The following is a 56,752-nucleotide window of genomic DNA, read 5'->3' on the forward strand; positions in this document are numbered from 1 at the left end:
ACCGTCCACGCCGAACACGGCGTCGGGTTGTGATACTGGTCGACCGGTGCACCGCGCACGGCGTCCACGACCAGATCGATGCTCTGCGCCAACCGCTCCACCTTCGTCGCCGGCAGCATGCGGCATCCCTCCTTCGAAGTCGACTGCGACGAACGCGATCACCGCGGTTCGCCCCTCATGCGTAGGGCGTCGTCCTAGTCGATGAAGGCGCTCCACGCGGTGGCGTTGAGGTTGTCGGAGAGGAAGATGTCGGTTCCTCCCAGTCGCTTTTCCCAGGACGGCATGAGTTCGGCCGCGCGAGCGGTGACCGCATCCATCCAGACCTTGATTTCCGCCTGCTTGTTGCTGGCCGGCACCTTGGCGGCGGCCGAGGCTTCCTTCATGTCGACCGTGCGCAGTGCTTCGGAAGCAGCGGCGCGCAGGTCCCGGATGTACTCCCCGTTCGTCGCCACGTCCTCGGGCGTACCGGGCAGGGCCATATGGCCGGTGACGATGGTCTCGTAGTCGTACTCCAGCAACTGGTCCATGGCGTCGAAGTACGCGGGCACATGCGCGGAGAAGTACAGGCGGAAGAACGGCGCGCTCTTCGGGGTGAAGCTGTCCATCGCTCCCATGAGCTTCAGCTCCGGCAGGTGGATGAACAGGTTGCCGGCCTGATGCCAGTCTCCCGTGTAGTCGAGGACGAACCGCACCCCGTCGATGTCCATCTCCTTGCGCCGGCCACTGAAGGTCTCGGTGGGCAGGGGACGCCGGTCGTCGTTCTTGACCTCCTTGATGAACTCGCCGGTGATCTCATGGGAGATGATCTTCAGGCCGTCCCGCTTCAGCAGGTGAGCCGCCCCGATGTGGTCGGCGTGCGCGTGGCTGTAGATGAGGTGGGTGACCGGCTTGGGGGTGACCGACTCGATCGCCTCCAGCAGTTTGTCCCCCAGGAACGGTGAGGCGTCCACGAGGACGACACCGTTCTTCGTCTCCACGAACATCGTGTTGATCATCCCCTGGGTGACGAAGTGGGCACCGCCGCCCAGGTCCTGGACGACATACCCGGACTCCGGGATGTCCGGGCCCAGGGCGAAGTCGGGTACAGGCGCGAACTCGGTCATGGTGATCTCCTTCGGGTGGCCCGCCCCAGGGCTGGGGCGGAGGGGTGTCTCGTGATGGGGTTCCAAGGGGCCGCGTGAGGACTGGCTCGGTCCTGGCCTGCGGCAGCGCGGTCTTCGAGGCGACAGCGGGCCGGTGCAGGACAGCCGCTCCTTTCTCCAGTCCGGCGCAAGGAGGTCCTCTGGCTTCGTCGCGGGAGAAGGTCGCCGCTTTTCAGCCAGCATGGCCTGCTGTGCCTGCGCGCGGACGCTCCAAGGGCGCCCTGCTGAACCTAGGTCTGACTGGTCCACCTTCACCGGCCCGTCACGCCGCTACGGGGAGCACACTGGCCGCATGAACGACAACGGCGAACTGGGGGACTTCCTGCGCTCGCGGCGCGCCCGTCTGCGTCCCGAGGACGCGGGGGCGGCTTTCAGCGGCGGCGCGCGCCGGGTGCCCGGACTGCGCCGCGAGGAAGTCGCACATCTGGCCGGGGTGAGCACGGACTACTACGCCCGCCTCGAACAGGGCCGGCATCCCCACGTCTCCGAGACGGTACTGGAGGCGGTCGCCCGCGCCCTGCGCCTGGACGACACCGAACGCGGCTACCTCTTCGAACTCGCCCGACCCAGGACACCCGGACGCCACCGGAGCAGTCCCGCCCGCGCACCACGCATGAGGCAGCCGATCCACCAGATGCTGGACGTCCTGAACGACGTCTCACCGGCCGTCGTCATCAACCACCGCAGCGACGTCCTGGGCGCCAACCACCTGGCCAGACAGCTGATCACAGACTTCGACGCACTGCCGCACCGCGACCGCAACCTCGCCCGATTCGTACTGCTCCAGCCCGCCGCCCGTGACCTGTACCAGGACTGGGACCGGGTCGCGGAGACCTTCGTCGCCAGTCTGCGCCTGGCCTCCGGACGCCATCCCGACGACCGCCTGCTGAACGAACTCGTCGGGGAGCTGTTCATCAAGGTTCCCGAGTTCTCCACCTGGTGGGCCGGCCACCGCGTGGACCAGTGCGCCCAACGCCTTGTCCACCCCGTGGTCGGCGAACTCACCCTCTCCTACGAAACGCTGGCTCTGCCCGCCGACCCTGACCAGAGCATCGTGCTCTACACCACCGAACCCGGCTCCGCCTCCGCGGAAACACTCCGCCTGCTCGCCAGCTGGACCACACCGACGAACACACCCGAGGCCGCCCCCTCCCAGGCGCCGTACGGCTGATGAGGAACAGGCGGCCGATCAGTGACGAGGACTTGAGGCCATGACGTCCACGCTCATCCAGACTCCCTTCGGAGAAGGGTCGACGGCCGCCGCGGTCATCGAGGGCGTCGACCTTTCCGGCAAGCAGGCGGTCGTCATCGGCGCCGCGTCGGGTCTCGCGCTGAGACCGCCCGTACCCTCGCGAGCGCCGGCGCCTTGGTCACCTTCGCGGTCCGCAGCACGGACGTCGACGAGCGCACCGCGACCGGCATCCGCAAGGCGGCCGGGAACGACGCCGTCCATGTCGGCCCGCTCGACCTCGCCGACAGGGCGTTGATCGCCGCCTTCACGAGCGCCTGGTCCGGGTCCCTGCATGAGCGACTGTTCCGCCCCTTGTCTCTCGGCCGGCCAGACCCACTCATTCAGGTCGCCAGAGGCGAGGCCGCATTCCAGGCCCTCGGCCGAGCCGCGGCAGCAACGGCTCGACCGGCCCAGTGAACGGCATGACACCCCTCCGGGCCAGGGGAGGTCCACGCCCACAGATCGGCAGCACGAACTTCGAACGCCTCGGCTTCACCGCTGACGACTTCACCGGCGGCGGCAGCGACCGCTTGGTCGACGCCCTGGTGGCCTGGGGAACCGACGACGCGATCAGCGACCGCCTGACCGAGTTCCACACCGCCGGCGCCGACCACCTGGCCCTGCAGCTCATCACCGCCGAGGGAGGCGAGACACCGCCGCTCACCCAGTGGCGCCGCCTCGCCGGCGTCAGCGCGAAGCGTGCGTAGCCGCACAGGTGACGACGCCCGAGGCACTCATGACAATCATCCACTGGAGCACGGCATGTCCACACCCGAGCAGAACAAAGAACTCGTTCTGACGGCCTTCGACACACTCTTCGGCAAGCGCGACTACGCGGCCGCGGAGGAGTTCTGGTCCGAGGACTACCTTCAGCACAGCCGGCACATCCCGCCGGGGCGGGAGGGTCTGTTCAACCTCGTTCGCGCCCTGCCCGCCGCCCTGCGCTACGACAACCAGCTCGCCGTCGCCGAGGGCGACTACGTGATGCTCTACGGCAAGTACTCCGGCACCGGCGAGACCGCCCCCGTCGTGGCCGACGTGGCGCGTGTCGAGAACGGCAGACTGGCCGAACACTGGGACGTCTGGGAGGACGAGGCGACCCGCGCCGAGTCCGCAAGCGGCCTCCCGATGTTCGGCGACCGCTTCCCGCACGAACGGGCGAGGTGAGCCGAGATGACCGGCACCAATCGCCAGTTCCGCCTCAAAGCCCGCCCGGCCGGCCCCTTCGAAGACTCCGACTTCGAGCTCGTCCGGACACCCATTCCCGTGCCCGGCGACGGCGAGTTCCTGGTCAAGGTCACACACTTGTCGATCGACCCTGCCATGCGCGGCTGGATGAAAGCAGAGCACGTCACTCCGGTGGACGTCGGAGCGGTCATGCGGGCGATCACGATCGGACAGGTCGTGGACTCCCGCCACCCCGGCTTCACGGAGGGCGACTTCGTCCACGGCACGTTCGGCGTCCGGGAGTTCGCGCTGTCGGACGGAACCGGGGTCCATAAGGTCCACCCCGAGGAGGGCCGGTCGCTCGCGGCGTATCTCGGCGTCCTGGGCATGACCGGCATGACAGCCTACTTCGGGCTCCTCGACGTCGGCCGGCTCGACGCGGGCGACGTGGTGCTCGTATCGGGAGCAGCCGGGGCCGTGGGAAGCGCCGCCGGTCAGATCGCGAGGATCAAGGGCGCGCACGTGATCGGGATCGCGGGCGGCCCCGAGAAGACGCGCATGCTCGTCGACCGGCTCGGGTTCAGCGCCGCCATCGACTACAAGCGGGACGACTTTCTCGACCAGTTGCGCGACCGCACCCCCCGATACGTCGACGTGTTCTTCGACAACGTCGGCGGAGACATCCTCAACCAGGCACTCACCCGCCTCGCCCGCGGCGCGCGAGTCGTCATCAGCGGCGCGATCTCCCAGTACGACAACGCCGATGCGGTCGTGGGACCGAGCAACTACCTGACCCTGCTGTACCGGAGCGCCTCCATGGCAGGCGTCGCCGTTCCCACCTTCGCCGACCGGTATCCCGAGGCCATGGCGCAGATGTCGCACTGGCTCGCCGACGGTCAGCTGACGAGCATCGAGGACACGATGCACGGCGACATCGAGACGTTCCCGGCCACGCTCAGGCGCCTGTTCGTCGGCAAGAACACCGGCAAGCTCGTCCTCGAGCTCGAGCACCAGGCGTGAGCCCACCCCTCTGTCTTTCCGGCGCACCTGCACCAGGTCTGCCGGGACCGCCTCCCTCACCTGTTCAGGTGAGGGAAAACAACCGACCAATGACTAGGACTTGAGGTCATGACAAACACCCAGCACATCCACACCCCCTTCGGAGAAGAGTCGACGGCCGCCGAGGTCATCGAAGGCATCGACCTTTCCGGCAAGCACGCGGTCGTCACCGGCGCCGCCTCGGGTCTCGGCGCCGAGACCGCCCGCGCCCTCGCGGGCGCCGGTGCCTCGGTCACCCTCGCGGTCCGCAACACGGACGCCGGCGAGCGCACCGCCACCGACATCCGCAAGGCCACCGGAAACGACGCCGTCCATGTCGGCCCGCTCGACCTCGCCGACCAGGCGTCGATCGCCGCCTTCACGAACGCCTGGACCGGGCCCCTGCACATCCTCGTCAACAACGCCGGCGTGATGGCACTGCCCACGCTCGAGCGCACACCGGACGGCTGGGAGCTGCAGTTCGCGTCCAACCATCTCGGCCACTTCGCGCTCGCGCTCGGCCTGCACGACGCGCTCGCGGCCGCCGGCAGCGCGCGGATCGTGTCGCTGAGCTCCCGCGGCCACCACGCCTCGCCCGTGGAGTTCGACGACATCAATTTCAACAACCGCGCCTACGACCCGTGGCTCGCCTACGGGCAGTCCAAGACCGCCAACGTTCTCTTCGCGGTCGAGGCGAGCAACCGCTGGGCCACCGACGGGATCACCGCCAACGCCGTCCACCCCGGCGTGATCATGTCGACGAACCTGTCGCGCTACATGGATCCGGACCAGGCCGCACAGCTGCGCGCCGCCGAGGCAGCCGGAGAATTCGGCTCGATCCAGGGCGCACCGTTCCGGTTCAAGACCATCGCCCAAGGCGCCGCGACCAGCGTGCTCGTCGCGACCTCCCCCCAGATGGAGGGCATCGGCGGCCGCTACTTCGAGGACAACAACGAAGCGGAGAAGCTGTCGGCCGACGCCGTGGGATCCGCCCCCGGCGGCGTAGCCCCATACGCGCTCGACCCGGACGCCGCCAAGCACCTGTGGGAACTGTCACTCGCCGCAACAGGCGCATGAGCAGAATCCTCGCCGCGATGCAAAGAACATCTGCCTCCATGCGCGGTCCTGGGAGTCCGCAGAGGAGTCGGCCATCGTCCGGGACCGCGCCGACGAAGGCACAACACCTCGCGGCAGCGGCAGGACGGCTGCCGCAGGTCACACCTGAGCGGAAATTACGGACGCCCTTTGGGAGTCAACTTGAGGGTGCCTCGGAGGAGTTGCGCCCTCGTACGCCCGTCGGGGCACTCCAGCTGGCGAGCATGTTGAGCGTCTCCGCGGAAGCCGAACCAGGTTCCGCGGTGTAGAGGCAGATACTCAGGTCAGGGTCGGCGGGCAGGGCCAGAATCTCGTAGGAGAGGGTGAGTTCGCCGACCACGGGGTGAACAAGGCGCCGGGTGCCGTGGGCGCACTGGTCCACGCGGTGGCCGGCCCACCAGGTGGAGAACTCGGGAACCTTTGTGGACAGCTCCTCGACGAATTCGTTCAGCAGGCGGTCGTCGGGATGGCGTCCGGCAGCCAGACGAAGACTGGCGACGAACGCCTCCGCAACCCGGTCCCAGTCCTGATAGAGGTCACGGGCGGCGGGCTGGAGCAGTACGAATCGGACGAAGTTGCGGTCGCGGTGCGGCAGTGCGTCGAAGTCCGTGATCAGCGCCTTGGCAAGATGATTGACTGCCAGGACGTCGCTGCGGTGGTTGAGGACCAGGGTCGGCGAGACATCGTTGAGGACGTCCAGCATCTGGTGGATCGCCGGACGCACGCGCGGCAGCGGGGCCGGACGGCGCCGTTCCGAGCTGGGGGACTTGGGGCGGGCGAGTTCGAAGAGGTAGCCGCGTTCGGTGTCGTCCAGGCGCAGCGCGCGGGCGACCGCCTCCAGCACCGCCTCCGAGACGTGGGGGTGCCGGCCCTGTTCGAGACGGGCGTAGTAGTCCGTGCTCACCCCGGCCAGGTGCGCGACCTCTTCACGGCGCAGTCCCGGGACCCGGCGCGCACCGCCGCTGAAAGCCGCCCCCGCGTCCTCGGGACGCAGACGGGCCCGGCGCGAGCGCAGGAAGTCACCGAGCTCGTCGCTTTGATCCATGCATCCAGTGATACCACTACAGCGGCGTGACGGACCGGTGAGTGGACCAGCCAGACCTAGGTTCAGCAGGGCGCGCGCGTGGCGTCCGCACGCGTGTCCCGGGCGGGATGCTGGACGCGAACCGGGAGGCAACGCCGCCTCCACAGGTGGACCTCGCCGGCAACGGGCCCTTTCTGAGAAAGGGCCGCGCACGGCCGAGCGGAGCACCCGGTTACCCCTCGTTCCTCACACGAAGCAGATGAATCATGCCCTTTGTGATCTACGTCCTTGGGCTGGGCATCTTCGCCCAGGGCACCTCGGAATTCATGCTCTCCGGCGTGATGCCCTCCATCGCCCAGGACCTCGACATCCCCCTCGCCTCCGCCGGAATGCTGGTGTCCGCCTTCGCCATCGGCATGCTCGTCGGAGCACCGCTGATGAGCCTGGTCACCCTGAGGATGCCGCGCCGTGCCGCGCTGGTCGGCTTCCAGCTCGTCTTCATCGCCGCCCACGTCGGCGCCGCCCTCGTCCCGCACTTCGGATTCCTGCTGGCCATGCGGGTGCTGTCGGCCATGGCGTATGCCGGATTCTGGGCCATGGCCTCGGTCGCGGCCATCTCGCTGGTGGACGCCGACAAGCAGGGCCGGGCCATGGGAGTGGTCGTCTCGGGACTGAGCGTGGCCACGATCATCGGTGTCCCCGGCGGCACCCTGCTCGCACAGCACGCCGGCTGGGAGGCCGCCTTCTGGGCCGTAGCCGCGATGACCGCTCTGTCCACGATCGCACTGCTCATCGCCCTGCCCGGCGGCCGGGACACGACAACGGCACAGCCGCGTCTGACCACGGAACTGCGCTCGCTGATGCAGCCACGGCTCTGGGTCGCCTACGCCACCACCGCACTGACCGTGGCCGCCCAATTCGCGATCTTCTCCTACCTCGGAGCCCTGCTGGAGGACGTCACCGGCCTCAGTACAGGCCTGGTGCCCCTCGTGCTCGGACTCTACGGCGTCGGCGCGTTCATCGGCCTGACCATCGGAGGACGCGTAGCCGACCGCGCCCCCTTCACACTCCTACTGGTGGGCATGGCCGCCTTCATCGTCGCCGCGACAGCACTCACAGTGACCGCACATGTCGCCTGGGTCACGATCGCGCTCGTGGCGCTCCTGGGCGCCGCCAACTTCGGAGTCACGCCCGCAGTCAACGCCAGAGTCTTCTCCATTCTCGGAGAGACCAGGACGCTCGGCGGCGCCGTGAACATAGCCGCCTTCAACGTCGGCATCGCCGTCGCCCCCCTGGCATCCGGCCTCGTGATCAACACGGGACTGGGGCTGGCGGGTACGGCCTGGATCGGCGCGGCCTTCGGGGTCGCCCACATGGGCAGCGTTCTGCTGGACCGCCACCTCACCCGACGCCACGAAGCGGGAACCGAGGAGCCCACAACCGTCTCCGAACTGGAGCACGCTCCCGCTGCCTCCTGACAACTGCAACCGAAACCAGTCTTCGGTGCGGGGTCGTTCCACGCCGGAGGCGTGGGCCTTGCGGTGTCGGATCATCCTGGCCTGCGCGGAGGGTGCCTCGAACATGGACGTGGCGGCTCAACTCGGTTCCACACCGCATGCGGTGGGTCGTTGGCGGGTCAGGTTCGTGCAGTACCGGATTCGCAACGCACTGGTCGACACGGTCGATGGCGAAAGAGATGGGCCTCTCACAGTCGTCGGTGTCACGGATCTGGCGGGCGTTCGGCCTGCAGCCGCACCGGTCCGAGACCTTCGAGCTGTCGACCGATCCGTACTTCGTCGACAAGGTCCACGATGTCGTCGGCCTCTGTCTGGACCCGTCCGAGCGGGCATTGGTGTTCTGTGTGAACGAGAAGTCGCAGATCCAGGCCTTGGACCGGTCCCAGCCGGTGCTGCCGATGATGCCGGGGGTTCCCGAGGCTTGTCGCGCAGTTCCCCGCGCCCCTGGTGCTCCAAGGCTCGCCCCCGGGGACCCGTCGCCGTCCCGCGGGCCGTCGTAAAGCCCCGAGGCAGCCGCCCAACCAACTGACCTTGCGCCCCGCGCATTCCGTCACCCCGAGCACCGCATTTCGCCGGTTGCCCACTGCTGGCGCAGGTCGGTGCGGCAGGAGGGGCGATGCCGGCCGTCCTTGGGCGGGACGAACTCAGGGCGAGGAGAAGGTGCGCTGACAGTCGAGGCCGTCCTACGCCGTTCCGGTGGCCGTTGACCCGTTCCTTGTCCAAGCTGTCCGGTCACGCCGTGACGTTCCTGTTCGCCGTGGCCGTCGCTATGTCCGCCAACGTGGCCGGGGTCCTCACCTCCGAGTCGCCGGCCGGCGTCGTACGTGGGTTTCTCCAGGTCTGCACGCTGTGTGCCCGCTGACCCTGTACTGGATGCACAGGCCGGCGTACGCCCTGGTGACCGCTGAACGTCCGGCAGAGCCTGAGGGGTGAGTCGTACCAGCGGCCACTCGCCCGGACGGCGGGCAAGTCAGCGGTTGTTCCGGTTCGAGTCGCATTCCCAATAGCCCTGGTGCCAGTGGTGGTAACTGTCGTACCAGCCGCTGTGCCACGAGCAGCCCGCGGGAACCGAGACGGTCGTCGTGGCGGGGGCGGCTGCTGCGGCCGTGCCCGCCACTCCGATTGCGGTGCCGCCGGCCAGTAGGAAGCCGGCCGCGACGCAGACGAAGGCGCGCTTGGCGCGATGTGCTCGCATGGCTCTGCTCTTTCTTCCACGTTCTCGCACTGTCCCAGCGCGAGAGGGATGGCCTCACGCCGAAGCATGGGGTCCGCGATGGCTGAATGGTGCCGCCCGAATACCGATGCGGCGCTGTCGTCGAGGTCGGCGCGTGAAAGCAAGGGACGCACGTCTCCCGGCTGCAGGCTCACCTTTGCGGGAGCGCGTCGCGGGACGTGCCCTGAATCGCGACCTCACCTCTTTCGACGGTAGCGGCCTATCCGCTGACAGGCACCTCGAGCCCCTGGCGCGAGAGCCCCTCCGGCAGGTGAGCCGTCCCGTGGGGAGCGGGCCGCTTCCGAGGGCATCACCGCTCCGAGGAACTCGTCGAGGTCTGGAAGAGCACCCGTGACGCCATCACCCCGAGGGGCCGCTGCAGATCGGGGGCTTCGCGTTCTGGCGCCGCATCCGTCTGCTGCCTTTCGAGCGGACCGTCCCCGACCACCGCAAGATCGACAATCTTGCGCTCGAACTCATCCGTGACGAGGGCCCCGGCATCCTGCAGTGGCTCATCGAGGGCGGCCGCCGCTACCTCACCATCATGGGATACGGATCGTTCACGCGCCGCAGCCGGCGTAGGCAGCAGTGACGCTGCAGTCACGGCCGCCCCAAGGTGAAAACGGTGCGCGACCCACAACGCGCCGAGGATCCCGCCCAATGCCAACACAAAGTAGACCGCACTGACTCGTCGCGCTGCGCTTCTCCATCCCCCCGTGCCCGCCATCGTCCTGCGCGCGTCCGTGCCTAGGAAGGCAGATGGTGAACTGCGTGGATCGGCTACCTCCCTACCATGCGAAGCGGCTGGTTCAGTGGCCCAGCGCTGACCATGCGGCCACGCCATGAGCCTTCTGGGCCGTGTCTGACAAAACGATCACGGTTCACGGAATTCAGGGCGAACCCGCCTCCGCCACCCACCGGCGGAACATCGACCTGACACAGGTACCGGGCCGACGTGCCCTACGACAAGGTCTGTCTGTGAGGACGGCCGAGCGGAGGGGCTGGGGGCTCAGCAAGCCTCGACCGGTGCGCCGGCGGGCAGTGCGAAGTGCGCGCGGGCCGCGGTCTCCAGCGCGGCCGGCGTCCCGGCGTCGTCGTCGAGCCGGGATTCGGCAAGGAAGCTGAAGTGGTTCTCCTCCCACTCGGCATAGCCGGCGCCGTCCGGCGGCTCCTCCTGCGCCACGACGCGGTAGCCGCCGTCGGTGTCCCGCTCCAGCCGCACCACCTGCGGGAAGTGAGCGCCGCCGCACTCCACGAGGGCGCCGTCACGCACCCCGTACTCCAGGCACAGTGTGTCGACCCCGGCCCGCACCCGGTCTCCGTTCTCCCGGAGGTCCAGTGCGTCCGCCCGGCAGAACCACTTCGCCCTGAGGGCAGGCATGCTCTCCCCGTAGCCGCTCCCCGCTGCCTGAGTCACGAGCCGGGCCTCGACCACCGGTCGCACCTCGGACCACAGCCGTGTGTCCACGCCCGCCGGCCACCGCGCCCACGCTGCCGTCGCCAACAGCACTGCCACGGCTCCCACTCCGGGCCCCCACATGCGTACGGACATCATCGCGAGCTCCTCACCCTGCCGCGCGCACTGCGCCGCTCCTGCGGGTCAAGACACACACGAAGGGCGCGGGGTTGCGTCCGAAGTCTGCCCGAGGGCTCCGCGTCTCTCCTCCCGAAGAGGGGTCCGGTGCCCCGTTCCGCTCACCGCGTGCCGCCCGGACAAGCCCCTGACCAGGCCGGACAGGCCACGGATGTCCCGGACATGTCCTGGACACTTCAACCCATTGATGACCTCGAACACCCTGGCCAGCCTTTCGGTCTGTCAGCCGGACCCGCCTTCGGGTCCGGTACGGATCGAATGGAAGGAAACACGGGATGTCCGCAAGGAACACGGTGAAGACCACAGCCGTCGCGGGGGCGGCCCTGGCCATGACACTGGGGAGCCTCGCCATGGCCGCCCCGGCCCACGCGGCCACCGCTCCGGGGGCGCTGATCGCCGAGCAGGCGCTGGGCCAGTACACGAGCGGCAACGCCGAGGTGCAGAAGCGGAAGTACGAGGGCGACGCCAAGGACGGCGACACCGAGAGGAACAACTGCAACTTCTACACCGGCTTCTGGACGGCGAAGGCAAACCTCCAGTGGGACCACACCAGCGCGCCCCGCACCGGCACGATCGTCAACCGCCAGGCATGCGGGACGAGCAAGGGCTACATGTACATCAAGGTCAACGGCGTCTGGACGAAGACCTGGACCAGCGTCAAGTGGACCTCGCGCGCCTGGTGCGCTGATTTCGCCAAGTACACCTGGTACTGGGGCAAGGCGAGGATCACCGGCCTGAACGCGGCAGCCGACTCCTTCCGCACGTACGGCAGGTCCAACGGAACCTGGCACACCAAGGCGCAGGTGGCGGCGAACACCTACAAGCCGAAGCCCGGTGACGTCGTGAGCTACGACAACAACGGTGACGGCCGGGCCGACCACGTGGGCGTCGTGACCTCGTACAACACCGCCAGGAAGGTCTACAACTCCGTGGAGGGCAACACCTCGCTCGAGCAGCTCACCTACAAGAAGACCCAGGCCGCCACGGCGGGCAGGGTCCTCGGCTACACCTCGCCGAAGGCGCGGTAGTCGTCCGGTGACGTTGACCTGAAAGGGTTTTGTTCCATGGCAGGCCCACGACAAGTATGGATCGCATGGAACAGAGGGCGCTCGCGCTGCAGGAGTTACGGACCGCGGTTGAGCTGAACGCGGAGCTGCGCGAGCTGAAGGCGCGCTCCCGGCTGACGTACCGACAGCTGGAGGAGCGCGCCGCCCGGCACGGGGAGCTGCTGCCGCGCAGCACGCTGGCCGACGTGCTGCGCAACGGCTCACTGCCGCGACCGGAACTGCTGGCCGCGTTCGTCCGCGCATGCGGGGAGGGCGATGACGTGGACGAATGGCTTGCCGCCCGGCAGCGCGCCGCCGAATCTCCGGCGCCGTCCTCGGAGAGCGGTGCCTCGGCGGCGAACGCCCCTGGCACGGTCCGCCGACTCACGGAGGCCCGACGCACGCGCGTCGTCGCCGTGTCCGTCGTCGCCGTCGCGGTGGTCACGGCCGCCTTCTGGGCCGCCCTGCGTGACTCCGGCGGCTCGGGGACGTCCGAGTCCGGACAGACGTCCACGTCCACGCAGTTGCCGCGCGACCAGGTCCTCATCCGGCCGCTCGGGTCCCCCGGCCTGTGTGTGACGGACGGACAGGTGGCGGACAACCGGTACGGCTCCCTCGTCGCCGTACAGCGCCCGTGCGGCGAGACGGAGCCCCAGACGACGACCCTGGAGCCGGTGGGCAAGAACGCCTACCGCATCTCCTGGTTCCGCCCCGACCAGGGGAAAGGCTGTCTGAAGGCGCTCACCTCCGGGCCCGGCAAGGATCTGCTCGAACCCTGGGAGGCGTGCGATCGGACCACCGCCTTCCGCTTCGTACGCACGGAACGCACGGAACGCAAGAAATCAGAACGATCCCGGGAATCCGGGCAATCCGGGGAATCGCGGGATTCCGGGGTCTCCGGGAAGGCCGCCGGCCGGACCTATCTGATCCATGTGACCGACGAGAAGTGCGTGGGCATCAGAGCCGCGAGCACCGTCGCGGGCGCGGAGGCCGTCGTCGAACCCTGCTCGGGCACGGACGCCCAGCTCTTCGTCGTCGAAGCCGCGCTGTGAGCCTGGCCGTGGTTCACGGACGGCCGAGCGAGACGCCCCGCGATCGAGACGGGGGCGTGAAGCGGGCGTTGGTGTGGTGCCGGCCCGCCTGATCGCCCTCCTGGCAAGATAGCGGCATGGAACGTGTGCTTGGAATCGGTGGGTACTTCATGCGGGCCTCTGACCCGGCGGCCCTGAACGCATGGTATCGCGACTGCCTGGGCCTGGACGCCGAAGAGAATGGACTGTGGCGTCAGGAGACCGGGCCGACGGTGTTCGCGACGTTCGAGTCCGAGACCGACTACTTCGGGTCCCGCGCCCAGCAGGCCATGCTCAACTTCCGGGTCCGCGACCTGGATGCGATGCTCGCGCAATTGCGCGCCAAGGGAGCGGACGTGTCTGAAGAGACGCAGGACATGGAGGGTGTCGGTCGATTCGGCTGGGTCACCGATCCCGAGGGCAATCGGATCGAGCTGTGGCAGCCCGTCTGACCGCGTCTTCACGCAGGCGCGGGAATTGCACCGTGGCGACAACCTTGGCGCGGGCGAGGAGGATCAGGCGGCGCCGGGCGTCCGCCTCCCCTCCTGTTCCTCCCGCTCGGCGAGCAGCGCGTCGAGGCCGCCCGCGGCACTCCAGGTCCGTGTCATTCCGAATGGCGCGGTGACGCGGACGGCGGCGCGGACCTCATCCGGTGCCGCCCCCGCGCCCGGTGCGCGGCCGATGTGAGCGCGGGAGCTTTCCTGGCGGCGATCCGTCCCTGCATGGGCGCCGGGCCGGCGCCCGGGGGCGACGCCGAGACCGTATCCCTGGATCTGCGGACGGCCGTCCATGGCGCGGTGTCACTGCGCGTCAACCAACCCGAGCTGCCCCGGCCCCCGTTGGAGGAGCATGTCGACCGATTCCTGGCGAAACTGGTCGGTGTGCCGCCCGCGAAAGCATGACGGAGCGACGCGACCCACGGCCCCGCACAGGCTCAGCCGCCGGAGGACACCGGTGGTAGGGACGTGTCGTTCTGCCGCAGTTCGACCAACAGTTCGTTCTGCCCGGCCAGCAGCTCCGTGAGGATGCGGCGGGCCGCACGCAGGAGCTCCGCGACGTCGCCGCCGGCCAGCGCGTAGCTCACGGTGGAGCCCTCACGGATGGACACCACGATGCCGGAACGACGCAGGACGGCCAGCTGCTGCGACAGGCTGGACGGCTCGATGTCGAGGTCGGCGAGCAGGTCCCGCACCGGGACGGGACCGTGTTGCAGCAGCTCGAGGACCCTGATGCGCACGGGGTGTCCCAGCATGCGGAAGAACTCTGCCTTGGCCTGGTAGAGGGGGACCCGCATCGGTGCTCGCTCCCTGCCGCGTGGGGATGGTCGTCACCTGGTGCGGTGACGCCCGGAAGGCGCCGCCGCACCACGTGCCCGTCGCTGCCGATCCTTCTCGCTCACGGCCGCACGCATCCACCTGTTGGGATGATGCTGATGTGGTGACTTGAAGAAGTCTTCACATCGTGGGCGCACGTCAGTCCGAGGATCCGGCCGCCCTAGACTTCCAACTGCTCCTCGACGCGCTTGAGTTGATGGCGGGCCATCGCCAGGTTCGATCGCGCCTTGTCGAGCACGAGGTAGAGGAACAGACCGTTGCCGTTGCGTCCGGTGACCGGTCGGATGAGGTGGTACTGCGTTTCGAGAGTGATCAGGATGTCTTCGATCCGGCTCTTGAGACCCAGTTGCTCCATCGTCCGCACCTTCGCGCGGACGACATCTGTATTCCCGGCGGCAGCGATCGTGAGGTCGAGGTCCTTGCCCCCGCCCAGCGTGCCCAGCGCCATGCCGCTGGTGTAGTCGACCACGGCCGCCCCCAACGCTCCCTCGGCCGCGGTCATCATTTCCTTCAGCGACACTTCCACACTCGCCATAGCGCCTCCCCTTGGTTGTCGGCTGCACGGCGGGATCGGCGATGCCCGTCCCGCCGCGTGACCGCACCGTATGCGGACGACCGGGGCGCCGAAGGGAGTATCTCCGAGGCTGACATCCGGCGATCGGAGATGAGCGCAATGGCATCGATTCTCGACTGCTACTGCCCCATTGCGGCCAGTGCGGCGAGGGTGGCGAGGGTGGCGTCCAGGTCGGTGGCACGGGGCTGGTTGAGCGGGAGCTTGGCCAGAACACGGGCCATGGCGCAACTGCCACTGACGGCCGAGTAGACCAGGCCTCCGGCGACGCCGACGGACAACCAGCGAGCGACCGAACGGCGTTGTCCGACCGCGAGTCCGACGAGGACCAGCGACCCGGCGACGAAGCGGACCTGACGGTCCATGGGCCACACGCCGCGGGCGTCGGCGGGACGACGCAGGTCGTGTCCGTGCCGGCTCCAGGCGGTGGTGCCGCCGGTGAGGGTGGCGGCGGCGATGCCGTGTGCGGCGAGGGTGGCGCAGGCCTGCGCGGAGCGGGCGCCTGAGGCGCACACCATGACGAGGTCGCGGCGTTCGGCGGCGGGCTTCAGGACAGGCACCGCCGCGTCGAGATGGTCCAGGGGGATGTTGTGGGCGCCCGCCATGTGGCCCGAGATGTACTCGGCGGGGGTACGCACATCGATGACGGTCAGCTCGTGGAGCCGGGCGTGGGCCTGGTCGAGGGTGAGGGAGGTGGGGGTCACGGGAATTTCCTTCTCTTTCTGGTGCTTCACCCCACGGACAGGATACCGGCGGGGGTATATCGAGGGAGTGCCTGTGGAACTGGCGATGGCAGCCGAGGAACTGAAGACGGTGGTCAACCGACTGCGCCGGGCGCAGGGGCAGATCGCCGGAGTGATCAAGATGATCGAGGAGGGACGGGACTGCGAGGACGTGGTCACCCAGCTCGCCGCGGCCTCCCGGGCGCTGGACAAGGCCGGGTTCGCGATCATCGCGACCGGCCTGCAGCACTGTCTGACCGATGCCGACCCGGCCGCCGGCGGCGACCGTGAGCGGATGCGGGCCCGTCTGGAGAAGCTGTTCCTGTCCCTGGCGTGAGTCCGCCGGGACCGGCCGGGGTCAGGTCAGGGCGTCGACGAGCATGAACCCGGCGACCGCCAGCAGGACCACGGCGAAGGTGCGCTGAAGGACGCGGCCCGAGACCTTGCCGGCCAGGCGTTTGCCGTCCCAGGCGCCCAGGATCGCGGTCCCCGTGAAGGGTGCGATCAACGTCCAGTCCAGGCCCGACGTCGTGGCACCGCGGCTGAGCAGCGAGGCCAGCGAGTTGACCGAGATGATCAGCAGGCTGGTGCCGATGGCGGCCTGCATCTCGAAGGCCAGGACGGTGACCAGGGCCGGCACGGCGAGGAACCCGCCGCCCACCCCCAGCAGTCCGGTCAGCGCGCCCAGCCCCGCTCCGGTGCCGAGGGCCCTGGCCGGCCGGACAGCGCCGGGCTCCGTTGTGGACGTCGCCCGTGAGGGACGCAGCATGCGAGTGGCCGCCAGGGCGGCGACGGCGGCGAACGCGGCGATCAGCAGCGGCTGCGGCAGCCGGGCCGACGCCGCTCCGGCCGCCACGGCCGGGAGGATGCCGGCGGCCGCGAACAGGGTGCCGGCCCGCCACCGCACATGGCCGCTGCGGGCGTGGCCGAACAGGGCCGTGAGCGAGGTCGCGGTGACGATCAGGAGGCTTGCGGTGGTGGCCGCCGCCGGGGTGAAACCGAGCAGGTAGATCAGGGCGGGCACGGCGAGGACGCTGCCTCCCCCGCCCAGCGCGCCCAGCGCGAGTCCGACCAGGGCCCCCGCGACAAGCGCAAGAACGAACGCGCTCACGCTATGGCACCGTCGTCTCCATCCGGGCCGGCCACCGGCAGACCGGCCCGCGCCCAGGCGACCATGCCGCCGGTGACATCGGTGGCCTTCGTGCCGCGGCCGGTCAGGATCTCGACGGCCTGTCGGGAACGCCGACCGGAGCGGCAGATCGCCACGACGGGCCTGCCCTGGGCGGTCGGCGGCAGGGCTTCCCCCGCCACCAGCCGGGACAGGGGCAGGTGCAGCGCATCCGGTGCGTGTCCCGCCTCCCACTCGACGGTTTCACGGACGTCGAGCAGGACGGCCTGGCCGTGGGCGGCCCGCTGGTGGGCCTGGACAGGGTCGAGACGACGGGAGGTGCTGCTGCGACTGCCGCTGCGACTGCGACTGCGGAAGAACATGGGCTCATCACTCCGAAGGGTGTTGCGGCGGGGGGCGGGGGTCCGCGCGGGACTGACTGAGGTGCAGTAGTCCGTACGGGACCGGGTGTCGTCGGGACCGGTGCGGGTCGGTCCCCGCATGACCGGCCGAGGTCGGTCGGTGCCGGACCAGCTGCGGGTCGGTCCCCGCGAGACCGGCCGAGGTCGGTCGGTGCCGGACCAGCTGCGGGTCGGTCCATGCCCGACCAGATGGAAGTCAGCCTGTGCCGGACCAGGCGAGGGTCAGCCCGTGCTGGACCTGGCGGGGATCAGCCCGCGCTGGACCAGGTGAGAGTCAGTCCGGCCTCGACGGCGGCGTCGAAGCCGTCGTCGACGGCGACCACGCCGCGACCCGTGGCGTCCAGGAAGGAGGCGGCGATCGCCGCGCGCATCCCGCCCGCGCAGTGCACCCACACGTCACCCGCGGGCACCTCCCCGAGACGACCGGGCAGTTCATGGATGGGGATGTGCACCGAGCCCTCCACGAAGCCGCCCGCACGCTCGGAGTCGCGCCGCACGTCCAGCACCACCACGTCCTCGCCGCGACCGCGGCGGGCGGCGAGGTCGGCGAAGGTCGCGCGTGGGAAGGACCGCGGCTCCACTCCCCCGGGCACCCAGTCCCACGGGCCGCCGGTGGCGGCGGCGACCGGCCGGTCGATGCCGACCCGGGCCAGCTCCCGCTGCGCCGCGGCGATCCGCTCGGGTGTGTCGGCGAGCAGCGTGACGGGCTTGCCCCACGGGATCAGCCAGGCCAGGTAGGTGGCCGGCTTGCCGTCGCCCTCGAAGTTGAAAGAGCCGGCGACGTGCCCCTCGGCGAACGCGACACGGTTACGCAGGTCGACCACCCATTCACCGGCCGCCAGCCGCTGGGCGATCTGCGCGGCGTCGGCCGGACGTGGCGGGGTGAGGTCGACGGGAGCGGGGCCCGCGGCGTTGGCCGGGCCCATGTGCGCGTAGTACGCCGGGACGTCGTCCAGACCGGCGAGCAGGTCGGCGACGAAGGTGTCCACGTCGCGGGTGAGGGCTCCGTTGGTCTTGCGTTCCCGCCCGATCGTGGAGGTGTCCCCCTCGGCCTGGGATCCGGAGCAGAAACTGCCGAACCCGTGCGTGGGCAGCACCGGCACCTCGTCGTCCAGCTCCTCGGCAAGACGGTGGGCGGAGGCGTGCTGGGCGCGGGCGAGCTGCTCGGTCAGCCGCGGTTCGACCAGGTCCGGCCGCCCCACCGTACCGATCAGCAGTGATCCGCCGGTGAAGGCGGCCACGCCGCGCCCGCCCTCTTCCAGGACGTAGGAAGTGTGGTGCGGGGTGTGGCCCGGGGTGGCCAGTGCCCTCAGGGTCAGGCCCCGGTCGACCGTGACGGTGTCGCCGTCGGCGACCGAAGTGCGGGCGAAGGACACCGAGGCCCCGGCCGGGACCAGATAGCGGGCACCGGTGACTCGGGCCAGTTCGAGCCCGCCGCTCACATAGTCGTTGTGCAGGTGCGTCTCGGCCACGTACGCGATCCGCACGCCTCGCCGGGCGGCCGCGGCGATCACCTGATCGATGTCCCGCGGGGGATCGACCACGACCGCCTCGCCAGGGCCGCCGGCCAGGTAGCTGCGGTTGCCCAAGCCCTCGAACTCCAGGGTGTCGACGAAGAACACGGGTTCGGCTCCTTCCGGATGAAAGTACCCCGGGGGGTATCTGACATCCACCGTAACAGAAATACCCCTGGGGGTATCCCGAGGGATATGGGCGGAGGTGTTTCAGCGACGGCCCCGGCCGACGACCGTGAGCGACCACGAGGGCTCCCTAGGACCTGTCCGGCGGATCAGGTCGCAGGAAACGGGCGGTGCCTCATCGACGCTGGCGAGTGGGGCTTGGTGCGTGCAGCTGCAAGGCGGAGGAGGGAGTCATGGCGGAGCCATGGCGACCGACGACAACGCCGCAGATGGGCGTGCCAAGCCCCGCGTCTGCGGCATGATCCGCCGGACAGGCCCTAGACGAGGCCCTTGAGCATGCCGCGCCAGTACAGGGCAGGCAGGCCGTACCGCTTGAGCAGCCACATGTCGCGGCGCTCCTTGGTGGTGTCCAGCAGGGGGATGCTGGGGGCGGGGCGCTGGTCGTAGTCGAACTCGGCGAGCAGCACCTTGCCGCGGGCCGTGACCAAGGGGCAGGACGTGTATCCGTCGTAGCGGCGCTGTTCACGGTGCTCGCCGTTGATCTCGGCCAGCAGGTTGGCCACCAGGACGGGTGCTTGCTTGCGGACGGCGGCGCCGGTCTTCGAGGTGGGCAGGTTGGCGACGTCGCCAAGGGCGAAGACATTGCGGTGCCGTGGGTGTTGCAGGGTGTGCTTGTCCACTTCGACGTAGCCGTAGGGGCTCGCGGGATCGGCCAGCGGGCCGCGCTCGACCCAGCCCGGGGCGCTCTGCGGTGGTACGGCATGGAGCATGTCGAACGCGAGACCGCCCTCGGTGCCGGTGGAGTGGTCGGCCACGGTCAGCCGACGGGCCGCACCGTCGACGGCGGTCATCTCGGAGTTCAGCCGGACCTCGATCCCGTAACGCTCGGCTACGCGTTCAAGGGCCCTGCGCCAGACCGGAACGCCGAACATGGAGTCGGCGGGCAGCACAAGGACCACCCGGATACGGTCCAGGACCCCCTGCCTGCGCCAGTGGTCGGCGGCTAAATAGGCGATCTTCTGCGGGGCGCCACCGCATTTCACCGGGCCGCTCGGCTGGGTGAAGACCGCGGTGCCCGAGCGCAGGCCACGGATGAGTTCCCAGGTGTAGGGGGCGTGCTCGAAGGCGTAGTTGCTGGATACGGCGCCGTGCCCGACGGCGGCGTCGAGGCCGGGGATCGCGTCCCAGTCCAGTCGGAGACCGGGGGCCATCACGAGGTGGTCGTAGCCGATGGTGCGGTGCGCGGCGGTGGTGACGGTCCGGGCCTCGGGGTCGACGGCGGCGGCGGCCTCGCGGATCCAGTGCACCTGCCTGGGCATGACGGAGGCTTCGGGGCGGTGGGTGACACCGAGTGGGGCCCGGCCGCCGCCGACCAGGGTCCACAGCGGCTGATACCAGTGGACGTCGGCTGGTTCGAGCACCGCGATGTCACCGACACCGGCGCGCCGCAGGCGGGCCGCGACGGTGATGCCCGCGGTTCCACCTCCGATGATCAACACCTGGAAGTGGTCGCGGGCGGCGCCGGAGGCGGAGTGGGTGGAGGGCATGGAGGGCTCCTCGCAATCCTCGGGATATACCCCCAGGGGTATTGGGTGAGCCCGATGCTAGGCCACGCCCGACGACGGGACCAATGCGCGGTCGATTAATTGCCATCCAGGAAAGGGGAGTTGACGTACATGCCGACCGTCGACTAGGTCCGGGCGCTGAGGATCAGCCGTGGGGCGTGTTGAGCGCGCGAAGACGATCCGACCGTCGAACACGGTCCGGCCGACCTCGACCGAGGTGACGTCGTGGAAGTCGACGGACAGCAGATCGCCGTCCAGTACGTCCGAGGACGCCGCTCGGACACCGAGGGGCAGCGCTTCCGCCAGGGCTGGTTCCACTCCGAGCGGGTGCGCCCCGCGGGTTTCCGCGACGAGGTCACCTGGGCGCTGCGCCACCGGGCGGTCACATCGGCCTGATCCCCTGCGGCTGCGGCTGCCGTGACAGGTGGAGCGCGACGGCTACCGGGGGTGCTGCGCCGGCCGCCCGTCCGCCGTCGTACGGGACAAACGGTCGCGGTGCGAGCGCCTGCCCGGCAGGACGGGCACCGTCGCCCTCGCCGAGGCCACCGCCCGCGCCCGCACCCGACAGAACGGTCTGCCGCGGCCGTCCTCGGAGGACCTGGACCACTTCGTCCAACGCCACCCGGGCCGCTGAGCCGCCGTGTCAGCTCATGGCGAGGACCATCCGGAAGCGGGCGGCACCGGACAGCATCTTCTGGTACGCCTCGTCGGTCTCGCCCAGCGTCACGACCTCGGTCATCGGACGGATGCCGTGCAGGGCGCTGAACTCCATGGTGTCCTGGATGTCCTGCGAGGTGCCGCTCGGGTGGCCGGTGACGACCTTGCCCGCCATCAGCAGCTGGGCCGGGTTGATGCCGAGCGGCTCCGCGTCCAGGCCGATGACCACCAGCTCACCGCGGGGACGCAGGCCGTCCACGGTCGCGGTGATGGCGGCGGAGTTCGACGCGGTGGCCAGGACGACCTGGGCACCCCCGAGGGACTGAAGCGCCTCGGCGACCGGAGTGCCGGCCGTGCTGTCGATGTAGTGGTGCGCGCCGAGCTGCTTGGCGAAGTCGGCCTTGTCGGCACCGCGGGCGATGGCCACGGTCTCGAAACCCATCGCGGCCGCGTACTTCACCCCCAGGTGTCCGAGGCCGCCGATGCCGAGAACGGCCACCAGGTCACCCGGCCGCGCCGAGCTGCGCCGCATGCCGTTGTACACGGTCACGCCCGCGCAGGCCAGGGGCCCCGCGTCGGTGGGCGCCAGCGCGTCGGGGATCCGGGCCAGCGCGTCCACGGGCGCGACCACCGCCTCCGCGTATCCACCGTCGTACATCCATCCGGGGACCTGCAGGTTCTCGCACACGATGAAGTCGCCCTGCCGACAGGGCGTGCAGTGGCCGCACGCGCCGCCGAACCAGCCCACCGCCACCCGGTCGCCCACCTGCCAGCCCCAGTCCCCCGTCCCCTCGCCGAGTTCCGCGATCCGCCCGGCGATCTCATGCCCGGGGACCACCGGGAACGTCACGCCGGGAACGCCGGCGTTCACGAAGAAGGTGTCGCTGTGGCACACCCCGCAGGCGTCGACGGTGACCCGTACGTGTCGGGGGCCCGGCCGCGGTACCTCACGCTCGACGACCTCGAACGAACCGCCGGGGGCGGTCACCTGCGCGACGCGATAGCTGGTCATCCGGATCCCTGCCTTGGAGAGTCGGTCTGATCTCGAAGCGCTCCGCCCGCAGGTGGTACGGGGGCCGGTGACAGGCGCGCGGGCGACACACGGACCACACACGGGCCCGACCCGCTTGCTTCACTCCGGTGGTGGTGTTGTCGGTCGGTGGCCGGGCGGGATCCGTCTGCCGGGCCTCGGCAGGCCACGGGCGGACGGGCGCGGGTAGCCTCACGCTACTTCAGGTCTCTGCAGGGCGCTCGGCGAGTTCGCCGTCCACCGCGCGCCCTGGGCAAGTGCGGGCCGCCACCCACCGCCTACTACCTACCTACCGGACAAGGGCACCCGGCGGTCACAGCCGGTCCCCCACGGGCGCCTGGAGCGAGCGCAGCCGACCGCCATGGATCGGTGTCGTGTGCCAGCGCACGGTGAAGGTGCCGTCCGGCAGTGAACACGTCACGGTCAGCCGGTGCGGGGTCTCCAGGAACAGCACGTCGAGGCGCAGCGTGTCCTGGTCCCTCCAACCGCCGCTGACCGCGGTGGGCGGGCCGCCCGCGTCGACGGTCCAACCGGTCGCGCCGAGCCGCAGCTCGATGAGCTCGTCGTCCTCCGCGAGCGACACGCCCCAGCTCTTGCCGTCCGCATCGGCGCTGACCGTGACGCCCGTCAAGGTCCGCTGCTGCGGGCACTCACCGTCCTCCGGTGCGAACACGGCGCTCTTCCAGTCGTCGCCCCGCGCGGGCGGCTCGGGGCTCGCCTCGACGGGCGGCAGGGCCAGCTCCGCGAGACGGCGGCGCAGGCCCTCGTCCGCCGTGCCCGGGAGCTGCTCGGCCGGGAGGGATGCGGTCGGAAGCGGTGCGGCGCCGAACGCCGGGAGGAGGTGGCGCCACACCAGGTTCAGCAGACCCTGCATGTTCTCGGTCGCCGCGGTCGTCGCGATCACCGCGTCGTGCTCGGGCAGGACGAGACAGTACTGCCCGTACGCGCCGTCGCCGCGATACCCGTGCCCGTGCCTGCTCCTCCAGAACTGGTACCCGTACCCCTGCTGCCAGTCCGACAGCGCTCCCTCCTGCGTGCCGTCCGCGGTGGAGATGTGCGCGCGGGTCGCTTCCGCGATCCATGAGGACGGGAGCAGCCGCCGCCCCTCCCAGACACCGTCCTGCAAATAGAACTGGCCGAGCCGGGCGATCGCGTCCGTCGTGGCGTGCAGGCCGCTGAAGCCGAGGTCACGCCCGGGTGGCCGTTGGAGCCAGGCCGTCTCGCCGATGCCCAGCGGGTCGAACAGCCGGGGCCGCAGATACTCCGTCAGCGACTGGCCGCTCACGCGCTGGATGATCGCGGCGAGCGTGTACGTGCAGGGCTGGTTGTACGCGAAGACGGTCCCGGGGTCCCGGTCCGGCGGGAAGAGCAGGAACCCCCGTACGATCTCGTCGCGGTCGCGTCGGATCGAGGTCGCGTAGGTCTCTTCGAGGTGGCCGCTGGCCATGGCGGCCACATGGCGTACGAGCATGGCGCGGCTGCGCGGGTCGGTGATGTCGGCCTCGAACTCGGGGAAGTACGAGATCACGGGGTCGTCCAGGCGCAACAGCCCTTCGGCGACGGCGAATCCGGCGGCCGTGGACGTGAAGCTCTTGCTGAGCGAGTAGAGCAGGTGGCGGCGGTCGGGTGTGTAGGGCGCCCACCAGCCGGAGGCCACCAGATGCCCGTGGCGCAGGATCATCAGGCTGTGCGGTTCGATGTCCGGCGCCGCCTCGACGGCGTCGAGGAAGGCATGGATGCCCGCGGCGTCCACCCCCTGGTCGGCGGGGGTGCTGGCGGGCAGGGGACGGGCGCTCATGAAGGCTGCCTCCGGGCGGCTCTGGCGGTGACGGGAGCGGGGCACTGTGTGCATTTGGCATCTTTCCCTCGCCGGACACCGTCTGTCCACGAGGTGCGTGCAGGACTCTTGAGGCTGAAGAGACGGGATGCGTAGGATCGTTGCCAGCGGAATGAAACGTTTCAATTCATCGCTTCACCATCAACGCCTTCATCAGCGCCTTCATCAACGACTCCACCGTCGACTTCACCATCGAGAGGCGACACATGGCCAAGGATTGGAACCGCCGCGTCTTCCTGCGCAGCTCCGTCGTCGGAGCGAGCGCCACCGTCGCGCTCGGGTCCGGGGGCGCCCACACCGCCTCCGCGACCCCCGGATCGATCGCCGACGCCCCGCGGGAGGGCGGTCTGCGCATCGACCGCACCACCGTCGAGTACGCCGAGACGCTGCTCGGCACCGAGGTCGAACACCCCAGGCTCACCTGGGAGTTGACCGCCCCGGGCCGGGGGGCGCGGCAGTCCGCGTACCGGGTGCGGGTGGCGCTCGCCGAGAAAGACCTGCGCGAGGGGCGGCGCCTGGTCTGGGACTCGGGGCGGGTCGAGTCGGACCGCAGCGTCGGCATCGCCTACGCGGGGCCCGCGCTGCGGCCCCGTACCCGCTACCACTGGCAGGTCAGGGTCTGGGACGGCGACGGCCACCCGTCGGAGTGGAGCGCTCCGCGCTGGTGGGAGACAACGTTGCCGAAGGACGGCTGGCAGGGATTCTGGATCGGGGCGGCGGCCCTGCCCGAACCGCCCGGCTTCGACGGAGCGTCCTGGATCTGGTCGCCCGGCTCGACCACCGGTTCCGCCCCCGTCGGGCCCCGTTGGTTCCGTACCGCGACCACCCTCCCCGCCGGCAGCGAGGTGCGCAGGGCGAGACTGGTGGCCACGGCCGACGACGACTTCACGCTCTACGTCGACGGACAGCAGGTCCTGTATCAGCCCCAGCAGACGGACGCCTGGCGCACCGGGCATCTCGCCGAGGTCACCGAACAGGTGCGCGGGGCGAGTGGCGGGCGGATCGTGGTCGCCGCCGTCGCGACCAACCGCGACAACGGGTCCGCCAATCCGGGCGGGCTCCTGCTCCGCCTGATCGTGGAGACCACGTCCGGTGACACGGTCGAACTCGTCACCGGCGACGGCTGGCGCTGCGCCGACAGCGAGCAACAGGGCTGGCAGCGGCCCGATTTCGACGACACGGGCTGGTCCGGGGCCGCCGTGCTCGCACCGTGGGGACAGGGCCCCTGGGGCACCGGCGTGTCCGTCAGCGTCCCCGAACAGCCCGCTCCCCTGCTGCGCCGGACGTTCAGCGTCCCGAAGGACGTCGTGCGCGCCCGTCTGCACATCAGCGGACTCGCCTACTACGAGGCCGAGATCAACGGAGTCCGCGTCGGCCGTCAGGTCCTCGACCCCGGCTTCACGGACTACGAGGAGACGGTGCTCTACGCGGTGCACGACGTCACGGACCGCGTCCGGCGCGGTGCCAACGCGATCGGGGTGACGCTCGGGCGCGGCTTCTTCGGCCTGACCAGCCCCACCGCCTGGAACTGGAACCGAGCGCCCTGGCACGGTGAACCCCGCCTGCTGGCGCAACTGGAGATCGACCATCCGGACGGTTCGCGCACCACCGTCGCCACGGACGGCACCTGGCGGATCACCGACGGACCGACCCTCTCCAACTCCCTCTACGCGGGGGAGACCTACGACGCCCGCAAGGCGCCCCGGGACTGGACGCGCCCCGGGTTCGACGACCGCTCCTGGCAGGAGGCCCAGCGGCAGACCGCGCCCAAGGGCATCCTGCGCGCTCAGGGACACGACCCGATCGAGGTGGCGGAGACCGTACGCCCGGTGGACATCCGTGAGTTGAGCCAGGGTGTCCACGTCGTCGACATGGGGCGGACACTCGCGGGCTGGACCCGGCTGACCGTGCGCGCCGAGGCGGGGACGACCGTCCGGCTGGTCCACGGGGAGCGGCTGAACTCCGACGGGAGTGTGCTTGCCCGCAACGACCTGGTGCCGGGCCGCTGCCAGACGGACGAGTACGTGTGTGCGGGCGGCGGCGCGGACGAGGTGTGGGAGCCCAAGTTCTCGTACAAGGGCTTCCGTTACGTCCAGGTCAGCGGACTGCCCGCGAAGCCGGGGCCCGATCAGGTGCTCGGTCGGGTCGTGCACACGCGGGTGGCGTCGACGAGCACGTTCTCCTGCTCCGAGCCGTTCTACGAGCAGTTGGACCGGGCGATGCGCCGCACCGTCCTGAACAACCTGCACGGCATTCCGACGGACACTCCCGTGTACGAGAAGAACGGCTGGACCGGCGACGCGCAGCTGGGGGCGCCCGTGATGGCGTACGCGTTCGGTGTGCACCGCTTCCTGACGAAGTGGCTCGGTGACCTGAGAGACAGTCAGAACGCCGAAGGGCAGCTGCCGGTGATCGTGCCGAGCGGCGGCTGGGGCTACCACGATCTGGCCCCCGCTCCCGAATGGACGACCGTGTACCCCTTCCTGCTGCGCGAGATGTACCGCGTGTACGGGGACGAGCGGCTCGCCCGTGACCACTGGGCGCCGCTCATCCGCTATCTCGACTGGGAGATCGGGCGTCTCCAGGACGGGCTTGCGGTGACCGCCCTCGGCGACTGGCTGCCGCCGGGTTACGGCGGCAACCCGCCCGAGGACACCAGGCTGACCGCCACGGCCTATCTGCACCGCGCGCTCACCGGAACCGCGGAACTGGCCGACCTGCTGGGCGACACCGAGGTGGCGGCCCGCTACCGCAAGACGGCCGACGCGTTGAAGGAGGCGTTCAACGCGGCGTTCCTCGGCGCGGACGGCCACTACCGCACGGCGAAGGACCCCGACTACCGCCAGACCAGCAACTGCGTCCCGCTGGCCTTCGGGCTCGTCCCGCCCGGCGCCCGGGCGAGCGTGGTCGACTCGCTCCTGGCCGACATCGCACGGCGTGGCAACCACCTCAACACGGGGGCGCTGGGCACCAGCGTGCTGCTGCGCGAGCTCTCGGCCCAGGGGCATCCCGAGGTGGCCCACGCCCTCGCCACCCAGCGCACCTACCCCGGTTGGGGGTACTGGTTCGACAACGGCGCCGACACCATGTGGGAGATGTGGCCGCTCGACTCCCGCTCCCGGGACCACTACTTCCTCGGCACCGTGGTGCAGTGGCTCTACGAGAACGTGGCGGGCCTGCGCCCCGGCGACGCCGGCTACCGCACCTTCACGGTCCGCCCGGACGGCCGTACGGGCGTGGACTGGGCCCGTACCTCGGTGCGGACCGTGCGCGGCCGAGCGGCGGCCGCGTGGTCCGTCGTGGACGGGACGACCCGGCTGTCGGTGGGAGTGCCGGTCGGGGCGACGGCGCAGGTGCATGTGCCGGCGGCCGACCGCTCGGCCGTCGCGTCACCGGTCGGTGCGAAGTGGCTGCGCTCGGAGCCGGGGTTCGTCGTGTACGCGGTACCGCACGGGAGTTGGGAGTTCGTGGCGCGCGCCTGAGCAGCGCCCGGGGACACCGCGGCACGTCTGCGCGGGCAGGGGCGGGAGGGGTTGTGCGAGCCGTGTCAGAGGGTTGCGCAGGCGCTGTGAGGGCTTGTCGGATCGCCGCAATAATGCCGGGATGATCAACCCCTCCCCCACATCCGCGCCGGCACCGCGCGTCCCCGTCGTCATCCTCGGTGCGGGACCTGCCGGGCTCACCGTCGCCAACATCCTGCGGTCCGCGTCCGTCGACTGCCTGGTCCTGGAGACCGAGAGCCGGGAGTTCGTCGAACAGCGGCCCCGCGCCGGCTTCATCGAGGAGTGGGCGGTGCGGGCGCTGCGTCGACGAGGGCTGGCCGACCGGCTGGTGGAGCGTGCGCAGGCGCACAGCGAGTGCGAGTTCCGGATCGACGGCGAGCAGCACCGCTTCCGGTACGCCGCGCTGACCGGGGACCGGCACTTCGTCTATCCGCAGCCTCTGCTGGTGACGGACCTGGTGCGCGAGTACGCCGACGTGAAGGGCGGCGAGATCCTCTTCGGTGTGCGGGACGTCGCCCTCCATGGCCTCGACGGCGACCGCCCGACGGTGCTCTACACCGATCCGCAGACGGGTGAGCGCCGACGGATCGACTGCGACATCGTCGCCGGCTGCGACGGCGCGCGCGGAGTGACCCGCACCCATGTGGCCCCGGGCCGGGGAACGGTGGCCCGGTACGACTACGGGGTCGGCTGGCTGGCGCTGCTCGCCGAGGCACCGCCGTCCAGTGACTGCGTCGTCTTCGGTGTCCACCCGCGCGGATTCGGCGCCCATATGGCGCGCAGCCCCGAAATCACCCGCTACTACCTGGAGGTGGCGCCCGGTGAGGACCCGGAGAACTGGTCGCACGACCGCGTGTGGTCGGAGCTGCACGCCCGGCTGTCGGCCGCCGGGGTCCCGGCGCTCACCGAGGGACCGCTGATCGAGAAACGCGTTCTCGACATGCACAGTTACGTCGTGGAGCCGATGACGTACGGGCGGCTGTTCCTGGCCGGAGACTCCGCGCACCTCGTCGCGCCGATCGCCGCGAAAGGCATGAACCTCGCGCTGCACGACGCCCTGCTGCTGGCCGACGCGCTCGTCGCCTACTACCTCAGGGGGGACGCCGACGGGCTGCGCGGCTACTCGGCGGCCTGTCTGCGGCGGGTGTGGGAGTACCAGGAATTCTCCCGGTGGTTCGCGGAGTTGCTGCACGGACCGTCCTCGGGCGATCCCTTCCGGGCGGGTTCCGCACGAGCCCGCCTCCGACGGATCCTCGGCTCACCCGCGGCGGCGGCCACCTTCGCCGAGTCGTACATCGGCAAGGACACCGGCCTGATGTCCACGACGACACCGTGAGATGAACTGCGGTGGATGAGGCCTGAATTCTTCGCACGGGTGCGCTACGCGCAAAGATTTCCGGAAAACCGGGCCTCGGAATGGCCTGCCTTTGAACACACAACGTCACATCCGCCGTACATCCGGGAAAGGTGAGAGTCCGGTGCGCAGCGAGGGATGACCATGGTCAAGGTGCAAGTCTCCACGGATGAGTTGGTCGCCGGAAGATACCGCCTGCTGGAGGGCGTCCAGCACGAGGAGGGACGTGAGGGCTGGCACGGTCAGGACGTCGAGTCCGAGCGGCCGGTCACCCTGACGCGCTCCCGGCTCCCGGCCCATCTCCGTGAGGAGGCGGAGCTGCGCACCGCCGTCCGGATCACCCGGGAGTCCGAGGCCCTGGGGCTGGTCTGCCCCGGGCGGGTGTCCGTCGTCTTCGACGTCGTCGAGGACAAGGATTTCCTGTGGACGGTCACCGCACGGCCGGAGGGCGTTCCGCTCAGCGTGCTCCTCGGGCACGGCCCGGTGGACTACGTCCGCGCGGCCCGGATCGGGCTCGGCGTGCTCGACGTCCTGGGCGCGGCCCATCAGGAAGGGATCACGCACGGCGACCTCAGCCCCGGCCAGCTATGGGTGGAGGAGCAGGGCGGGGTCACGGTGGCCGGCTTCGGGCTGATGGGGGTCAGCGCGTCCCCGCGCGTCACGGCACCGTCGTACGCCTCTCCCGAGCAGGCCCGTGGCGAGGGCGGTGGACCGGCCACGGACCTGTGGGCGCTGGGCGCGATCATGTACGAGATGGTCGAGGGCCGGCCGGCCATCCGGGACCGGGGAGGGCTCGAAGCGACGTTCCGCGCCGTGGAACGGCTGCCCATCCGGGCCCCGTTGAGCGCCGGTCCGCTCAGTCCGGCCATTCAGGGGCTCCTGCGCAGGGATCCGGTGGAGCGGGTGCCCGAGTCGGTCGTACGGGAGGCGCTCACGCGCATTCTCAAGGCGGAACTCGACGACGACTCGATGCCCACCGAGACCCTCCCGATCTTCCGGGACCTCGACGCCCCGCCGACGAGGCGGGTGTGGGGCAAGGTGCCCCTCAGCCGCCCGGTGCTGCTGGGCGGGGCGCTGGCCGTGACGGTCGTCTGCTTCGCCGGGCTCACCGCGGCGGGCGGGCTGTCCGAGCGCGGCACCTCCGCGTCCGGTCCCGCGCCGTCCCCCAGGGTTTCCGCCACACCGTCCCCCGCGCCGAGCGCCTCACCCAGCAACACCGTTCCCCAGCAGGCCCCGTCGACGTCCCCCTCCCCCTCTTCCTCATCCGCCTCCCCTTCTCCGTCCCACACCGTCACCGAGGACCCGCCGACCGGCTTCTTCCGCTACACCGCGCCCCAGGGCTTCTCCGTCGAGCTGCCCAAGGGCTGGAAGCCGCTGCGGACCGAGAATTCCGCCGACGGCTCCTATCGGGTCACGCTCGGCGCGAGTGGGGACCCGCGCACGCTGGTCGTCACCTACAGCACCCAGCTCACCTCGGACCCCGTCGCGGTCTGGCGTGAGGTGGACACCTCGCTGCGCGGCGACTCCATCGCCTACGAACGAGTGGGTGACATCCGCGCCGTCACCTACCAGGGCTACAAGGGGGCGGACATGGAGTGGCTTTCGACGAACGGCGGAGTCCGTGAGCGCACGTTCGGGCGCGGCTACCTCATCGCCGACCACGAGGGCTTCTCACTCAGGTGGACGACCCCGGCCGCCGACTGGGACACCACCGCCAACCGGGCCGCCCTGGCCACCTTCCTGCGGACCTTCAAGGGCGGATCACAGTGAACCCGTATGGCAACAGCCGTCCCTGCGCATCAGCCGCCCCACTTCGAGCCAGTCGTCCTCGGTCGCGGCGCGCCACCGCTCCGATGCCGCCGTCGCCGAGACCTGCGACGGCGGCTCGAACGCGGCCACCAGGTCCTGCGTCACGTACGGCGTTCCGCCCCTCAGCACCGACACCGTGCGGACGAGGGTGTCGAAGTCCTCGAAGGGATCGCCGTCCACCACCGTGAGATCGGCGAGTTTCCCCGGCTGTACGGTGCCGAGGTCGCCGTCGAGGCCGAAGAGGCGGGCCGGCAGGACGGTCGCGGTGCGCAGCGCCCCGGCCGGGGACAGCCCGCCGCGGTGCAGGGCGCGCAGACCCAGGTGCAGGGAGAGCCCGACCGGTACGAGGGGCTGGTCCGTGCCGAGCGCGACGAGACCGCCCGCGGCCAGCACCCGCCGGTAGACGTCCGTCTCGGTGCGCAGAGTGGCCAGTTGGGCCGCGGTGGGCGGCACGCCCGCGGACCGCCGTACGGCGGCGGAGTCCCACGGAGGCATGACGACGGTGACGCGGGCGTCGTCGGCGAGCCCCGGATCGGCGCCGAGCAGCGGCGCGGAGGTGAACGGTGTGGCGACGAGGGCGAAGTCGGCACCCTGCCCGGTGTAGATCTCCACGACGTCCTCGTAGGCCCGCCCGGTCGCGCTCAACGCGTGTCCGAACTCCCCGCGCTGGGTGGCCAGCAGATGAGTCGTCAGGTCCAGTCCGCTCTGGATGCCGGGTGACAGGAGATGGCTCCCCGAGCGCACCCCGAGCCGCTCGTGCGCGAACCGCGCCGCTTCCTCCATCACCCAACTCGGCGCTCGCACATAGGTCTTGACGAAGTCCCAGTCGAGGGCGACACCCCGCTCCAGCGACCTGCGCAGACCGTCCCGCGTGCGGTGGGCGCGCCCCATGCTGTAGGCGACCCGCGAGCCGTCGAGCAGTTCGCCGGTCGTCAGCAGGCGGGGTCCGGCGAGCTCACCGACGGCCACCGCCTCGCGGATACGGGCCTGTTCGTAGGCGAATCCGCCCAGGGAGACGGCCGTCGTGATCCCGTAGGTCAGTTGTCCTACGGTCTGGCGACCTCCGTAGGTGCTCTGCCAGGGGTGGGTGTGGGTGTCCCACAGCCCGGGGATCACGGTGCGGTTCGAGGCGTCGATCCTGCGGAGGGCGCCACGGCGGCGGGCCCGGTGCGGCGCGACTTCGGCGACGCGTCCGCCGCGTACGACGATGTCCACGTCGTCCCTGACCGACTCGCCGGTGCCGTCCCACAGGCGCCCGGCGTGCACCACCATGTCGGCGGGAGCGGGCCGGTGCTGGTCGAGCGGGACCCGGACGGTGCGGTGACCCTGCCCGTCGATGCCGATGAGCCGCAGGCGGCCCGCCGAGAGGTACAGGAGGGTCTTGGAGTCGCCGGACCAGGAGGGGTGGTCGGCGGGTTCGGTGGCGAGGGTGCGCGGGGCGCCGGTCGGGGTGCCGTCGGGGGCGACGGGCAGCAGGCACAGCGCGGACTCGACGACGACCGCCATCCAGCGTCCGTCGGGTGACCAGACGGGTCCGGAGTCGTAGCGGTCGGCGATGCAGACGTGGGGTGCGACGGCGTGGAGGCGGTCGGTGCCGGTCGTGGTGTCGACGATCCGGATGACGTTGTAGCCCTCGCGGAAGCGGAGGTTGAGGCGGTTGCGGTCGCACAGCGCGAGGTATCTGCCGTCGGGCGACCAGCTGGGGCGGCCGGGCAGCCCGCCGCCGCCGAGCGGGGTCACCAGGACCCGCTCCTCACCGCTGCCCAGATCGCGCAGGAGGAGCCCTCCGGTCATGTCGAGACAGGCGAGCCGCATCCCGTCGGGCGAGAGCGCGGGATGGACCCGTCCGCCCGTGGCGAGCGCGGTCTCCTCTCCGGTGGCGAGATCGCGCCGGTACACGCCGAGCAGTCCGTCGCGGTCGTCGGCGTACACGAGGGACCGTCCGTCGCGTGCCCAGACCGGTGCGAGCAGATAGCGGGTGGGCCCGGACTTCCGCAGCCGCTCGGGCGGGCGCCCGCCCGAGGTTGCGGCCAGCCAGAGCGAGTTGAGGGCGGCGAAGGCGATCCGCCGTCCGTCGGGGGCCAGCGCGGGCAGGTGGATGCCCCGCACCGGGCGCACCCGCTCCTCGCCGAGGTCGTACTCCTTGGTCCGGTACCGCGGCCGGTCCACCGGCAGTTCGCCCTCGAAGGGGATCGGCTCGGTCCGCGCCGGCTTCTCCGGTCGTACGAGGGTGAAGTGGCCGTCCACGGTGAGGAGCAGTTCCCCCGCCGCGGTCCAGCGTGGCGGCACGGGTGCGAGGTCTCCGGCGAGCGCGACGGGCGAGCCGTCGACGACGAGGGTGCAGGAGGCGCTCGGGGCAGCGGTGACGCGCAGGTACGCGAGGCGGCGGCCGTCGGGGGCGAGGGCCGGGGTCATGACCTGTGCGGCCGCGGTCTCCGTGTGCTCGACGACGACCGGGCCCGCGACGCCGGCCGGTACGGCGGCGATGGTGCGGGCTTCGAGGCCGGGTCCCGTGGGCAGGGTGACGGCCTTCGCGCGGACGAAGAGGACGCGCCTGCCGTCCGGCGACCAGGTGGGATCGAAGTCCTCGTAGGGGCCGTCCTGCAGCGGGCCGTCCTGACCGGTGAGCCCGGTGACGCGGGTCAGTTCGCCGCTTGCCAGGTCCAGGACGTGGATGCGGTACGGGCTGCCCTCGACCGGGTCGCCGCCCCGCTCGGAGGCGAAGGCGATCCGGGTGCCGTCCGGGGACCAGGCCGGGGCGCGGTCGTCCCAGGGGCCGTCGGTGCGCTGCCGTACGTCCGAGCCGTCGGGGCGCATGGTCCACAGGTGGTAACCGCCGCCCTGGTACGCGCAGAACGCGATGAGCTTGCCGTCCGGGGAGTGCGTGGGCCGGTCGGGTTCGAGGCCGGCCGGGGTGAGGGGCACGGCACGGCCGCCGGTGCGCGGGAGCGACCACAGCACATGCTGGATCTCGACGATCAGCCGGTCGCCGGCCGGCGAGAGCGTGGCCGCGCCGTTGGTGGCCTCCGAGAACGGCAGGGAGAGCGCGGCACGGCTGCTCGCCGCGGACGGAGCGGCGCCGAGGACGGTGGAGGAAACGCCCACGACACCCGCGGCGCCTGCCGCGGCGAGGAGTTGACGACGGGAAGGACGAGAGAAGGGGGAGCGTGCGGAAAGCGGGGAGGGACGGGAGGTGGGGAAGGCTTCGGGGCTCCGGTCACGTTCCATGGCAGAGAACGCTTACTCATCTCAAAGCCCGTGAGCAACAGCGCCATTCACGCCAAACGGGTACGGTCGGCCTCCATCGAAGTCGGATCGACGCGCGTCAACGAGGTCGGGTCGACGCGCGTCAATGGCCCTTGGCAGTCGGCCTTCGCTGGGAGAGCCACAGGGCGACCGCCTCCGAGATGGGTTGGCCGGTCTCCAGTTCGATGAAGCCGAACTGGCCGCCCTGGTTGCCCTCGAGGAACCACCAGACGCCGTCCCCGTCCTCGGCGAAGTCGAAGGCGGCGTAAGCGAGTCCGGTGAACGCGGTGTACTCCTGGACCGAGCGGGAGATGCGGCCGGGCACCGGGGTGGGCTCCCAGCCGTGTCCGGTGTCGCCGAAGCGCCCGTCGACCTGCCCGGCCTCGGCCACCTTGCGTGCGGCGAACAGTTGGTTGCCGATACAGGTGAGCCGGATGTCGGCCCGCTTGGGGATGTACTGCTGAAGCAGCGCGGGACCGGCCGCGACGCCCGAGAAGTCGGCGTCGGGGCCGATCAGTGTGGTCGGCAGGGCCACCGGGGGTTCGCCGGGCGGCGGCCCCGAGGCGGACTTCACCACGACCTGCCGGTACTCCTCCACGAACTGCTGGGCCACCCGGGGAGCGGTGGTGATCACGGTCGGTGGGACCGCGAAGCCACTGCTGTGGGCGACCCGCAGCTGCCAGGGTTTGTGCCGGGCCTGCTCGGCCCGGCGCGGGTGGTTCATCCAGCGGGTGGAGGCGGAGTAGAGCATGCCGAACAGGGCCTGCTTGGTCTCGGCGGTGAGCCACGGCGAGGGCTCCGCCGCGTGCGCCGCGGGTTCACCCGGACGGCGTACCCACACGGAACGCAGGCCGCCCATGCTGAGCACATGGCCGTTGACCGAGAGGTAGCCGTCGAAGTCGCCGTGCGCGTAGTCCGCGGACAGCACCGCCTTGCCCGGCAGGTCGGCCGGGTCCAGGCGCACCATGGGCACGCCCTGTTCGTGCAGCCTGGCCACGACCATGTCGGCGGTGACGTCCTGCTCCGCCGTGAGAATGAGTACCGTCATGTGAGTGAGGGACCGTCAGTCGTCGAAGTGCGTCTGGGAACCGGCGGTGGAGGTGGTCGTGCCGGTGGCCATGAGGAGGGCGTGGTCACTGACGGCCGGGCGGCCGTCCGGCAGCACGTTCAGTTGCAGGGACACGTCGAAGTGGTACGGGGGTATTGCGGCCGAATGCCCTGTGGGCAAGGCGTAGTTGAGGGTGAACGGTCGCACGAAGGTTCCTCCCGCCATCTCACAATGTTCTGCACCCTTCCCTACGTGTCACGACCGTAAGGAATTCATCACTTTCCGCCACATCGGGGTGAAGGGCATCACATCGCGTCGATTCAGGCTTGCTAGTTTCCGTATTGCACGTGTGTGTGCTTGGTTGTCTGCTTGACCCAGGCCGAAAGCTTCGGCCAAGGCTTCATTCTCTGTAATCTAGACGCCGTCCCACCCAGGAGAGTTCCCGGTGACCGTAGTTCTCGATCCGAGTGCCCAATCCGCCCCGATCCAGGGCGTGTTGGACCCCATCTCGTGTGACGCACGCGACTTCGGTGCCTATGCGCGAACCGGCGGCTGGACCTTCGCCCTGAAGGTGGCGCGGAGCGTGCGCCCCGGTGGGCAGTCCGCGGACGAGACGCCGAAGGTGTCCGCGAAGGAGTTCGCCGAGCTGGCCGGGTGCTCCCCCGAACGGGTGATGCGCTATTACAAGGCCTGGGACAGGGCCGCCGACGAGGGTCTCGTCCCGCACTTCGAAGTCCTCGTCCCGGGCCAGGACATCGAGCTGCCGGACGCCGAGGCGTGGCAGACGTACTACGTGTCCCGCTCCAGTGCCACCTCCGAGCGCGGCAGCGCCATCACCGAGGCCGCCGCGGCCGAGGGCATCCGCCCCACCAAGGCCCTGGAGGTCGCCGAGAACCCCACCGCGCTGCGGGCGGCGATCCTCGCCGACCCCTCCACGGCCCAGGCGGCCCGGACCGCGCTCCTCGACCGGGTGAAGGAGGACCCGGCGCTGCAGGCAGAGCTGGCCCGTGACATCGCCCGCACCGACGAGCTGAAGAAGGCGGTCGCCACCGAGACCAGGGCGGCCGACCGGATCGGCTACGTCCGCCAGATCGCGGAGAAGGGCCAGATCAGGACACCGGCCGGACAGACCCTCGACGCCCCGGCCGAACTGCGCTCCGAGGCCGAGCGCCACCTCTCCCTCCTCGACGAGCTGGACGAGGGCGAGGACACCGGCGAATGGGCGACCGAGGCGTACGACACCATGAAGAACCTCGTCGTCGAGACCGTCGAGGCGGACCCCGAACTGCGCGTCCAGGAGCGCCGCACGAAGTTCTACAGCAGCCTGCAGAAGGCCACCAAGGTCTTCGAGGAGCTGACCTTCGACGACGCCGACGACATCTACGAGGACGACATGGTCCAGCGCCTGGAGGAGCTCCAGCAGGCGATCGGCTCCTGCATCACGGCACTTCGCAGCGCGGCTCCCCGCCCGTGAGCCGTGCCGGTGGTCTCCCGGGAAAAGGCCGTTCCCGGGAGACCACCGGTTTCACCGGGGAAGACCGGACGGGTCGGTCGCCCACTGGGTGTTGGGCTGTTCGGCGAGCCGGAAGGCGATCCTGCCGCCCTTCGTCGTCAGGTCGGCATCCGTCCAGGAGCGTTGCGTGGGCCGCCCGTTGACGCGTACGGCGTCGACGTACGGGTGTGCGGCGTCCGCGTCGGGCGCGACGATGACGAGGTCGGCGCCGCCCGGACGGTCCACGACCGCGCTCGGGAAGAGCGGGGCGCCCAGCAGCATCGAGGCGCTGCCCGGGCTCTGGGGATACAGACCGAGGGCGGAGAAGACGTACCAGGCGGACATGGTGCCCAGGTCGTCGTTCCCGGGCAGCCCCGAAGGGCCGGTGCCGTACACGGTGTTGAGGATCTGCCGTACCGTCGCCTGGGTCTTCCAGGGCTGTCCGAGGGCGTTGTACAGCCAGGGCGCGTGGATGCCGGGTTCGTTCGTCGGGTCGTAGCGCAGCGGGTCGCCGCCGCGCACCGACCAGGAGCCGTCCGCCGCGTGGAAGAACCCGTCGAGGCGGGCGGCGGCCTTCTCCCGGCCGCCCATCGCGGCCGCCAGACCCTGGACGTCCTGCGGCACCATCCAGGTGTACGTGGCGCTGGTGCCCTGGGCGAAGCCGAGGTCGCTGCCCGGGTTGAACGGGCCCACCCAGGAGCCGTCGAGCCTGCGGGCCTGGATGTAGCCCGCGTCGGCGGTGGCGGCGGGGTTGAAGACATTGCGCCAGTAGGCGCCGCGCTCGGCGAACACGGCGGCCTCCTGGTCACGGCCGAGCAGCTTCGCCCATCGCGCGAGCGCGGAGTCGGCGACGGCGTCCTCCAGGGTCTCGGCGGCGCCGCCCCAGCAGTGGCAGACGTCCTGCGCGGCGTAGTGCGAGGTCAAGTACTGGGCGAGATTGGGCCGTTGGCCCACGCACTGGCCGGGGCAGCCCGCGTTCGAGAGACCGTCGGCGTTCGGCACGGTGGCCTGCCGGACGAGCGAGTCGAAGGCTCCCTCGTAGTCGAAGTTACGGACGCCCATGGCGTAGAAGGTGGCCAGGGTGGCTGCCGAGGGATCGCCGGTCATGACGTGGGTGGCGCCGCTGATGTGCACCCAGCGGTCCCAGACCCCGTTGTTCTGCTGCGCGAAGTTGTAGAGGGACTGGGCGAAGTCGCCCGCGATCCGCGGTTTCAGCAGGGCGAGCAGCTGTATCTGGGCGCGGTACTGGTCCCAGCCCGAGAAGTTGCTGTACTGCGCGCGCTGGCCGCGGGCGAGGCGGTGCACCGCGCCGTCCATGCCGTAGTACCGGCCGTCGGCGTCGCTGATCAGGTCGGGCTGCATCAGCGCGTGGTAGAGCGCGGTGTAGAAGGTGGTGCGCTGGGCGGAGGTGCCGCCCCCGACGCGTACGGTGCTCAGTTCGCGGTCCCAGGCGCGGGCACCCGCGTCGGCCACCTGGGCGACGCTCGCGTGCGACGGGATCTCCCCACGGAGGTTGGCCTCGGCGCCGCCGAGGCTGACGTACGAGATCCCGATGCGCATGTGGACATCGTTGTCAGAGCTGGTGTCGAAGCCGACGTATCCGCCGGAGCCCCGGCCCGCGCGGTCCGCCCCGGTGGCGTACCCCTCGCCTCCCGAGGCGGAGGCCGAACCCGCCGACAGCGTGCCGTCCTTCCACGTGCCGAAGTCGGAGAAGGCACGGTCGAAGGAGGCGCTGAAGTACAGCTTGTAGTAGCTCTTGCGGTTGTTCGTGCCGCCGTTGGCGCGGCGTCCGCAGAAGGCGCCGGTGAGGACCCAGCCGGTCACCTTGCGGTGCGCGGTGTCGATGTCGACGTACGCGTCCTGGCTGCCGTTGAGGGAGTTGGAGACGCGGAAGAGCAGGTTGGCGGGGCGGTCGCTCGGGAAGCTGAAGTCGGCGACACCGGCACGCTCACTGACGGCCAGGTCGGCGGTGGCGCCCGTCTTGAGACCGAGGGTGTAACGCCCGGGTACGGCCTTCTCCTCGGCGTGGGTGAAGTTCGCGGCATAGACCGCGTCCTTGGTGTCCGCCGAGGGCGAGGACGTCACGTCACCCACGAACGGCATGATCGGTACGTCCCCGGCGGCGCCCGGGTTGCAGCCGGCGCCGTTGACGTGGGTGAGGCTCAACCCCCGGATGCGGGTGGTGTCGTACTGGTAGCCGTTGGCGGCCCCCGTACTGGTCTGATCACCGGTGGTGCTGGTCGGGGACCAGGCGATCATCCCGTACGGGAGGGTGGCGCCGGGGTAGGTGTTGCCGCCGTTCGCCGATCCGATCAGCGGGTCCACGGCGGAGACCGGCCACTGGGGCGGGGGGCCGGCCGCGTCCACCGGGGCGGGAAGGGCGAGGACGACTGCCGTGGTCACGACCACCGCGGCGGACCTGCTCGCGGTGCGACTGCCGAACCGTCTTGCTGTGCGCAGCCATTGGGGGCGCATACGTGGTGTCACCTTCCGTTGGACGAGGAGGTGCGATGACGGGTCGGACCGGGCTGCCCCGACGACTGGCCGCCTCGGGCGCCGGTCCGGGCGTGAGGATAGAAGGCAGCCGGGAGTGCCGGAAGTGGCGTGTGCGGACTGCTGGTTACGGGGTGGTGAAGGGTGCGGGCGGGACGGGCGGACGGGACGGGGATGCGGGCGGGACGGGGGTGCGGGGCTCGGGCGTGCGGGGCTCGGGCGTGCGGGGCTCGCGGGTGGCCTCAGTCGGTCGCGTTCGCCGTCGCCGTCTCGGCCGCCGCACGGTAGAAGGCCATCTGGTCGACGAGCGGCTGGGGTGCGTGCGGGGCGAAGCAGAGGTCGAGGTTCTCCGCCGATGCGGCCGCCGCGGACTCGCTGCGCGGGAAGAGCGCCTGCTCGTACGCCGCCAGGGCCTTCTCGGTGTCGTCCAGGTGGGCGGCGATGGCCGTCCCGAGTTCGGCACCGTCGAGCATGGCGAGGTTGGCGCCCTCACCGGCGAACGGGGACATCAGGTGCGCGGCGTCTCCCAGCAGGGTGACACCCGGGACACGGTCCCAGCGGTGCCCCACCGGCAGGGCGTGGACCGGGCGGGCGACGAGTGCCCCGTCCGCGTCTGCGATCAGCGCCCGCAGCCGCTCGTCCCAGCCTTCGAAGTGCTCCAGGAGACCCGCCTTGGCGGCTTCGACGTCCGTGAAGTCGATGGGGCCGGACGTGGCCCAGTCGGCGGGCGTGCGCAGCGCGGCGTAGACGTGCAGTGAGCCGCCGGGGGTGCGGTGGGCGAGAAAGCCATGACCCTCGGCGAGCGCGAACAACATGCCGTGGCCCACGACGGCGGCGCTCTCCGGGTGCCGGGTGTCGGCGTCGAGGAGGTGCGCCTCGACGAAGGAGAGGTCGAGGTAGGCGGGGGTGGCGTCCGAGACGAGCGGCCGCACCTTCGACCAGGCGCCGTCGGCGCCGATCAGCAGATCGGCGGTGATCGTCCGATCGTCGGCGAACGTCACCTCGTGGCGGCCGTCCTCGAGCGTCCGTACGCCGGTGACCTTGGCGCCCCAGCGGATGGTGCCGTCGGGCAGGGAGCCGAGGAGGAGGTCGCGCAGTACTCCCCGGTCCACCTCGGGCCGTGTGCCGCCCGCGCCGTCGTCCGCCATCCGGACGGTGGCCTCCCGGTCGAGGATGCGCATGGCCTCGCCGCCGGCGTGGATGACCGCCCGGAACTCCTCGTGGAGACCGGCGGCCCGCAGAGCGGCCTGACCGGATTCCTCATGTATGTCCAACATGCCGCCCTGTGTGCGGGCGGCGGATGAGACGTCCAGGTCGAAGACGGCGGACTCGATGCCGTTCAGGTGCAGTACGCGGGCGAGAGTGAGGCCGCCGAGACCGGCGCCGACGACGGCGATGGAGTGGTGAGTGGACAAGGTGTCGCTCCTTCGGAAGGGGTGACGCGGGTCGCTGTCACCTCGCAAAGGTAGCGAACATGTTCGTTGCGAACAAGTGCGTTGCGATCGCGTTCGTTCTCCTTGGGCGTGGCTGCTCGAGGTGCGGGAGGGTTGTGTCGGTAGGTGGGCTGTCGCCAGGAGGGCGAACCAGGAGCACGAACCAGGAGGGCGGACGGGCCCGCCGGAGAACCGGTGGCAGGCAGCCACGCCGGAGGCCCTGTGGCGGGCAGCGCCGACCAGGACAAGGTGCCGAGGGGCCGGAAGGCCGCGCAACAGCACGTCGCCGCCGAGTAGATGCCGGGTAGATCTCGTGGGCGGCGTCGCGCAGCGGCCTTCACAGCCGAGCGCGGTCCCGCTGCGTCCGGGGAAGGCGGTCACTGCTTACTGTTGCTGCCCGCACGCTACCGAAGTGGGTGCGGGCAGCCGGGGGCCACGGACCAGGCTCGCGCGGGCCCGATCCGGCGGGAGCCGCGCCAGGGACCCCGCCCACGCGGAGGCCCACAGGTCCCAGGGACAGAGCGCGACCGCCCGACGCCCCTCCTGGAGGCACAGCCTCAAACCGTCGAGCGGCAGGCCACGCCTACGCGAGGGCAACCCCACGGGCCGAGGCCGCCGACGCCGCCCCCTGACCTGCCGGAAAGCCGAGGCCGGGGACGGCAGCCACCTCAAAAGTCACCGGCGCAGGGACGAGGCCACGGACGGCACTCCCCCGAGGCCGGCCCGACGGGCCGGACCGCCGGCCCGACGAGCGGGGGCCACCGACGGCACCCGTCGCGCGGCCGGCCCCGGAGGGGTGCTACCAGCAGCCCTCCACCTGCTCCTTGATCCGTCGGTCGTAGAGTTCCTCGATCGCGTCCAGCGTCTCCGCAGGCAGCGCCGGCAGCTTCGCGGCGGTCGCGTTGGCGCGGGCCTGTTCGGGCGAGCGGGCGCCGGGGATCACCGTGGTCACTCCGGGCTGCTGGATGATCCAGCGCAGCGCCAGCTGGGCCGGGGTGACGCCCTCCGGGGCGAGCGCGGAGAACTCGGCCGCCGCCTCCACGCCGGTCACGAAGTCGACGCCGGAGAAGGTCTCGCCCTGGTCGAAGGACTCCCCGTGACGGTTGTACGTCCGGTGGTCGTCCGCCGCGAACACCGTGTCCTTCGTGTACTTGCCGGAGAGCAGCCCGGAGGCCAGCGGAACGCGGGCGATGATCGCGACGCCCGCCTCCCGTGCCGCCGGCAGGACCTGCCGCAGGGGCTTCATGCGGAACGGGTTCAGAATGATCTGCACGCTCGCCACGTTCGGCCGCGCGATCGCGGTCAGCGCCTCGTCACACGTCTCGACACTCACCCCGTACGCGGCGATCCGCTCCTCCTCGACCAGCGTGTCCAGCGCGTCGAACACCTCGTCCGACGAGTAGACGGGGGTCGGTGGGCAGTGCAGCTGCACCAGGTCGATGCGGTCGACGCCGAGGTTGCGCCGGGAACGGTCGTTCCACGCACGGAAGTTGTCGAGGACGTAGTTCTGCGGAATCTGCTCGACCCGGCGCCCCATCTTCGTCGCCACCATCACGTGCAGGTCAGGTCGGGCACTGAGGAAGGACGCGACCGCCTGCTCACTGCGCCCGTCGCCGTACACGTCAGCGGTGTCGAAGAACGTCACCCCCGACTCCGCCGCGGTCTCCAGCACCGCCTCGGCGTCCGCAGCGCTCACGTCGCCCCAGTCGGCGCCGAGCTGCCACGTACCGAGACCGATGACCGATGCCTTCTGGCCTGACCTGCCGAATTCACGCTCGTCCATGCCGTCAGTCTGACATCTCCACCCGCCCGCGCAGGACGCCCACCCCGCCCGCGCCCACCTGCGCCCCCCAGGCGGACGCAACAGCGCGTCATTCACTCGAACGGGTGAGGCCTTTTGGCGGACGGGTGATGCGTGTCAACCGTCACCTACCGTCAACCGGGTGACCGACCATTCAGAAAGTGAAGGGCGCACCCCCTGGTCCCGTCGGGGGTTCCTGCTGAGCGCGGCCTCACTCACCGCGCTGCTGCCACTCGCGCCGGCGGACCGCGCCGCCGCGGCGCAGGAGCTCCCCGGATTCCCCGAGGGTGTCGACGTCTACCGGTCGGCGTACCGCAACTGGGTCGGCGAGATCACCGCCACAGGACTGTGGGCCTGCGCTCCGGCCGACCAGGACCAGGTGGTCGCCGTGGTCAACTGGGCCTGGAATCACGGCTGGTCGGTGCGCGCCCGGGGCAGTTCCCACGGCTGGTCCCCGCTGACGATCCCCACGGGGACCGAGGCGGGCGCTCCCGTGCTGCTGGTCGACACCGCCCGACATCTCACCGGTGTGTCCCTGGAGTCCACCGACCCCGCCGTCGTACGAGCCGGTGCCGGCCTCACGCTCGAAGCGCTGCTCGGTCATCTGGAGGACCACGGCCTCGGCCTCACGGCGACGCCCGCGCCCGGTGACCTGACGCTCGGCGGCGCCCTGGCCATCGACGCGCACGGCACGGCCGTTCCGGCCCACGGCGAGAGCAGACTGCCCGGGCACACCTACGGCTCGCTCAGCAATCTCGTCCTGTCCCTCACGGCGGTGGTGTGGGACGCGGACAGCGACGCCTATGTCCTGCGGACGTACGAAAGGGACGACCCCGACGGTGCGGCGCTCCTCACGCATCTCGGCCGCGCCCTGGTCACCGAGGTGACGCTGCGCGTGGGCGCCAACACCCATCTGCGCTGCGTCAGCCGAACCGACATCCCCGCCGCCGAACTCTTCGCGCCGCCGGGCGGCCCCGAGGGCGGACGCACCTTCGCGAGCTTCCTGGACGAGTCGGGGCGCGCGGAGGCGATCTGGTTCGCGTTCACCGAGCACCCCTGGCTGAAGGTCTGGAGTGTCGCCCCCACCCGGCCGCCCGCCTCCCGCCGCGTGGGGTCGCCGTACAACTACCCCTTCTCGGACAACATCCCCACCGTCGTCGCCGATCTCGCCGGACGCATGGTGGCCGACGCGGCGTGGTACCTGGCCCCGCTCCTGGGCGCCGCGCAGCTCACCGCGGCGGCCGTGGGACTGACCGCCACCTTGTCGGCCGACCTCTGGGGACCGTCGAAGAACACGCTGCTCTACATCAGGCCCACCACACTGCGGGTGACCGCCAACGGGTACGCGGTGCTCACCTCGCGTGCCGAAGTGCAGCGCGTCGTCGCCAAGTTCACGGCCTTCTTCCGCGAGCGTCTCACCGCCTACGCCGCCCAGGGTCGCCACCCCGTCAACGGCCAGGTGGAAATCAGGGTGACCGGCCTCGACCACCCGTCCGACGCCGACTCGGCGGGCGCCCGCGCGCCACTGCTGTCCGCGCTGCGCCCTCGCGCCGACCACCCCGAATGGGACACGGCTGTCTGGCTGGACGTGCTGACACTGCCCGGGACGCCCGACGCGGAGGCGTTCTACCGGGAGTTGGAGCGCTTCCTGCTGACGACGTACGACGGCGGGTACGCCCTCACCCGCGTCGAGTGGTCCAAGGGCTGGGGCTATACGGACGAGGCCGCCTGGGACGACGAGGAGGTGCTGGGCACCGCGGTGCCCGCCTCCTTCGGGGACGGCGTGGGCCCGGGCTGGGACGAGGCGGCCGCCGTCCTGGACCGGCTCGATCCTCACCGGGTTTTCGGCACGGCCCTCCTCAACCGGCTCTTCCCCTGATGTCCGGTCCCGCGAAGCGCGGTGGTCTCACTCGACGGCAGCGGTCAGTTGCTCGTGGTCGGGCGTACTCGTCTCTCGGAACAGCAGACGCACGGGAACCGTGAGGAGCCACCAGTACTTGGCGGCCGTCGGCGAGGCGAGCGACACCGGAATCGAGGTGGCGAAGACGAGGACGGTCAGGAGGCCCCTCAGGACCGACTGCCTGAACTGCGCGGGGGTCACGGTCGGCTTGGCAAGGGCCGGACTGGCCCACAGGCGGGCGGACATGGCTGTGAGCAGCCCGACGGCGAGGACGATCGTCGCCGCGTAGACCGAGGTGGCCACGGCGGTGTTGCCGTACTCGCTGATGAGGCGCGTGGGGAACGGGAGCGCGGCCACGACGGCGAGCAGAGCGAGATAGAGGCGGAGCAGCCAGTTGTCGAGCGCGGCGATCTGCCGGAAGAGCGCGTGCTGGCCCAGCCACAGGGCGCCGATGACGGCGAAGCTCAGCAGATACGCCCCGAATTTGGGCAGGGCGTCCCTCAGCGCGGCTCCGACCTCGCCGTCTGCCAGTCCCTCGGGAACGGTGATGTCGAGCGCGAGCAGCGTGATGGCGATCGCGATCACCGCGTCGCCGAAGGTGACGAGTCGGTCGGGATCCATCATGGCGTCGCGGCGGGGCAGGCGCGGGACACGGTTGTTCATCAGGAGGGCACCAGGGGTGTGAGGAACGCCTGTCGGCGTCTACGGGGACGACGAGCGGCAGAGTACAGGCGCCTGCCGCAAAGCCCGCCCGATCGGAGCCTGTTGAACCTCCCCAGTATGGCCGATGCGTTCAACTCCTCGTGAACCCCGGTCAATTCGAAGCCCGCTTTGCTTCATCTCTTGACGAGTTTGGTTCAGACCTTTAGGTTCACCGATCACTACAGCTCCATGAATGCACTCAAGGTTCACGGACATGAACGCCCCCCCACTTTCAGCCTCCCCGAAGGGCTGTGACCCTCTGATGGCAAGACAATCCCTCGCGCGCTCGACCGCGCTGCGCGCCACCCTGACCACGGCGGTGTTCGCTCTCTCCGCCGGCGCCCTGAGCGTCTCCCCCGCCTCCGCCGCCACCGGGACCATCACCGGACTCGCGGGCAAGTGCCTCGACGTGGCCGGCGCGAACTCCGCGAACGGCACGGCCGTTCAGCTCTACGACTGCAACGGCACCACCGCCCAGCAGTGGACCGTCGGCTCCGACGGAACCGTACGGGCCCTCGGCAAGTGTCTTGACGTCACCGGCAACTCGACCGCGGACGGGGCCAAGCTCCAGCTGTGGGACTGTACGGGCGGCGCCAACCAGAAGTGGACGGTCTCCGCCGCCCGCGACCTCGTCAATCCGCAGGCGAACAAGTGCGCCGACGTCACCGGCAACACCTCGGCCAACGGCACACCGATCCAGATCTGGACCTGCAGCGGCGCCGCCAACCAGAAGTGGACCGCGCCCGCCGCCGACGGCGGAGGCACACCCCCCTCCGCGCCGATGGCCGTCGCCCCCTACCTCTACAACGGCTGGGGCAACCCGCCGAGCCCCACCACCGTCATGAACGCCACCGGCGTCAAGTGGTTCACGCTGGCCTTCGTCCTCAGCAACGGCTACTGCAACCCGCAGTGGGACGGCGGCCGCGCGCTGACCGGCGGCGTCGACCAGCAGACCATCAACGCCGTGCGCTCGGCCGGCGGCGATGTCGTCCCCTCCTTCGGCGGCTACAGCGGCAACAAGCTGGAGAGCTCCTGCTCCAGCGCCGGAGAACTGGCCGCCGCGTACCAGAAGGTCATCAACGCGTACGGGCTCAAGGCGATCGACATCGACATCGAGGCCGACGCCTACAGCAACACGACGGTCCAGCAGCGCACCGTGGACGCGCTCAAGACAGTCAAGGCCAACAACCCGGGCATCAAGGTGTACGTCACCATCGGCACCGGGCAGAGCGGCCCCGACACGAGTCTCATCAACCGGGCCGCGTCGTCCGGGCTGACCGTGGACGCCTGGACGATCATGCCGTTCGACTTCGGCGGCGCGGGCCAGAACATGGGCACGCTGACCCAGAGGGCCGCGGAGGGCCTGAAGACGGCCCTCAAGAACGCGTACGGCTACAGCGACGACCAGGCGTACCGGGACATGGGCATCTCCTCCATGAACGGCATCACCGACAACAACGAGACCGTCACCACCGCCGACTTCCAGACCATCCTCGGCTACGCGCAGACGCACCACCTCGCGCGGCTGACGTTCTGGTCGGCCAACCGTGACCGTCCCTGCCCGGGCAGCTACCCGAACGACGACACCTGCTCCGGAGTGGCCCAGAGCAACTGGCAGTTCACCAGCATCTTCGCCAAGTACACCGGCTGACGGACACACTCCGCACTCCCCCACCCCCCATCACCACAGGAGACATCCGTGCCCAGATCCGTGCCCAGATGGCAGAGACTGTCCGGCCGCCACCGGATACCGAAGGTTCTGACCGTGTTCGCGCTCGTGGCGACCACCGCGTCCGGCATCGAGTTCGCCTCGCAGGACTCGGCGAGCGCGCAGACCGCGGCGGCCGCCGCCCTGCCGACCGGCTATACCACCGTGGTCAACAAGGGCAGCGGCAAGTGCGTCGACGCCCGCTCGGCCGCGAGTGCCGACGGCACCGCGGTCCAGCAGTACGCGTGCAACGGCAGCACCGCCCAGAACTGGCAACTGGTGGCCACCAGCAACGGCTACTACCGCGTGAACAGCAACCTGGACGCCACAAAGGCGTGGGACGTCACCGACGTCTCCACCGCCGACTCCGCGCCCGTCCAGCTGTGGACGTACGGCGGCGGCAACAACCAGCAGTGGCTGCCCGTCGCCGAGGCCGCCGGCGCCTACCACTTCGTCAACCGCAACAGCGGGAAGTGTCTGGATGTCCCCAGCGCCTCCACCGCGGACAGCGTGCAGTTGGCGCAGTACACCTGCAACGGCACCGCCGCGCAGTCCTTCACTCTGGGCGGCGGCACGACGAACCCGCCGGGCACTCCGGACTTCGGTCCCAACGTGACGGTGTTCGACCCGTCGATGTCGGCGGCCGGCATCCAGTCCAAGCTGGACTCGGTCTTCTCCCAGCAGGAGACCAACCAGTTCGGCTCGGCCCGCCAGGCCCTGCTGTTCAAGCCCGGCACCTACAGCGCCAACGCCAACGTCGGCTTCTACACGCAGGTCGCAGGCCTCGGCTTCTCGCCGGACGACGTGACCATCAACGGTTCCGTGCACGCGGAGGCCGACTGGTTCCAGGGCAACGCCACCCAGAACTTCTGGCGCGACGCCGAGAACCTGTCGGTCAACCCCACGGGCGGCACCGACCGCTGGGCCGTCTCCCAGGCCGCCCCGTACCGGCGCATGCACGTGCGCGGCAACCTCGCGCTCGACGACGGCGGCTGGTCCAGCGGCGGCTTCATCTCCGACACCAAGGTCGACGGGCAGATCCAGTCCGGCACCCAGCAGCAGTTCCTCACCCGGAACTCCCAGATGGGCAGTTGGTCCGGCTCCAACTGGAACATGGTCTTCGTCGGTGACCAGGGCGCGCCCGCCCAGTCCTTCCCGACGTACACCAACGTCGCAAGTTCCCCGACGATCCGCGAGAAGCCGTTCCTGTACGTCGACAGCGCGGGCGCCTACCAGGTGTTCGTGCCCGGTCTGCAGTCCAACGCCGTCGGCACCACGTGGAGTGGGAAGACCCCGGCGGGCAAGTCCCTGCCGATCGACCAGTTCTACATTGTCAAGCCCGGCGCCACCGCGGCCGACATGAACTCGGCCCTCGCGGCAGGCAAGAACCTGCTGGTCACCCCCGGCGTCTACCACCTCAACCAGACGATCAACATCACGCGCCCCGACACGGTGGTGCTGGGCATGGGCCTGGCCACCTTCGTGCCGGACGGCGGGATCACCGCCGTCACCACCGCCGACGTGGACGGCATCCAGCTGGCGGGCCTGCTGATCGACGCGGGCACCACCAACTCCTCGACCCTGATGCAGATCGGCCCGTCCGGTTCGTCCGCCACGCACGCGGCCGACCCGACGCAGCTGTCCGACGTCTTCATCCGGATCGGCGGCGCCACCGTCGGCAAGGCGACCAACTCGCTGGTGATCAACAGCGCCAACACGATCATCGACCACACCTGGATCTGGCGGGCCGACCACGGCAACTCCGGCACGGTCGGCTGGACGACCAACACGGCGGACAACGGCCTGACCGTCAACGGCAACAACGTGACCGCGTACGGCCTGTTCGTCGAGCACTACCAGAGGACCCAGGTCATCTGGAGCGGCAACGGTGGCCGGACGTACTTCTTCCAGAACGAGATGCCCTACGACCCGCCGAACCAGGCCTCCTGGATGAACGGCAGCGGGAAGGGCTATCCCGCCTACAAGGTCGCCTCGTCCGTCACCAGCCACGAGGCATGGGGTCTGGGCAGCTACTGCTACTTCAGTGCCAACTCGAGCGTGGTGGCCGATCACGCCTTCGAGGTGCCGAGCGTGTCAGGGGTCAAGTTCCACGACATGGTGACCGTCTCGCTGGGCGGTGTCGGCACCATCAGCCACATCATCAACAGCACGGGAGGACCGTCCAACTCCAGCACCAACGTCGCCTACCTCACCAACTACCCGTAAACCGCACGGAAAGGATCGATCAGCAGATGCACACCATCAGATCCGGTTCCACCCGCGCGGCCCTGAGGATCCTCCTCCTGCTGGGGGCGCTGCTCGGCCTCGCGGTACCGCCCGCCGCCCACGCGAGCACGGCGGCGACCCCGTTCAAGGTGCTCGCGCTCTACAGCGGCACCTACGACGCGGCGCACATCGACTTCGACAAGGAGGCCAACGTCTGGTTTCCGCAGCAGGCCGCGGCGAACGGCTTCACCTACACGGCCAGCACCAACTGGGACCTGCTCGCCAACGGCGGGGTCAACGCCTACCAAGTCGTCCTCTTCCTCGATGACTTGCCGCAGACGTCCGCCCAACGAACCGGTTTCGAGGCGTACATGCGGGGCGGTGGTGCCTGGATGGGCTTCCATGTCTCCGCCTTCACGACCGATGCCGCGAGCTGGTCCTGGTACCACAACCAGTTCCTCGGCTCCGGGAACTTCCAGTCGAACACCTGGGGTCCGACATCGGTGACCCTGAAGGTCGAGGACCGGACGCACGCGGCCACCAAGAACCTGCCGGCCACGTTCACCTCGTCGGTCAGCGAGTGGTACAGCTGGTCCAACGATCTGCGGCAGAACCCGAACATCAGGATCCTGGCCTCGATCGACCCCAGCAGCTTCCCGGTGGGAACTGATCCCAACCAGTCCTGGTACAGCGGCTATTACCCGATCCTGTGGACCAACACGCAGTACAAGATGCTGTACGCGAACTTCGGCCACAACGCGATGAACTACTCGACCAACACGCGTCTGTCCTCGACGTTCGCGAGCGCGACACAGAATCAGTTCCTGCTGGACGGCCTCAAGTGGCTGGGAGGGGGCGACACCGGCACGCCTCCGGCCGACTCCCCCTCCGAGACCGCCTGGTACTCGCTGACCAATGCCGGCAACGGCACCTGTGTGGACGCCCGTTCGGCCGCCACGGCGAACGGGACCGTGATCCAGCAGTACGCCTGCAACGGCACCCAGGCCCAGCAGTTCCAGTTCCGCTCGACCGACAGCGGATACCGACAGGCCGCCATCCGTGTCAATCCACAGCAGGTCATCGACGTGACCGGTGTCTCGACGGCCGACAACGCGCCGCTCCAGTTGTGGAGTTACTCCGGCGGACAGAACCAGCAGTGGCTTCCGGCGAAGGAGAGCACCGGGCGCTACCACTTCACGGCTCGCCACAGCGGCAAGTGCCTGACCGCGGCGAGCGCCTCGACGAACAGCGTCCAGCTCACCCAGCGCACCTGCGACGGCTCCGCGGCACAGAGCTTCACGCTCACCGCGCAGCCCTGACAGCGACAGGCCGGTGCCCCCGCCGTATGCGGCGGGGGCACCGGTGCGTCGCGTCAGGGTCCGGCCAGGCGGGCGAGTTCGGTCCCGGCGAGCAGGAAGGCGCCCACGCCGAAGTTCGCGGTGCTGTCGTAGGTGACGGGCTGGCTGGATTCCGGGCGGTCGCCGACGTTCTGGACGTAGCCGAGGAACCCGTCCGGGTGTACGGCCGTGCTGACGAGGCCGTTCCAGGCGCGGGCCACGACCGGGAGGTGGGTACGCCGGTCGACGAGGCCGGCCCGGATCGCGTAGGAGGTGCCGTAGAGGAAGAAGGAGGTGCCGCTCGTCTCGGGGCCGGGCAGATGGGTGGCGTCGGCGAGGTTGACGTTCCAGAAGCCGTCGGTGCGCTGGATCCCGGCGACGGCCGTCACCAGACGTACCAGGGTGTCGCGGTATTCGCCGGTGTGCCGCTCGGCGGGCGGCAGCGCCTTGAGCGTCTTGGCGTGTCCGCCGGCCACCCAGCCGTTGCCGCGCGACCAGACCACCGGCTTGCCCGCGGGCGAGAGGATCCCGCCGGGGACCCCGGGGAGGAACCGCTTGTCCCGGTACCAGAGCCCCGTGTCGGCGTCGTAGAGTCCGGGTCCGCCCTCCACACGCTTGGTGTGGTCGTAGAGGGCGTACAGCTTCTGCCAGTACCCCGGGTCGCCGCGGAGCACTCCGATCCTGGCGAACGGAGGCATCGCCATGTGCAGGGCGTCGTCCCACCACCAGTCGTCGTTCTTGTCCGGCTGGTCGGTGTAGACCATGCGGTGGAGCGACTCCTCGATGGCGGAGATCTTGCTCTCCTCCGGCTCGATCTCGTACAGGTCGAGGTAGGCCTGCCCGGCGTTGTGGTTGTCGGCATGGCGCGTGGTGACCCCGCCGTTGAGGCCGTACGCGTGCTTCTCGGCCCAGTTCCTGGCGTACCCCAGATAGCGGGGGCTGCCGGTCAGGCGCTGGAGGGCGAGCAGTCCGCTGAAGAAGGTGGCGTTGGCCCAGCCGTTGTCGCCGGGGTCCGCGTGCGCGCCGATCCACTGGTCGGCCACGCGCCGCAGGACGGCGACGACCGCGGCTCTGGAGGGCAGCGGCGCGGCGGGCGTCGGAGCGGCTTGCGCTGGGTCCGTCAGGGCGGGCTGGAGCGAGGCGGCGGCCGCGAGGGCGGCTCCACCGGTCAGCAGGCGTCGTCTACGCATATGAACAACTCCTACGGATGGGGACTCCCATCCTCAACACCCGTCTCACTCCCTGTCCATGGCGCGTCGTCAACTTGTCGCGAATCAGGCCAGGTTCACATCCTGATGCGATCTTCATGGAGCAGAACCGGGCCGTACGGACTCCCGATCACACCGGGCCATGTCGCCCACCGGGCTCCCGACCTCACGTTCCACGCCCGCCGAGCTACGGCGTGTGGTCATCCATGCCCTGGTCAGCACGGTCCGTGAGCTATGTTGAGTTCTCGTGGGACACGAAGGAGGCACATCGGTGCCATCGCCGCAGCAGGCACGCGCTCAGGCGTCTGCCATCACCTCGGGGAAGACTGCTCCGGAGGTGGGCGCGGCACCCACGTCCCAGCTCAGGGAGTTGTTCGACGGCCCCCGGCTCTCGCCAGGACAGCGCCGTATCGCCCAGTACCTGATCGAGCACATCACCGAGGCGGCGTTCCTTTCGATCACCGATCTCGCCGAGCGCGTCGGGGTCAGCCAGCCTTCGGTGACCCGCTTCGCCGCGGCGGTCGGCTTCAGCGGCTACCCCGCACTGCGGGAGAAACTGCAGGCCATCGCCCTCAGTACACTCTCCAGCACCCCGGGCGCGCCCGCGGAGGACCACGGCAACGAGCTGCAGTTGGCGGTGGACGCCGAGATCGAGAACCTGGAGAACCTGCGCCGCGACTTCGCCGATCCGGACCAGGTGATCACCATCGGCCGCGCGCTGTCGCAGTCGACCCCGCTCACCGTTCTCGGCCTGCGCATCTCGGTCTCGCTGGCGGAGTACTTCGCGTACGCCGCCCGCCGCATCCACCCCGATGTGCGGCTGGTGACGCGCGGCGGGAGCGTCGCCTACGACGCGCTGCTCCAGTCGCGCGAGGCGGGCGGCACCTGGCTGCTCGCCTTCGGAATGCCCCGTCATGCCCAGGAGACGCTGACCGCGGTGCGGGTCGCACGCAGCGCGGGGCTGAAGGTCGCGCTGATCACCGACCTGGCGCTCGGACCGCTCGCGGACGAGGCCGACGCCACCTTCACCGTAGGCACCGGGGCCCGTCTCGTCTTCGACTCCTACGCCGCGCCCGTCATGATGTCGGCGGCGCTCCTCCAGGCCATGTCCGACGCCGATCCGGAGCGGACACAGGCCCGGCTGGAGGAGTACGAGCAGATCGCGGAGCAGCATCAGTTCTTCCTCAAGGACTGACCCCGCACGGCTTCCCCTACCCCCTACGCCCCGTACGCCCCCTGCCGGCACGGCATCACGGGATCATTCGCCCATATCGCGGATGAATTTTTTCATGTCCTTGCGTATCCGGCGGTATATATAAATACTTCTCGCGGATGCGACCAGGAGGCCTCCGGGTCACGTCCTACGGCCATCCGGGGCCGTCCGCTCCTACCCGCATGGGGCCCCGGATGTTCGGACGGGCCCCGCGTGAGCGGGTGCCCGTGGTGGCGGCCCCGGCCATCCCCTAGACCGGGGCCGCCCCATAACCCGCACCCTTGCCGCCGACGTAACCCGGAAGCGATGAACATGGCCCTGACGACGTACTCACCGATCACCTCGGACTGGCCGTGCCAGGTCAAGACCCCCGGCAGCTTCGACTGGGAGCGCTCCGCGACCAAGTGGCTGCGCGATCTGGTGCCCTCCCGCTACGCGAGCTACCCAGTGCTCATGAAGCACCCCGTGCTGCTCGCCCGTCACGCCCAGATCCAGGTGCAGCACGAGATCCGGGTCGCCCGGACCGCCCTGCAGACCGCCCGGGCCGAACTCCCCGCTCTCGGCCTGCACGAATCGGTCATCGAGCACACCATCAAGATGTACGCCGCCGAAGTGCTGCAGCTCAACCACATCGCCCGCAGCGTCCGAGCGGTGACCCAGGCACTCGTCGACCACAACGCCGGGCGAAACTGAGGGTCCCGGGTCCAGGTGGTGGTCCCGGCGGGATCATCACCGGGAGACGTCGTGGACACCCAGAGGCCGAGGACCGAACAGACCACTGAAGCAGCGGAGAAGGCCGCGGGCGCGCGGGCGCTGGACGTGCGGTGGATCCACGGATCGCCGTCGGCCAAGCACAACACCGATCCCGACATCCAGGTCCACGCCCACGACGCGCACACGGTCATCCTGCGGCAGAACATGGCCGTCGACTACGAGGCGCCGTTCCTCTTCCTGCTGTTCGGCGAGGCACGGGCCGTGCTGATCGACACCGGTGCCACGGCCTCGGCGGACTTCTTCCCGCTGCGCCGGGTGGTGGACGAACTGATGGAGACCTGGCTGACCGCCCGTCCCCGGGCGGGTTACGAGCTGTTGGTGCTGCACACCCACCCCCACGGCGACCACGTCGCGGGGGACGGACAGTTCGCCGACCGACCCGGCACCACGGTCGTCGACGCGGCCCTCGACCAGGCCTGGCCGTTCTTCGGCTTCGACGACGACCTCGAGGGCGTCGCCCGCGTCGATCTCGGGGGCCGGGTCCTGGAATGCCTGGCCACGCCGGGCCACCACGCGGCCGCGGTGACGTACTTCGACCCCTGGACCGGCTTCCTGCTCACCGGAGACACGGTCTATCCCGGCCGTCTGTACGTCGAGGACTGGGCCGCGTTCACCCGCACCGTCGACCGCCTGATCGACTTCTGCGCCGAACGGCCGGTCACGCACGTGCTCGGCTGCCACATCGAGATGTCCCGCCAACCGGGTGTGGACTATGCCGTCCGCACCACCTACCAGCCCGACGAGCCGCCCCTGCAGATGACGACGGGCCAACTGCACGACATCCGCGCGGCGATCGACACCGTCGGCGACCGCCCCGGACGGCACGTCTTCGACGACTTCGTTCTCTGCCGCCGTGACGTTCCCGAGGGCCGGTAGGAGCTGTACGGCCGGATTGTCAGAGGCGCGCAGTACGGTCCTGTCATGGCAGCCAAAATCGATCTGACCCTTGACTGCGCGGACGCGACACTCCTCGCCGAGTTCTGGAAGACGGCACTCGGGTACATCGACGAGCCCCCGCCCGCTCCCTTCACCACCCGCGAGGAGTGGCTCGCGCAGTTCGACCTTCCGGAGGACGACTCCGCGGACGACGGCGCGTGGCTCTGCGATCCCGACGGCGTCGGCCCCCGCCTGTCCATCCTCAAGGTTCCCGAGCCGAAGACGGCGAAGAACCGCCTTCACATCGACGTCCGTGTGCCGGGACACGGCGGCCCCGAAGAGCGGTGGGCGCGGATCAGGGCGGAGTCCGAGCGGCTCGTGAAGGGGGGCGGCTCCGTGCTGGAGGAGTTCGACGGGCACCACGTGGTGATGGCCGACCCGGAGGGCAACGAGTTCTGCGTCGCCGCCGGCTCGGCCTGAATCGGCCTGAATCGGCCGGTGTTTCGGGGGCGGTACGAACCGGGCGAGCGGGAACACGAAGGGGAGGAACTGCCCTACGAGAGCTCAGGACGGAACTCATGGACTCCACGACATGGACGGTGGTCCTCATCGTCGCGATCCTGGGTGCCGCCGCGCTCGGGGTGGCGATCGCGGTCCTGGTACGGCTCGTGCGCGCCCGCCGCGACCTCAGACGCGCCGGGCTTCCGACCGGGTCCCGCTGGGTCTTCTGGGGCGCCGTCGCCTATCTCGTGCTGCCGACCGACCTGCTGCCCGACCCGATCTACCTGGACGACATCGGCGTACTCCTGCTCGCGCTGCGGTCGTTGCGCCCGCCCGAGGCGATCGACGCCCGCGGTGCCGCGGAGCGCGGGAACCCTCGGGAGCGAACGGGACGTTGACGAGGTGAGCGGGCGGGAAGCGGGTGCGCCCGTGTCGGTGGTCCGCGAGGACCATCCCTTCGACGGGCGGCACGATGAGCGAGTTGGTTCCCGGGGGCAATGTGCCCCTGCCGGGCGGCACCCTGACAATCCGGGTGCCGGGTCCCTTCGACGTCTCCGCGCTCATCACCGACGACAGCGGCAAGGTGCGCGGCGACGCCGACTTCGTGTTCTACAACCAGCCGACGGCGCCGGGCGCCCGGCTCACCGGTGAGCACCTCACCATCGACCCGCCGCGCCTGCGGTCCGGCGCGAGCCGCGTCACCGTGGTCGTCAGTCCGGCCGATCCCGGTACGCCGCTCGGCCGACTGCCCGCTCCCACCCTGCACGTCAGCGGTCCGGGCGGCCACACCCTCGCCCGGTTCACGCCCCCGCGCCCACAGCGGGAGACCGTGCTGCTGCTCGCCGAGATCTACCGACGCGGCACGGCGTGGAAGCTGCGCGCACTGGGCCAGGGATACACGGACGGACTGGCCGGCATCGCACGGGACTTCGGGGTCGAGGTCGCCGAGGATGCGACCGGGGACGATCCGACACCGGTGGCGACTCCCGACCCGGACGGCTTCCTCGTCCTGGTCAACTCCGTGCGCGGCGCGGCCGGTTCCCCACCCGTCTCCCTCGACGCGCGCCTCGCGACCGCGGCCCGGGCCCACGCCTCCGACATGGCGGCACGCGGACTCCTCAGCTCCGAGAGCGCCCAGGGGATCTCCGTCTACCAGCGCATCACGTCCGCCGGATACGCGTATCTGACCGTCGGCGAGCACCTCGTCTCCGGCCCGCGCACCCCGGGCGAGTTCGTGGAGTACTGCCTCAGCACCGAGCAGTCCCGCGACACGCTGTACAACCCGGCGTACAGCCAGGCGGGGCTGGCGTACGTCCCCGGCCGACGCTCCGGCGACATGTACTGGACGGCGCTGTGGGCCAGGCCCTTCAGCCGCGGGGGCCTGCAGCGGACGGCGGGTGAGGTGGTCGCGCTGACCAATGCCGAGCGCACCGCGCAGCGACTGGCGCCGCTCGCCGTCGACGCCCTGCTCACCACCGCGGCCCAGGCGCACAGCGACGACATGGTGGGCCGCGCCTTCTACTCCCACACCTCCCCCGACGGCAGCCAACCGTGGGACCGGGCCGCCGCCGCGGGCTCCGAACGCCGCACCATCGGGGAGAACATCGCCTGCGGCCAGCGCTCCCCCGCCGAGGTCGTCCGCGGCTGGATGAACAGCCCGGGCCACCGCGCCAACATCCTCAAGCCCGACTTCACCCACATAGGCATCGGCCTCGCGGGCGGCGGCACGGCGGGGACGTACTGGACGCAGCTTTTCGGCCGCTGAAGGATCTTTTCCGCTTTCCTTCGCGTGACATGCAACCCATCTGCCCCTCCGGCGCGTACAGATGGTGCCGACGTTCGCATCCGCGGCGCGGTACACAGAGGGAACTCGGGAGAAGAATCAGATGGTCTCAGCAATGGTGGGCAGAGGTACGGCGCTGGGCGCGGCGCTGTTGGCCCTCCTCGCAGTCCCCGCACAGGCCGGCACCGCCGCGGCCGCGGATCTGCCGACACCCGACGACGCCGGTCTCCAGGCGGTGCTGCACACGGCCCTGTCCCAGGGAGCCCCCGGTGCGATGGTGCGGGTCGACGACAACGGCACGGTCCACCGGCTGTCGGAGGGA

52 protein-coding genes and 2 pseudogenes (2 of these 54 cut by a window edge) are annotated in these 56,752 nt (G+C 70.3%); 32 read left to right on the plus strand and 22 right to left on the minus strand.

From position 1 onward, the window contains the following. Together ACZ7M3_RS37265 and ACZ7M3_RS37270 are read right to left on the minus strand one after the other, a co-directional pair. On the minus strand, window positions 1–119 hold the start of the coding sequence (locus ACZ7M3_RS37265) for a TIGR03086 family metal-binding protein (RefSeq protein ID WP_472069364.1). Its footprint begins 490 nt before the window's first position; the window shows 119 of its 609 coding nt (coding positions 1–119); it begins with the start codon at window positions 117–119; the stop codon falls past the left edge of the window. 75 nt (window positions 120–194) lie between these two features. Further along, on the minus strand, window positions 195–1,103 hold the full coding sequence (locus ACZ7M3_RS37270; RefSeq protein WP_472069366.1) for an MBL fold metallo-hydrolase: 909 nt from the start codon (window positions 1,101–1,103) through the stop codon (window positions 195–197). 331 nt (window positions 1,104–1,434) lie between these two features. Here ACZ7M3_RS37270 and ACZ7M3_RS37275 point away from each other — a divergent pair, with 331 nt between their 5' ends. The 6 genes from ACZ7M3_RS37275 to ACZ7M3_RS37300 all read left to right on the plus strand — a co-directional run bounded on the left by ACZ7M3_RS37275 (window position 1,435) and on the right by ACZ7M3_RS37300 (window position 5,655). Further along, window positions 1,435–2,313: a helix-turn-helix transcriptional regulator gene (locus ACZ7M3_RS37275; RefSeq protein WP_472069368.1), complete on the plus strand. Its 879-nt coding sequence runs from the start codon at window positions 1,435–1,437 to the stop codon at window positions 2,311–2,313. Window positions 2,314–2,508: 195 nt separating this feature from the next. Further along, a complete protein-coding gene (locus tag ACZ7M3_RS37280; RefSeq protein ID WP_472069370.1) occupies window positions 2,509–2,790 on the plus strand; it encodes a hypothetical protein in 282 nt (93 codons plus the stop codon). Between the two features lie 5 nt (window positions 2,791–2,795). Continuing rightward, window positions 2,796–3,080 (plus strand): hypothetical protein, encoded by a 285-nt coding sequence (locus ACZ7M3_RS37285; protein ID WP_472069372.1) that lies wholly within the window; start codon window positions 2,796–2,798, stop codon window positions 3,078–3,080. Between the two features lie 55 nt (window positions 3,081–3,135). Next, complete coding sequence (locus ACZ7M3_RS37290) at window positions 3,136–3,540, plus strand: nuclear transport factor 2 family protein (protein ID WP_472069374.1); 405 nt, start codon at window positions 3,136–3,138, stop codon at window positions 3,538–3,540. Between the two features lie 6 nt (window positions 3,541–3,546). Further along, window positions 3,547–4,560, plus strand: a complete 1,014-nt coding sequence (locus tag ACZ7M3_RS37295; protein ID WP_472069376.1) for an NADP-dependent oxidoreductase — start codon at window positions 3,547–3,549, stop codon at window positions 4,558–4,560. A 108-nt stretch (window positions 4,561–4,668) separates the two neighbouring features. Continuing rightward, a complete protein-coding gene (locus ACZ7M3_RS37300) occupies window positions 4,669–5,655 on the plus strand; it encodes an SDR family NAD(P)-dependent oxidoreductase (protein ID WP_472069378.1) in 987 nt (328 codons plus the stop codon). A 175-nt stretch (window positions 5,656–5,830) separates the two neighbouring features. Here ACZ7M3_RS37300 and ACZ7M3_RS37305 read toward each other — a convergent pair whose 3' ends face one another. Next, a complete protein-coding gene (locus ACZ7M3_RS37305) occupies window positions 5,831–6,718 on the minus strand; it encodes a helix-turn-helix transcriptional regulator (RefSeq protein ID WP_472069380.1) in 888 nt (295 codons plus the stop codon). A gap of 245 nt (window positions 6,719–6,963) precedes the next feature. On the opposite strand from ACZ7M3_RS37305, the gene ACZ7M3_RS37310 reads away from it, so the two are divergent. From ACZ7M3_RS37310 to ACZ7M3_RS37320, 3 genes and pseudogenes are all read left to right on the plus strand, one after another. Further along, window positions 6,964–8,175, plus strand: coding sequence for a Cmx/CmrA family chloramphenicol efflux MFS transporter (locus ACZ7M3_RS37310; protein WP_472069382.1), 1,212 nt, complete (start codon window positions 6,964–6,966; stop codon window positions 8,173–8,175). 182 nt (window positions 8,176–8,357) lie between these two features. Then, a pseudogene (locus tag ACZ7M3_RS37315) lies at window positions 8,358–8,630 on the plus strand (IS630 family transposase); the annotation flags it as partial. A gap of 287 nt (window positions 8,631–8,917) precedes the next feature. After that, on the plus strand, window positions 8,918–9,076 hold the full coding sequence (locus tag ACZ7M3_RS37320; RefSeq protein ID WP_472069384.1) for a hypothetical protein: 159 nt from the start codon (window positions 8,918–8,920) through the stop codon (window positions 9,074–9,076). Between the two features lie 108 nt (window positions 9,077–9,184). On the opposite strand, the gene ACZ7M3_RS37325 is transcribed toward ACZ7M3_RS37320, so the two are convergent. Next, on the minus strand, window positions 9,185–9,409 hold the full coding sequence (locus ACZ7M3_RS37325; protein ID WP_472069386.1) for a hypothetical protein: 225 nt from the start codon (window positions 9,407–9,409) through the stop codon (window positions 9,185–9,187). A gap of 400 nt (window positions 9,410–9,809) precedes the next feature. On the opposite strand from ACZ7M3_RS37325, the pseudogene ACZ7M3_RS37330 reads away from it, so the two are divergent. Further along, a pseudogene (locus ACZ7M3_RS37330) lies at window positions 9,810–9,965 on the plus strand (DNA primase); the annotation flags it as partial. Between the two features lie 471 nt (window positions 9,966–10,436). Here ACZ7M3_RS37330 and ACZ7M3_RS37335 read toward each other — a convergent pair. Beyond that, entirely contained in the window at window positions 10,437–10,982 is a 546-nt protein-coding gene (locus ACZ7M3_RS37335; protein WP_472069388.1) for a hypothetical protein, read from the minus strand. Window positions 10,983–11,296: 314 nt separating this feature from the next. Here ACZ7M3_RS37335 and ACZ7M3_RS37340 point away from each other — a divergent pair, with 314 nt between their 5' ends. From ACZ7M3_RS37340 to ACZ7M3_RS37355, 4 genes are all read left to right on the plus strand, one after another. Then, entirely contained in the window at window positions 11,297–12,049 is a 753-nt protein-coding gene (locus tag ACZ7M3_RS37340) for a CHAP domain-containing protein (RefSeq protein ID WP_472069390.1), read from the plus strand. Between the two features lie 65 nt (window positions 12,050–12,114). Continuing rightward, window positions 12,115–13,119 (plus strand): RICIN domain-containing protein, encoded by a 1,005-nt coding sequence (locus tag ACZ7M3_RS37345; RefSeq protein WP_472069392.1) that lies wholly within the window; start codon window positions 12,115–12,117, stop codon window positions 13,117–13,119. 116 nt (window positions 13,120–13,235) lie between these two features. Beyond that, entirely contained in the window at window positions 13,236–13,589 is a 354-nt protein-coding gene (locus tag ACZ7M3_RS37350) for a VOC family protein (protein WP_472069394.1), read from the plus strand. A 270-nt stretch (window positions 13,590–13,859) separates the two neighbouring features. Continuing rightward, window positions 13,860–14,039 carry a hypothetical protein gene (locus ACZ7M3_RS37355; RefSeq protein WP_472069396.1) on the plus strand — a complete coding sequence of 60 codons (180 nt, stop codon included), beginning with the start codon at window positions 13,860–13,862 and terminating at the stop codon, window positions 14,037–14,039. 32 nt (window positions 14,040–14,071) lie between these two features. On the opposite strand, the gene ACZ7M3_RS37360 is transcribed toward ACZ7M3_RS37355, so the two are convergent. From ACZ7M3_RS37360 to ACZ7M3_RS37370, 3 genes are all read right to left on the minus strand, one after another. Next, on the minus strand, window positions 14,072–14,431 hold the full coding sequence (locus ACZ7M3_RS37360; RefSeq protein WP_060900065.1) for an ArsR/SmtB family transcription factor: 360 nt from the start codon (window positions 14,429–14,431) through the stop codon (window positions 14,072–14,074). 200 nt (window positions 14,432–14,631) lie between these two features. Continuing rightward, window positions 14,632–15,006: a roadblock/LC7 domain-containing protein gene (locus ACZ7M3_RS37365; protein WP_181648450.1), complete on the minus strand. Its 375-nt coding sequence runs from the start codon at window positions 15,004–15,006 to the stop codon at window positions 14,632–14,634. Window positions 15,007–15,164: 158 nt separating this feature from the next. Then, window positions 15,165–15,746 carry a rhodanese-like domain-containing protein gene (locus ACZ7M3_RS37370; RefSeq protein WP_472069398.1) on the minus strand — a complete coding sequence of 194 codons (582 nt, stop codon included), beginning with the start codon at window positions 15,744–15,746 and terminating at the stop codon, window positions 15,165–15,167. A 73-nt stretch (window positions 15,747–15,819) separates the two neighbouring features. Between ACZ7M3_RS37370 and ACZ7M3_RS37375 the strand changes: the two genes are divergently transcribed. Continuing rightward, a complete protein-coding gene (locus ACZ7M3_RS37375) occupies window positions 15,820–16,101 on the plus strand; it encodes a metal-sensitive transcriptional regulator (protein ID WP_472069400.1) in 282 nt (93 codons plus the stop codon). Window positions 16,102–16,122: 21 nt separating this feature from the next. On the opposite strand, the gene ACZ7M3_RS37380 is transcribed toward ACZ7M3_RS37375, so the two are convergent. The 4 genes from ACZ7M3_RS37380 to ACZ7M3_RS37395 all read right to left on the minus strand — a co-directional run bounded on the left by ACZ7M3_RS37380 (window position 16,123) and on the right by ACZ7M3_RS37395 (window position 20,481). Next, window positions 16,123–16,875 (minus strand): sulfite exporter TauE/SafE family protein, encoded by a 753-nt coding sequence (locus ACZ7M3_RS37380; RefSeq protein WP_472069402.1) that lies wholly within the window; start codon window positions 16,873–16,875, stop codon window positions 16,123–16,125. Further along, entirely contained in the window at window positions 16,872–17,255 is a 384-nt protein-coding gene (locus ACZ7M3_RS37385; protein WP_472069404.1) for a rhodanese-like domain-containing protein, read from the minus strand. Before ACZ7M3_RS37385 ends, ACZ7M3_RS37380 begins: the two co-directional genes overlap by 4 nt. Before the next feature lie 287 nt (window positions 17,256–17,542). Beyond that, window positions 17,543–18,916 carry a rhodanese-like domain-containing protein gene (locus ACZ7M3_RS37390; protein WP_472069406.1) on the minus strand — a complete coding sequence of 458 codons (1,374 nt, stop codon included), beginning with the start codon at window positions 18,914–18,916 and terminating at the stop codon, window positions 17,543–17,545. Between the two features lie 335 nt (window positions 18,917–19,251). Continuing rightward, window positions 19,252–20,481 carry an NAD(P)/FAD-dependent oxidoreductase gene (locus ACZ7M3_RS37395; RefSeq protein WP_472069408.1) on the minus strand — a complete coding sequence of 410 codons (1,230 nt, stop codon included), beginning with the start codon at window positions 20,479–20,481 and terminating at the stop codon, window positions 19,252–19,254. Window positions 20,482–20,724: 243 nt separating this feature from the next. Between ACZ7M3_RS37395 and ACZ7M3_RS37400 the strand changes: the two genes are divergently transcribed. Beyond that, the gene (locus ACZ7M3_RS37400) at window positions 20,725–20,895 is read left to right on the plus strand and encodes a hypothetical protein (RefSeq protein WP_472069410.1); all 171 of its coding nucleotides are present in this window, start codon (window positions 20,725–20,727) and stop codon (window positions 20,893–20,895) included. Window positions 20,896–20,923: 28 nt separating this feature from the next. Then, window positions 20,924–21,133 (plus strand): hypothetical protein, encoded by a 210-nt coding sequence (locus tag ACZ7M3_RS37405; RefSeq protein WP_472069412.1) that lies wholly within the window; start codon window positions 20,924–20,926, stop codon window positions 21,131–21,133. Window positions 21,134–21,142: 9 nt separating this feature from the next. Here ACZ7M3_RS37405 and ACZ7M3_RS37410 read toward each other — a convergent pair whose 3' ends face one another. After that, window positions 21,143–22,168, minus strand: coding sequence for an alcohol dehydrogenase (locus tag ACZ7M3_RS37410; protein WP_472069414.1), 1,026 nt, complete (start codon window positions 22,166–22,168; stop codon window positions 21,143–21,145). Between the two features lie 331 nt (window positions 22,169–22,499). Beyond that, window positions 22,500–23,984, minus strand: a complete 1,485-nt coding sequence (locus tag ACZ7M3_RS37415) for a serine hydrolase domain-containing protein (protein ID WP_472069416.1) — start codon at window positions 23,982–23,984, stop codon at window positions 22,500–22,502. 245 nt (window positions 23,985–24,229) lie between these two features. Here ACZ7M3_RS37415 and ACZ7M3_RS37420 point away from each other — a divergent pair, with 245 nt between their 5' ends. From ACZ7M3_RS37420 to ACZ7M3_RS37430, 3 genes are all read left to right on the plus strand, one after another. Continuing rightward, window positions 24,230–27,505: a family 78 glycoside hydrolase catalytic domain gene (locus ACZ7M3_RS37420; RefSeq protein WP_472069418.1), complete on the plus strand. Its 3,276-nt coding sequence runs from the start codon at window positions 24,230–24,232 to the stop codon at window positions 27,503–27,505. Between the two features lie 121 nt (window positions 27,506–27,626). After that, window positions 27,627–28,862 carry a 4-hydroxybenzoate 3-monooxygenase gene (locus tag ACZ7M3_RS37425; protein ID WP_472069420.1) on the plus strand — a complete coding sequence of 412 codons (1,236 nt, stop codon included), beginning with the start codon at window positions 27,627–27,629 and terminating at the stop codon, window positions 28,860–28,862. 162 nt (window positions 28,863–29,024) lie between these two features. Continuing rightward, window positions 29,025–30,650: a protein kinase domain-containing protein gene (locus ACZ7M3_RS37430; protein WP_472069422.1), complete on the plus strand. Its 1,626-nt coding sequence runs from the start codon at window positions 29,025–29,027 to the stop codon at window positions 30,648–30,650. Here the strand turns inward: ACZ7M3_RS37430 and ACZ7M3_RS37435 are convergent. The 3 genes from ACZ7M3_RS37435 to tgmA form a co-directional block, all read right to left on the minus strand. Then, entirely contained in the window at window positions 30,642–33,917 is a 3,276-nt protein-coding gene (locus ACZ7M3_RS37435; protein WP_472069424.1) for an amidohydrolase family protein, read from the minus strand. The genes ACZ7M3_RS37430 and ACZ7M3_RS37435 overlap by 9 nt on opposite strands. 121 nt (window positions 33,918–34,038) lie before the next feature. After that, window positions 34,039–34,983 (minus strand): ATP-grasp ribosomal peptide maturase, encoded by a 945-nt coding sequence (tgmB, locus tag ACZ7M3_RS37440; protein WP_472069426.1) that lies wholly within the window; start codon window positions 34,981–34,983, stop codon window positions 34,039–34,041. A 15-nt stretch (window positions 34,984–34,998) separates the two neighbouring features. Further along, on the minus strand, window positions 34,999–35,190 hold the full coding sequence (gene tgmA, locus ACZ7M3_RS37445) for a putative ATP-grasp-modified RiPP (protein WP_060896220.1): 192 nt from the start codon (window positions 35,188–35,190) through the stop codon (window positions 34,999–35,001). Between the two features lie 238 nt (window positions 35,191–35,428). Here tgmA and ACZ7M3_RS37450 point away from each other — a divergent pair, with 238 nt between their 5' ends. Next, a complete protein-coding gene (locus tag ACZ7M3_RS37450) occupies window positions 35,429–36,457 on the plus strand; it encodes a hypothetical protein (protein WP_472069428.1) in 1,029 nt (342 codons plus the stop codon). Between the two features lie 51 nt (window positions 36,458–36,508). Here ACZ7M3_RS37450 and ACZ7M3_RS37455 read toward each other — a convergent pair whose 3' ends face one another. The 3 genes from ACZ7M3_RS37455 to ACZ7M3_RS37465 all read right to left on the minus strand — a co-directional run bounded on the left by ACZ7M3_RS37455 (window position 36,509) and on the right by ACZ7M3_RS37465 (window position 42,184). Then, entirely contained in the window at window positions 36,509–38,950 is a 2,442-nt protein-coding gene (locus tag ACZ7M3_RS37455) for a GH92 family glycosyl hydrolase (RefSeq protein ID WP_472069430.1), read from the minus strand. A 260-nt stretch (window positions 38,951–39,210) separates the two neighbouring features. After that, window positions 39,211–40,383, minus strand: a complete 1,173-nt coding sequence (locus tag ACZ7M3_RS37460) for an FAD-dependent oxidoreductase (protein ID WP_472069432.1) — start codon at window positions 40,381–40,383, stop codon at window positions 39,211–39,213. 817 nt (window positions 40,384–41,200) lie between these two features. After that, window positions 41,201–42,184, minus strand: a complete 984-nt coding sequence (locus ACZ7M3_RS37465) for an aldo/keto reductase (RefSeq protein WP_472069434.1) — start codon at window positions 42,182–42,184, stop codon at window positions 41,201–41,203. A 160-nt stretch (window positions 42,185–42,344) separates the two neighbouring features. On the opposite strand from ACZ7M3_RS37465, the gene ACZ7M3_RS37470 reads away from it, so the two are divergent. Continuing rightward, window positions 42,345–44,081, plus strand: coding sequence for a cholesterol oxidase substrate-binding domain-containing protein (locus tag ACZ7M3_RS37470; RefSeq protein WP_472069436.1), 1,737 nt, complete (start codon window positions 42,345–42,347; stop codon window positions 44,079–44,081). Window positions 44,082–44,108: 27 nt separating this feature from the next. Here ACZ7M3_RS37470 and ACZ7M3_RS37475 read toward each other — a convergent pair whose 3' ends face one another. Further along, the gene (locus tag ACZ7M3_RS37475; RefSeq protein WP_472069438.1) at window positions 44,109–44,765 is read right to left on the minus strand and encodes a TMEM175 family protein; all 657 of its coding nucleotides are present in this window, start codon (window positions 44,763–44,765) and stop codon (window positions 44,109–44,111) included. A gap of 301 nt (window positions 44,766–45,066) precedes the next feature. Here ACZ7M3_RS37475 and ACZ7M3_RS37480 point away from each other — a divergent pair, with 301 nt between their 5' ends. The 3 genes from ACZ7M3_RS37480 (at window position 45,067) to ACZ7M3_RS37490 (ending at window position 50,057) form a co-directional block, all read left to right on the plus strand. Beyond that, window positions 45,067–46,455, plus strand: a complete 1,389-nt coding sequence (locus ACZ7M3_RS37480) for a ricin-type beta-trefoil lectin domain protein (protein ID WP_472069440.1) — start codon at window positions 45,067–45,069, stop codon at window positions 46,453–46,455. Window positions 46,456–46,569: 114 nt separating this feature from the next. Then, window positions 46,570–48,738 (plus strand): RICIN domain-containing protein, encoded by a 2,169-nt coding sequence (locus tag ACZ7M3_RS37485; RefSeq protein ID WP_472069442.1) that lies wholly within the window; start codon window positions 46,570–46,572, stop codon window positions 48,736–48,738. A gap of 26 nt (window positions 48,739–48,764) precedes the next feature. Continuing rightward, window positions 48,765–50,057 carry a ThuA domain-containing protein gene (locus ACZ7M3_RS37490; RefSeq protein ID WP_472069444.1) on the plus strand — a complete coding sequence of 431 codons (1,293 nt, stop codon included), beginning with the start codon at window positions 48,765–48,767 and terminating at the stop codon, window positions 50,055–50,057. 53 nt (window positions 50,058–50,110) lie between these two features. Here the strand turns inward: ACZ7M3_RS37490 and ACZ7M3_RS37495 are convergent, their stop codons facing one another. Then, window positions 50,111–51,265: a glycoside hydrolase family 88 protein gene (locus ACZ7M3_RS37495; RefSeq protein ID WP_472069446.1), complete on the minus strand. Its 1,155-nt coding sequence runs from the start codon at window positions 51,263–51,265 to the stop codon at window positions 50,111–50,113. 289 nt (window positions 51,266–51,554) lie between these two features. Between ACZ7M3_RS37495 and ACZ7M3_RS37500 the strand changes: the two genes are divergently transcribed. The 7 genes from ACZ7M3_RS37500 to ACZ7M3_RS37530 all read left to right on the plus strand — a co-directional run. After that, window positions 51,555–52,478 (plus strand): MurR/RpiR family transcriptional regulator, encoded by a 924-nt coding sequence (locus tag ACZ7M3_RS37500; RefSeq protein WP_099945105.1) that lies wholly within the window; start codon window positions 51,555–51,557, stop codon window positions 52,476–52,478. Window positions 52,479–52,808: 330 nt separating this feature from the next. Continuing rightward, window positions 52,809–53,189 carry a hypothetical protein gene (locus tag ACZ7M3_RS37505; protein WP_075030200.1) on the plus strand — a complete coding sequence of 127 codons (381 nt, stop codon included), beginning with the start codon at window positions 52,809–52,811 and terminating at the stop codon, window positions 53,187–53,189. A 51-nt stretch (window positions 53,190–53,240) separates the two neighbouring features. Further along, entirely contained in the window at window positions 53,241–54,146 is a 906-nt protein-coding gene (locus ACZ7M3_RS37510) for an MBL fold metallo-hydrolase (protein WP_472069448.1), read from the plus strand. Between the two features lie 45 nt (window positions 54,147–54,191). Further along, window positions 54,192–54,626, plus strand: coding sequence for a VOC family protein (locus ACZ7M3_RS37515; protein ID WP_472069450.1), 435 nt, complete (start codon window positions 54,192–54,194; stop codon window positions 54,624–54,626). 98 nt (window positions 54,627–54,724) lie between these two features. Beyond that, window positions 54,725–55,045, plus strand: a complete 321-nt coding sequence (locus tag ACZ7M3_RS37520) for a DUF1232 domain-containing protein (protein ID WP_452977775.1) — start codon at window positions 54,725–54,727, stop codon at window positions 55,043–55,045. 74 nt (window positions 55,046–55,119) lie between these two features. Then, window positions 55,120–56,412: a CAP domain-containing protein gene (locus ACZ7M3_RS37525; protein ID WP_472069452.1), complete on the plus strand. Its 1,293-nt coding sequence runs from the start codon at window positions 55,120–55,122 to the stop codon at window positions 56,410–56,412. A gap of 121 nt (window positions 56,413–56,533) precedes the next feature. Next, window positions 56,534–56,752: the 5' end (the start) of a serine hydrolase domain-containing protein gene (locus ACZ7M3_RS37530; protein ID WP_472069454.1), read on the plus strand. 1,002 nt of this gene lie beyond the right edge of the window; 219 of the gene's 1,221 nt are visible here — the first part of the coding sequence; it begins with the start codon at window positions 56,534–56,536; the stop codon falls past the right edge of the window.

This window comes from Streptomyces sp. NPDC111656 (assembly GCF_055656965.1).

Coding starts and splice junctions, on each gene's coding strand:
- ACZ7M3_RS37305 (WP_472069380.1), bottom strand. CDS start 6,718: ATGGATCAAAGCGACGAGCTCGGTGACTTCCTGCGCTCGCGCCGGGCC.
- ACZ7M3_RS37340 (WP_472069390.1), top strand. CDS start 11,297: ATGTCCGCAAGGAACACGGTGAAGACCACAGCCGTCGCGGGGGCGGCC.
- ACZ7M3_RS37490 (WP_472069444.1), top strand. CDS start 48,765: ATGCACACCATCAGATCCGGTTCCACCCGCGCGGCCCTGAGGATCCTC.
- ACZ7M3_RS37360 (WP_060900065.1), bottom strand. CDS start 14,431: ATGCGGGTCCCCCTCTACCAGGCCAAGGCAGAGTTCTTCCGCATGCTG.
- ACZ7M3_RS37290 (WP_472069374.1), top strand. CDS start 3,136: ATGTCCACACCCGAGCAGAACAAAGAACTCGTTCTGACGGCCTTCGAC.
- ACZ7M3_RS37420 (WP_472069418.1), top strand. CDS start 24,230: ATGGCCAAGGATTGGAACCGCCGCGTCTTCCTGCGCAGCTCCGTCGTC.
- ACZ7M3_RS37395 (WP_472069408.1), bottom strand. CDS start 20,481: ATGCCCTCCACCCACTCCGCCTCCGGCGCCGCCCGCGACCACTTCCAG.
- ACZ7M3_RS37345 (WP_472069392.1), top strand. CDS start 12,115: ATGGAACAGAGGGCGCTCGCGCTGCAGGAGTTACGGACCGCGGTTGAG.
- ACZ7M3_RS37435 (WP_472069424.1), bottom strand. CDS start 33,917: ATGGAACGTGACCGGAGCCCCGAAGCCTTCCCCACCTCCCGTCCCTCC.
- ACZ7M3_RS37410 (WP_472069414.1), bottom strand. CDS start 22,168: ATGACCAGCTATCGCGTCGCGCAGGTGACCGCCCCCGGCGGTTCGTTC.
- ACZ7M3_RS37385 (WP_472069404.1), bottom strand. CDS start 17,255: ATGTTCTTCCGCAGTCGCAGTCGCAGCGGCAGTCGCAGCAGCACCTCC.
- ACZ7M3_RS37295 (WP_472069376.1), top strand. CDS start 3,547: ATGACCGGCACCAATCGCCAGTTCCGCCTCAAAGCCCGCCCGGCCGGC.
- ACZ7M3_RS37455 (WP_472069430.1), bottom strand. CDS start 38,950: ATGCGCCCCCAATGGCTGCGCACAGCAAGACGGTTCGGCAGTCGCACC.
- ACZ7M3_RS37520 (WP_452977775.1), top strand. CDS start 54,725: ATGGACTCCACGACATGGACGGTGGTCCTCATCGTCGCGATCCTGGGT.
- ACZ7M3_RS37270 (WP_472069366.1), bottom strand. CDS start 1,103: ATGACCGAGTTCGCGCCTGTACCCGACTTCGCCCTGGGCCCGGACATC.
- ACZ7M3_RS37300 (WP_472069378.1), top strand. CDS start 4,669: ATGACAAACACCCAGCACATCCACACCCCCTTCGGAGAAGAGTCGACG.
- ACZ7M3_RS37350 (WP_472069394.1), top strand. CDS start 13,236: ATGGAACGTGTGCTTGGAATCGGTGGGTACTTCATGCGGGCCTCTGAC.
- ACZ7M3_RS37505 (WP_075030200.1), top strand. CDS start 52,809: ATGGCCCTGACGACGTACTCACCGATCACCTCGGACTGGCCGTGCCAG.
- tgmB (WP_472069426.1), bottom strand. CDS start 34,983: ATGACGGTACTCATTCTCACGGCGGAGCAGGACGTCACCGCCGACATG.
- ACZ7M3_RS37285 (WP_472069372.1), top strand. CDS start 2,796: ATGACACCCCTCCGGGCCAGGGGAGGTCCACGCCCACAGATCGGCAGC.
- ACZ7M3_RS37365 (WP_181648450.1), bottom strand. CDS start 15,006: ATGGCGAGTGTGGAAGTGTCGCTGAAGGAAATGATGACCGCGGCCGAG.
- ACZ7M3_RS37415 (WP_472069416.1), bottom strand. CDS start 23,984: ATGAGCGCCCGTCCCCTGCCCGCCAGCACCCCCGCCGACCAGGGGGTG.
- ACZ7M3_RS37475 (WP_472069438.1), bottom strand. CDS start 44,765: ATGAACAACCGTGTCCCGCGCCTGCCCCGCCGCGACGCCATGATGGAT.
- ACZ7M3_RS37355 (WP_472069396.1), top strand. CDS start 13,860: ATGGGCGCCGGGCCGGCGCCCGGGGGCGACGCCGAGACCGTATCCCTG.
- ACZ7M3_RS37325 (WP_472069386.1), bottom strand. CDS start 9,409: ATGCGAGCACATCGCGCCAAGCGCGCCTTCGTCTGCGTCGCGGCCGGC.
- ACZ7M3_RS37275 (WP_472069368.1), top strand. CDS start 1,435: ATGAACGACAACGGCGAACTGGGGGACTTCCTGCGCTCGCGGCGCGCC.
- ACZ7M3_RS37480 (WP_472069440.1), top strand. CDS start 45,067: ATGGCAAGACAATCCCTCGCGCGCTCGACCGCGCTGCGCGCCACCCTG.
- ACZ7M3_RS37430 (WP_472069422.1), top strand. CDS start 29,025: ATGGTCAAGGTGCAAGTCTCCACGGATGAGTTGGTCGCCGGAAGATAC.
- ACZ7M3_RS37525 (WP_472069452.1), top strand. CDS start 55,120: ATGAGCGAGTTGGTTCCCGGGGGCAATGTGCCCCTGCCGGGCGGCACC.
- ACZ7M3_RS37515 (WP_472069450.1), top strand. CDS start 54,192: ATGGCAGCCAAAATCGATCTGACCCTTGACTGCGCGGACGCGACACTC.
- ACZ7M3_RS37310 (WP_472069382.1), top strand. CDS start 6,964: ATGCCCTTTGTGATCTACGTCCTTGGGCTGGGCATCTTCGCCCAGGGC.
- ACZ7M3_RS37425 (WP_472069420.1), top strand. CDS start 27,627: ATGATCAACCCCTCCCCCACATCCGCGCCGGCACCGCGCGTCCCCGTC.
- ACZ7M3_RS37465 (WP_472069434.1), bottom strand. CDS start 42,184: ATGGACGAGCGTGAATTCGGCAGGTCAGGCCAGAAGGCATCGGTCATC.
- ACZ7M3_RS37335 (WP_472069388.1), bottom strand. CDS start 10,982: ATGATGTCCGTACGCATGTGGGGGCCCGGAGTGGGAGCCGTGGCAGTG.
- ACZ7M3_RS37495 (WP_472069446.1), bottom strand. CDS start 51,265: ATGCGTAGACGACGCCTGCTGACCGGTGGAGCCGCCCTCGCGGCCGCC.